General features: G+C 33.1%; 29 protein-coding genes. 12 read left to right on the forward strand and 17 right to left on the reverse strand.

Features of this window, described 5'->3' with window-relative positions:
• A partial coding sequence (locus tag ACSSV5_RS09870) for an isoaspartyl peptidase/L-asparaginase family protein (RefSeq protein ID WP_454245738.1) occupies window positions 1-1,026 on the reverse strand: 1,026 nt, incomplete at its 3' end.
• Between the two features lie 83 nt (window positions 1,027-1,109).
• Here ACSSV5_RS09870 and ACSSV5_RS09875 point away from each other — a divergent pair.
• Window positions 1,110-1,628, forward strand: coding sequence for a CvpA family protein (locus ACSSV5_RS09875; RefSeq protein ID WP_211066574.1), 519 nt, complete (start codon window positions 1,110-1,112; stop codon window positions 1,626-1,628).
• Between the two features lie 123 nt (window positions 1,629-1,751).
• Here ACSSV5_RS09875 and ACSSV5_RS09880 read toward each other — a convergent pair whose 3' ends face one another.
• Window positions 1,752-3,629 (reverse strand): hypothetical protein, encoded by a 1,878-nt coding sequence (locus ACSSV5_RS09880; RefSeq protein ID WP_454245739.1) that lies wholly within the window; start codon window positions 3,627-3,629, stop codon window positions 1,752-1,754.
• Window positions 3,630-3,965: 336 nt separating this feature from the next.
• Here ACSSV5_RS09880 and ACSSV5_RS09885 point away from each other — a divergent pair, with 336 nt between their 5' ends.
• Entirely contained in the window at window positions 3,966-6,605 is a 2,640-nt protein-coding gene (locus ACSSV5_RS09885) for an AsmA family protein (protein ID WP_454245740.1), read from the forward strand.
• A 75-nt stretch (window positions 6,606-6,680) separates the two neighbouring features.
• On the opposite strand, the gene cdd is transcribed toward ACSSV5_RS09885, so the two are convergent.
• From cdd to porU, 3 genes are read right to left on the reverse strand one after another with little or no spacing between them, the layout of a single operon-like run.
• Window positions 6,681-7,169 (reverse strand): cytidine deaminase, encoded by a 489-nt coding sequence (cdd, locus tag ACSSV5_RS09890; protein WP_454245741.1) that lies wholly within the window; start codon window positions 7,167-7,169, stop codon window positions 6,681-6,683.
• Between the two features lie 11 nt (window positions 7,170-7,180).
• Window positions 7,181-8,335, reverse strand: coding sequence for a type IX secretion system outer membrane channel protein PorV (gene porV, locus ACSSV5_RS09895; RefSeq protein ID WP_454245742.1), 1,155 nt, complete (start codon window positions 8,333-8,335; stop codon window positions 7,181-7,183).
• Between the two features lie 35 nt (window positions 8,336-8,370).
• Window positions 8,371-12,210 (reverse strand): type IX secretion system sortase PorU, encoded by a 3,840-nt coding sequence (gene porU / locus ACSSV5_RS09900; protein WP_454245743.1) that lies wholly within the window; start codon window positions 12,208-12,210, stop codon window positions 8,371-8,373.
• A 163-nt stretch (window positions 12,211-12,373) separates the two neighbouring features.
• Between porU and gldJ the strand changes: the two genes are divergently transcribed.
• The 5 genes from gldJ (at window position 12,374) to ACSSV5_RS09925 (ending at window position 19,355) form a co-directional block, all read left to right on the forward strand.
• Window positions 12,374-14,029 carry a gliding motility lipoprotein GldJ gene (gene gldJ, locus ACSSV5_RS09905; RefSeq protein WP_454245744.1) on the forward strand — a complete coding sequence of 552 codons (1,656 nt, stop codon included), beginning with the start codon at window positions 12,374-12,376 and terminating at the stop codon, window positions 14,027-14,029.
• Window positions 14,030-14,103: 74 nt separating this feature from the next.
• Entirely contained in the window at window positions 14,104-15,378 is a 1,275-nt protein-coding gene (locus tag ACSSV5_RS09910) for a UDP-N-acetylmuramoyl-tripeptide--D-alanyl-D-alanine ligase (RefSeq protein WP_454245745.1), read from the forward strand.
• 1 nt (window position 15,379) lies between these two features.
• Complete coding sequence (locus ACSSV5_RS09915; RefSeq protein ID WP_454245746.1) at window positions 15,380-16,705, forward strand: MATE family efflux transporter; 1,326 nt, start codon at window positions 15,380-15,382, stop codon at window positions 16,703-16,705.
• Window positions 16,706-16,771: 66 nt separating this feature from the next.
• On the forward strand, window positions 16,772-17,890 hold the full coding sequence (locus tag ACSSV5_RS09920; protein ID WP_454245747.1) for a vWA domain-containing protein: 1,119 nt from the start codon (window positions 16,772-16,774) through the stop codon (window positions 17,888-17,890).
• Between the two features lie 4 nt (window positions 17,891-17,894).
• Window positions 17,895-19,355, forward strand: coding sequence for a magnesium chelatase (locus tag ACSSV5_RS09925; protein ID WP_454245748.1), 1,461 nt, complete (start codon window positions 17,895-17,897; stop codon window positions 19,353-19,355).
• Window positions 19,356-19,504: 149 nt separating this feature from the next.
• Here ACSSV5_RS09925 and infB read toward each other — a convergent pair whose 3' ends face one another.
• The 3 genes from infB to rimP are packed head-to-tail and all read right to left on the reverse strand — an operon-like array spanning window position 19,505 to window position 23,979.
• The gene (gene infB / locus ACSSV5_RS09930) at window positions 19,505-22,210 is read right to left on the reverse strand and encodes a translation initiation factor IF-2 (protein ID WP_454245749.1); all 2,706 of its coding nucleotides are present in this window, start codon (window positions 22,208-22,210) and stop codon (window positions 19,505-19,507) included.
• 58 nt (window positions 22,211-22,268) lie between these two features.
• Window positions 22,269-23,504 (reverse strand): transcription termination factor NusA, encoded by a 1,236-nt coding sequence (gene nusA, locus ACSSV5_RS09935; protein WP_454245750.1) that lies wholly within the window; start codon window positions 23,502-23,504, stop codon window positions 22,269-22,271.
• A 1-nt stretch (window position 23,505) separates the two neighbouring features.
• A complete protein-coding gene (rimP, locus tag ACSSV5_RS09940) occupies window positions 23,506-23,979 on the reverse strand; it encodes a ribosome assembly cofactor RimP (RefSeq protein WP_454245751.1) in 474 nt (157 codons plus the stop codon).
• A 139-nt stretch (window positions 23,980-24,118) separates the two neighbouring features.
• On the opposite strand from rimP, the gene ACSSV5_RS09945 reads away from it, so the two are divergent.
• Window positions 24,119-24,949: a universal stress protein gene (locus ACSSV5_RS09945; RefSeq protein WP_454245752.1), complete on the forward strand. Its 831-nt coding sequence runs from the start codon at window positions 24,119-24,121 to the stop codon at window positions 24,947-24,949.
• Here ACSSV5_RS09945 and ACSSV5_RS09950 read toward each other — a convergent pair.
• The 4 genes from ACSSV5_RS09950 to ACSSV5_RS09965 form a co-directional block, all read right to left on the reverse strand.
• Window positions 24,946-25,731: a universal stress protein gene (locus tag ACSSV5_RS09950; protein WP_454245753.1), complete on the reverse strand. Its 786-nt coding sequence runs from the start codon at window positions 25,729-25,731 to the stop codon at window positions 24,946-24,948. The two genes, ACSSV5_RS09945 and ACSSV5_RS09950, sit on opposite strands and share 4 nt — an antisense overlap.
• A 77-nt stretch (window positions 25,732-25,808) precedes the next feature.
• Window positions 25,809-26,843: a response regulator gene (locus ACSSV5_RS09955; RefSeq protein WP_454245754.1), complete on the reverse strand. Its 1,035-nt coding sequence runs from the start codon at window positions 26,841-26,843 to the stop codon at window positions 25,809-25,811.
• On the reverse strand, window positions 26,843-28,096 hold the full coding sequence (locus ACSSV5_RS09960) for a PAS domain-containing sensor histidine kinase (RefSeq protein ID WP_454245755.1): 1,254 nt from the start codon (window positions 28,094-28,096) through the stop codon (window positions 26,843-26,845). Before ACSSV5_RS09960 ends, ACSSV5_RS09955 begins: the two co-directional genes overlap by 1 nt.
• A 587-nt stretch (window positions 28,097-28,683) precedes the next feature.
• Entirely contained in the window at window positions 28,684-29,877 is a 1,194-nt protein-coding gene (locus ACSSV5_RS09965; protein WP_454245756.1) for a proline dehydrogenase family protein, read from the reverse strand.
• A gap of 92 nt (window positions 29,878-29,969) precedes the next feature.
• Between ACSSV5_RS09965 and aroB the strand changes: the two genes are divergently transcribed.
• Window positions 29,970-31,028: a 3-dehydroquinate synthase gene (gene aroB / locus ACSSV5_RS09970; protein WP_454245757.1), complete on the forward strand. Its 1,059-nt coding sequence runs from the start codon at window positions 29,970-29,972 to the stop codon at window positions 31,026-31,028.
• On the opposite strand, the gene miaE is transcribed toward aroB, so the two are convergent.
• From miaE to sucC, 5 genes are all read right to left on the reverse strand, one after another.
• Window positions 31,025-31,606: a tRNA-(ms[2]io[6]A)-hydroxylase gene (gene miaE / locus ACSSV5_RS09975; RefSeq protein ID WP_211066591.1), complete on the reverse strand. Its 582-nt coding sequence runs from the start codon at window positions 31,604-31,606 to the stop codon at window positions 31,025-31,027. The genes aroB and miaE overlap by 4 nt on opposite strands.
• Before the next feature lie 3 nt (window positions 31,607-31,609).
• The gene (dnaX, locus tag ACSSV5_RS09980; protein ID WP_454245758.1) at window positions 31,610-33,295 is read right to left on the reverse strand and encodes a DNA polymerase III subunit gamma/tau; all 1,686 of its coding nucleotides are present in this window, start codon (window positions 33,293-33,295) and stop codon (window positions 31,610-31,612) included.
• 616 nt (window positions 33,296-33,911) lie between these two features.
• Window positions 33,912-36,362, reverse strand: a complete 2,451-nt coding sequence (gene lon, locus ACSSV5_RS09985) for an endopeptidase La (RefSeq protein WP_454245759.1) — start codon at window positions 36,360-36,362, stop codon at window positions 33,912-33,914.
• A 150-nt stretch (window positions 36,363-36,512) separates the two neighbouring features.
• Window positions 36,513-39,866 carry a transcription-repair coupling factor gene (gene mfd, locus ACSSV5_RS09990; RefSeq protein ID WP_454245760.1) on the reverse strand — a complete coding sequence of 1,118 codons (3,354 nt, stop codon included), beginning with the start codon at window positions 39,864-39,866 and terminating at the stop codon, window positions 36,513-36,515.
• Between the two features lie 99 nt (window positions 39,867-39,965).
• Complete coding sequence (sucC, locus tag ACSSV5_RS09995) at window positions 39,966-41,159, reverse strand: ADP-forming succinate--CoA ligase subunit beta (protein WP_454245761.1); 1,194 nt, start codon at window positions 41,157-41,159, stop codon at window positions 39,966-39,968.
• Between the two features lie 149 nt (window positions 41,160-41,308).
• Between sucC and ACSSV5_RS10000 the strand changes: the two genes are divergently transcribed.
• The 3 genes from ACSSV5_RS10000 to smpB are packed head-to-tail and all read left to right on the forward strand — an operon-like array spanning window position 41,309 to window position 43,632.
• Window positions 41,309-41,920: a fumarylacetoacetate hydrolase family protein gene (locus tag ACSSV5_RS10000; protein WP_454245762.1), complete on the forward strand. Its 612-nt coding sequence runs from the start codon at window positions 41,309-41,311 to the stop codon at window positions 41,918-41,920.
• Window positions 41,921-43,165 (forward strand): competence/damage-inducible protein A, encoded by a 1,245-nt coding sequence (locus ACSSV5_RS10005; protein ID WP_454245763.1) that lies wholly within the window; start codon window positions 41,921-41,923, stop codon window positions 43,163-43,165. It begins immediately after the preceding gene.
• A 5-nt stretch (window positions 43,166-43,170) separates the two neighbouring features.
• Window positions 43,171-43,632 (forward strand): SsrA-binding protein SmpB, encoded by a 462-nt coding sequence (gene smpB / locus ACSSV5_RS10010; RefSeq protein ID WP_211066598.1) that lies wholly within the window; start codon window positions 43,171-43,173, stop codon window positions 43,630-43,632.
• Window positions 43,633-44,372 lie beyond the last annotated feature (740 nt).

Below are 44,372 nucleotides of genomic sequence, written 5' to 3' on the forward strand. Positions count from 1 at the left end.
CTCCTTAAAAATTAAAACTTCCTTTTTCCCATTTTTATCGATTGATGCTCTAAACATACCAGAAGTATTAAACACCATAGAAATATTACCATCTTTATCTAAAGCGATAATTCCACCATCGCCACCAAGATTTTCTAATTTGTTAAAAATCACATCTTCAGCCGCTTCTTGCAAGCTCACTTTTTTATAAAGCATTTGGGCAGAGATATCGTGAGCTACTGCCAGTCTGATAAAATACTCACCATGACCTGTTGAAGACACGCCACAAGTCGCATTATTAGCGTAAGTTCCTGCACCGATAATGGGCGAATCCCCTATTCTCTTCCAACGTTTATTGGTCATACCGCCCGTTGAAGTTCCTGCTGCAATATTGCCATCTTTATCCAAAGCCACACAGCCAACAGTGCCAAATTTTTGGTTTTCCCAGTTGAGTAGAGCTGTTTTATTTTTGGCTCGTTTTAGGGCTTGTAAACGACTTGGCGTAGCAAAATAAGCTGAGTCCATCATTTTAAATCCTCGCCCTTTAGCGAAATTTTCCGCACCACTACCAGACAACAACACGTGTTTAGAATTGACCATAACTTCGTAAGCTAAATTTATGGGATTTTTGATACGAGTAACGCCAGCCACAGCTCCAGCATTTTGAGTTTTGCCATCCATGATAGACGCGTCGAGTTCGTTGTAGCCTTCATGATTAAACACCGCACCTCTGCCAGCATTAAACAAGGGTGAATCTTCCAAAATATTGATGGTTCGTTGTACAGCTTCCAACGCTGATCCTCCTTTTACCAAAATCTCATGTCCTGTAGAAATAGCTTCGTCTAATTTAGCTTTATAAAGATTTTGCTTTTCTTCACTCATATTACTTTGTGCCATATATCCTGCTCCGCCGTGAATAACGATGGCAATAGGATTTTCTGGTTTACTACTTTGTTGTTTGTTTTCAGATTTGGAGTCTTGAGTTGGACTTTGACAAGCCCAAAATAGAAGACTGATGACGAGAGATAAAATAAAAGTTTTTTTCATAAAAAATATTTGTTGAGTCTGTGAATGCTAAACTATGGTTTAAAGATAGGATATTTTGAATAAATCTTCTCTATATTTACGCCATGAATCTGATAGACATTATCATCGGCATCATTCTTATTCTTGGTTTTTACAAAGGCTTTAAAAAAGGTTTTGTGTTAGAATTAACCGCTTTATTGGGTTTAATACTTGGCATTGTTGGTGCGTTTTATTTATCAAAAGAACATGGCTTATATATTGGGCAATGGCTAGAATGGGACGATGAATATTTAAGAATTACTACCTTTTTGCTAAGTTTTATAGTCATTGTTATCATTGTTTCTCTCATCGGTAAACTCATCACAAAACTTATTGATTTTGTGGCTTTAAGCTTTTTTAATAAACTGATAGGTGGTTTATTTGGTTTGCTTAAATTTGGTTTACTTTTAAGTATTTTGCTGTTACTTTTTAATGTGATCAACGAGCAAGTTGAAATGGTGTCTGAAGAGACTTTAGAGCAATCGATAACTTATCCTGTACTCAATCAATTTACGGATATCATTTGGCCTAAATTGGTAGAGATGAGTCAAGAACACCAAGATGTGATGAATGCATTGCCTTAAAATAATTGGATTCAAAATCATAAATAACATATAGTTGCTCGTGGGAATATGCTGATTCACTAAGTTTTTAGAAACCAAACATTGATATTCATCATAAATCAAAATTTTTCTAAGATTACAAATCTAATTATACCAAATAGGTGTTGGTTTGCCCAGTTCAAAATTCTGAAATCCGAAATCCTCTGTATCAAAGGAATTAGTATTAAAAATATGGTTTCCTTTTCCAGGAATAATTGGGTAATAAGAGAATGATAACTGAAAGGAATTAAAGACCAAGAAATCGTTTCTGATAACAAAACCAACACGAAATGCAGAATACAATCGGCTTTTTGTAATACTTACGTCTTCATTGCCCAGAAGTGCTGTTGTAATATTCACAAAAGGGTTAAAACGAAAGCCAAGTACTGCCCAAGGTGAATAAAACTGTGTTTGGAGTGATAGCACAATTTTTTTTGTCCCCACAAGATTACTGGAAAAACCTGGAATTCCAGCATTGTTTTTACGTTGAGCCTGATCGCCGTACACATCTTGATATGGATTGTATTCATCAATGGTTAATCGGTCGCCAATTGAGTTCAATCGGTTGATTCCAATTAATACTTGGGGTTTAATAAACTGACGCATTTTCCAGTTTTCACCCAATGAAATCAGGTTTGTGAAATAATTGGCTTGAAACGAATAAGCTGTTTGCTCGGTCTGTTGTTTTTTAACAAATGTGCCGTATTCAAAACTTGTGCTCAAATATCCCCAGTTGAAATAACGACCATGTGAGATTTTAGCACCCAAATATAATCTGTCTGATTCGTACTTTCGTTGATATCCAAATGTAGTGGCATAAATAGTTCCTATGGGAACGTCCTCTATGATTCCATCGCGAAAAATGTATGCATCTTGGACAAACTGTCTGGAAGAAACACCAATTGTGCTGAGGGCAAATGTTTCATCACTAAAATAGCCAATGCTGTCAAATTCAACCGTAGGACCTTGTTTGTAATCTAAGCGTAGCAATCGTCCTGAAGTTATAAGATTGGTTGTACGTTCCCTGACAGAAGATCCTTTGAAAATCTGAAAAGAATAACCTCCCCAAACATCCAAAGATTGGTATTTGATATTTTGACTGTTTGTGTTTGTAATTGAATCTTCTTCTATAAAAGGGGCATGTCGAAACTGCTCATCTAGATAAATACCTCCTGCCCATTTGGTTAACGGTGAGTAAAACCGACGGGAAACATCAAAAAATTTTCCATAATAATCATCTAAGTCAATATTATAGCCAATTGAAGTATTGATATAAGAATTTTTAAAATTAGGAACCGTATATCGGATGTCGTATCCGCTTTTGCTATCACTCATTCTATGAGAATATTGGTTATTAAATTCATGACCTAGACCTAAAAAATTGCGTTCTTTCAATCTTATTTTATTTTTATCCGTTGATAACGATACAGAAGGTATCAAACTCCATGAATCAAGTACATCCACAAATACATCAATAGAGTCTTTGGAATTAGCACTGTTTTTTATTGTAATTTCAACATTTCTGATATAATTCTGAGCACGGACTAAACGCTCTGACTCCTTAAGTTTAATAATATCTAAAGGAATTTTTTCTTTGATGAGCAAAAGATCGTTAATCGTTCCTTGCTTTGATTTGACATGCATGTTATTTCCTGTTTTTTCAAGCCAAGTGTTGTCGGTTTGGATAGAATCTTTAAAAGAATATCCAAATGGATCGTGCGTTTCAATAGTTATTTTCCTAATGATTTTACCTTCATAATTAGCATAATTTTCCTTTTCATTTTGAGTCGTTTGATTGCTTCTTCTTTTGGTGGTTGGTTTAAAAATAAGTTTATGTAAAAACTTAGTGGACTTAGTTTTTTTTGAATATTTTTCGATGTTCTGGTACATCGAAGAGTCTTGTTGTTCTTCTTTTACTTGTGCAAAAATGGAACTGTAAAAACCAAAAAACAACAATAAGAAAAAAATAGCCTTCAAGTTCATTATCTTTTGAAGCAAACAAATTATAAATTTCAAATGTAATCAAATATTTATTATCCCTTTTTCACGATTGAGTTAACATTAACCCTAACATTTTCTGATTGATAATTCTATTATTTTTAGGTTCAAATATGGAAAAATTCAACAATGAGATATATTAACTTTTAATATTGATAAGAAATTGTATTTTTAGGTAAAATTTTTAGGTTGCAAAATCTGAACTACAACCAATTTCAAATAAATATTTACAAAGTTATTGAAGTTATTTATCCGACTATTAACATTATATAAATAAAATTTAAAATTCTAACATCGATATTTGTATTACAAATTAGAATTATGAAAAAAGCACTTAAAATCATAGGAATAGTCATACTTGTTTTGGTATTAATTTTGTTGATAGCACCTTTTTTATTTCAAAACCAAATTGAACAAAGCATCAAAAAAAGCATCAACAAAAACGTCAATGCACAAGTAGAATGGTCGGCACTTAACTTAAGTTTATTGTCTAATTTTCCTAACGCTAAAGTTGGTTTAGAAAATATTTCAGTTATCAACAACAAACCTTTTGAAGGTGATACTTTATTTTATGCCCAAAATTTTGAACTTAAAATGGGCTTGTTTGAAATTTTTGACACAAGCAACATAAAAGTTGATGGCATCTCAATCAACAAAGCGGTTGTTAACATTAAAACCAATAAAGATGGTATTGCCAATTACGATATTCAAAAACCAACTGAATCTAAAGATAGAGAATCTACAAGCAATTCTTCAGCAGATGAAGGATTTAATTTAGAACTAAGTGCTTACGATATTTCTGACTCTAAAATCATCTATCAAGATGCTGATGCTATGAAGTTGACTTTAGAAGATTTTAATCATTCTGGTCAAGGTGATTTTTCAAAAAACACATTCGTCTTATCTACACAAACCGATTCAAAAATATCTTTTGTTTATGATAGCACGGCTTATCTCAATCAAAATAAAATTGTATTGGATGCAGATTTGGCAATGGATTTAGACCAAATGCGATTTTCATTTAAAGACAATAAAGCTTTAGTCAATCAACTTCCTTTAAAATTTGATGGATTTGTTCAAGTCAATGATGATAACCAAGAATTAGACATCAATTTTACAACACCTGATTCTGATTTCAAAAATCTCTTGGCTTTAGTACCTGAAGAATATGCGGGAAATCTTGACGGAATGTCAACACAAGGCGAATTTAATTTAGATGGTCGCCTGTTCGGTGTGATTGACGACACGCATATTCCTAAAATGACAATCACATTAAACAGTAAAAATGCACAATTTCAATATAAAAATTTACCCAAAAAAGTTGAAAACATCAATATAGACCTTAAACTTATAAACGAAACTGGACTTGTTGAAGATACTGCTATAGATATCAATACTATTGATTTTAGAATTGATAAAGATAGATTTTCTGGTGTGGCAAATTTTAAAAATCTAACCGAAAATATGAAAGTTGATATCACTGCAAAAGGCAAAATCAATTTGAGCAATTTAAGTCAAGCCTATCCTATAGATGCTAAGTTAGATTTAAACGGTATTTTAAATGCAGATTTTGAAACCCATTTTGATATGAATAGTATTGAAAACAAACAATATCAAAATATCAAAAGCAAAGGTCGAATAGAATTGAGCAGTTTTAAATATTCTTCTGAAGAATTAGCCAATCCGTTTGAAATCCAAACAGCTTTGGTCAACTTTAAAGGTGGTAATGCAGAGTTGTCTCAATTTAAAATGAAAACGGGTCAAACCGATCTTCAAGCACAAGGTCAATTAAAAAACCTAATGGGTTATTTGTTTTCTAAAGAAGACTTAAAAGGTCAATTTAAAACCAGTTCAAACAAATTTAATGTCAATGATTTTATGACAGCAACTGCTGAAGAAGACACAAAATCTTCTGGTGCTAAAAACAAAACACCTGATGAAAACAGCAAAACAGAAGAAGCCATAAAAATTCCAAGTCAGTTAGATTTAAGCTTAGATTTTACAGCAAATGAAGTGGTTTACGACAATTATAATTTAAAAAATGCTAAAGGTCAACTCACTATAAAAGACCAAAAAGCAAGTTTAAATAAAATTCAAGCGGATTTATTTGGAGGTCAAGTTTTAGTTGATGGAAACGTTAGCACGAAGTCTAAAACACCAACTTTTGGGATGAAACTTCAATTGCAAAACATTGATATTGCCACTTCAATGCAAGATGTAGAAATGCTCAAAGGTTTTACGCCTATTTTAAAATCTTTAGTCGGTAAAATTACCACAGAATTTGATTTTTCAGGTGATATGACACAAGGCTTGTCTCCTATTCTATCTACGTTAAATGGCAACGGTTTAGCTAATATTATTCAAGCTAAAGTTGAACCCAGCAAAATGCCTTTAACCAACTCTTTAAACAGCAAATTAAATATTATTGATTTGAACAATTTAAAATTAAAAGATGTAGTAACAACTTTTAAGTTTCAAAACGGTGCGGTAAATGTAAATCCTGTCAAATTTAAAATTGATGACATAGAAGTTAACTTACAAGGCAGTCACAGCCTTAATAATGTGATGGATTACGCCGTAAATCTCAAATTACCTGCAAAATATTTTGGTAATGAAATCGGTAGTCAACTCGCTAAGCTAAGCAATACCGAAATGAACAATATGAAAGTTGACTTACCAATTAATATTACTGGAAATTTAAAACAACCTGATTTCAACATTAATATGCAATCTGCTGTCAGCAGTTTAACCAACCAAATCATTCAAAGTCAGAAAGATGAGCTTACTGATAAAGCCAGTGAACAAATTAAAAATCTACTTCATGGAAATTCTAATGACAAAGCTCAAGACAGCATAGCTCAAGACAGCACAGCTCAAGGCGGTAACAAAGCTGAAGAAACCATAAAAGACGTGCTTGGTGGCTTACTAGGTGGTAAGAAAAAGAAAGACAAAGACAATTAAAATGAAATATCTATAAAATGAAATATCTAATTGAGTTATAATTTTAATTTTTAGACAGATAGAATGTATAATCAACTACTTCAAGTAATCTTCAGAAAACGATAGAGGCAATAAAGATAACAAAGATTCAACCATTTTAACTTGACCTGATTTTCCCATAAAATAGACGGCTATGGGAGATTTTTGTTTTTGCTCATATTCAGCAATAGCTTGCCGACAAGCTCCACATGGCGGAACGGGTTGTAGATTGTCTTTGCGAATACCACTTGCTGAAATAGCTATAGATTTAATTTTTTGATTTGGGTATTTTGATGCAGCATAAAATATAGCTGTACGTTCTGCACACAAACCTGAGGGATATGAAGCATTTTCTTGATTGCTACCCATTATGATTTCTCCATTTTCTAATAAAATTGCTGCTCCAACCTGAAATTGAGAGTACGGTGCGTAAGCTTTATTTCGAGCCGTAACTGCATTGCTCATCAATTCTTGAATTTCAGAATTACATTCAGCTATGCTTTCAAATTCATAAACTGTAGTGATTATTTTAGAAGAACTTGGCATCAAAGCTTATTTTAGTATTCAATATAAGCATTATCACCTATATTAAAAGTTAATGAAAATCTTAAAGTGCCTTCTAAAGGATTTTGAACTGGTGTTGTTGAAAACAAATAAGACGCATCAATATTGATAGAAGAATATTTAAAACCAGCACCAAGCGTCAAAAACTGTCTAAAACCTTTTTCTTCAGATTCGTTAAAGTAACCAACTCTAAAAGCAAAACTATCTTCATACCAATATTCTGCTCCAATGGCCCAAGTTACCTCTTTAAGTTCTTCTGAAAATCCATCAGGTGCATCACCAAAAGAGCTGAAAATTGCAGAAAACTCACCTTCGTTAGCCCAATCATCTTCTCTATTGATAACTCCGTCACCATTAGAATCACTTGGAGTTGGCACCAACAATTTATTGAATTCTACATACAAACCGATAGTATTTGATGGGTCTAAAATAAAATCATGACCTGCACCAAGTTTTAAATTGGTTGGTAAAAAGTTCTCTTGTCCGGCATCATCAAATTTAATTTTGGGTCCTATATTTTGTATAGCACCACCAAAACGCCAACGGCCATTAAAATTATTATAAAACACTTCTTCTCCCCGATAAAAGGCAGAAATATCAGCAGCAAAAGTATTAGCTGCAGTCGCATCACCACCTAAACCAGGTATTTTTTGGTCTGACCGAATAAATTTACCAGTAACAGCCATAGAAAATTTTTCGTTTAATCTTAAGGCATAACTCAAATCTACTGCAAATTCGTTAGGCTCAACCTCACGTGGGACTTGGTCTGCTGTTTCTCGTAATTCTACGCCACCTAAACCAAAAAATCGAATACTTCCTGCAAAAGCACTTCTTTGATTGATTCGATTAAAATATGACAATTGACCTAAATTAATATCTGTAACCAATTCTCTTAAATAAGGCGTATAGCCTAAACCAAAACCCGAACGCGTTTCAGAGAATGCATATTTGGCTGGATTCCACTGTTGAGAAAAGGCATCAACTGGCGTTGCAATACCTTGGTCACCCATACCAGATGATCGTGCATCTCCAGCAATTAATAAAAACGGTACAGCAGTTGTAATGACTCGTCGTGGTTCTTCTTGTGAAAAAGATTTTGAAATTGTTCCTAAAGATAAAAGAACTATAAAAAAATGTTTGTATTTCATAAAATAAAAATTAAGGCAAATATATAATTATGTAGCTATAGCTTAACGAGTTTTTCAAATTTTTCTACTTTTTTATTGATATTAGGCGATTCAACCGTCAATTTATAAACATAAACCCCTTTACCAATTTGGTCTCCAAAATCATCACGTCCATCCCATGTGATTTCTCGGGCAAGAAAACTATCGGTTGTAATGGTTTCATTGTGTGTCCAAACAACTTTTCCTGTAACTGTAAATACCTGAACTTGAACATTTAAAGGCACAAAAGGTTGGTTGTGATGAAACCAAAATTCAGTATAATTGACAAATGGATTTGGATAATTTAAAACTCTGGTAATATCTAACCCATCAGAAGAAGCAACTCTAAATTGAATATCGGCAGTTGATGAATTGTTGTAAACATCCCAAGCTTTAAAGCTTAAGGTATGCAGCCCATCTTCTAAATCTCTGAGTTTATAAACAACTTCTCCTGAAGTAAAATCATCAACATCAGCTTTGTAAAATTCATTGAGCACCATGGGGTTAGATTCGTCGCCATCCAAATAAGCAATAATATCATGACCTATACCACCAGCGGTGTTGATACCATTTTCATCTTGTAGTTTAGATATCAAAAACGGAGCATTGTCAGTAATTTCTCCATCAACAAAAGACTCATCATTCATAAACAATTGAATTTGTGGCCCTTGGTTATCTTCGGGTGCATTTTCGTTGATATCACCAATTAAGATATCGTTACTATATCCAGATTGATCTTCTAGCACATTGTTTCTCAAGGCATAAAAACTTACTCTTCCGTTTCCTACAGGAATTTGAGTATCTTTAGGTAATACAAATTCAATATCAAATTTACCGTTATTTACACTGGCTTGACCACTAAAAAGAACTTCGCCTAAGGTTGTAAAATCCATTATCAAAAGCTCTCCTTGCGAGTTTGTGGTGTTGTCATTTGCTAGAGTAGAGCGTTGAATACGCTTGTCAAACAAAGTTGTAGAAACAACACCATTATAGTTGGATATTATATTACCGCTGTCATCGACAATTTCACCTGAAAATTTATTTTGACTTAAAGCTTTTAAAGTGTCAGTAAATTGGTTCAAAGGCGTATCATTTATATGGGTTAAACGCACATTCGGTTTTGGAAATGGTATATGTAAAGCGGGATCGCCAATGTAAAATACAATTCGGCGTCCGTTTGTTCCTAAAATATTTTTAGCCAATCTTACAGCTTCACCAACAGAGATTCTGTTTTCATCATAATCAAATAAAAATGGTGCCAATTCTCGATTAAAACTTACACCATCACTGACAGAAATGGCTCGTGTTGTGCTAATCATACTTACTGGACCACCTTGCGGATTGCGATAAGAAAGTTCGCCAGCCGTTATTCTTAAAGGATTATCAAATCTGGTAAACTCACATGTTACCGTTAAAAATACATTATAGCGATTAGGGTTTTGCCAAGACTCAACGTTGGATTGAGTAACAATTCGCTCTTGTGCCAAACCATCTTCACCACCGTGACCAAAATAGTTTAAAACAGTTGCTCCTACTTCAACTTGATCTGAAATTGCAGCATTGACTTTAGGATAGCGATCGCCACCAGCAGAAGACTGTTGTTGAAAAGCATCACTATGTATTTTTTTGACATTAATGTTGGGTTTATTTTCTGAAATTTCATCACCCAAATTATCGAGATTAACTTCAATAGCTGCATATTCCCAATTTTGATCAACATCATCAGACACTAATATAAAGTTGTTTCGCCAATTATCATAAGAAGGTCTAGTTTCATAATCCATAATTTTGTCAATAGCTTCTCTTGCTTGTTGCTGGGTATCTACAACAATTCTTCCAACGGCAAAATCCATTTTGTTAGCAGAATTCATATCGCCTTCGTTAGCATCCATCATAGTATAGAAATCATCAGACATAAATGAAGATACCGTGGTTGCAAAGCTGTTGTAACTTTGAAAAGTAGGCAAGATATTGTTATTGCCTTGCAATCTGTTTTTATAATCAACTGATGCATCTCCTATCAAGCATAAATATTTTAGTCTATTTTCTTGAGATGATGCATTATCGTAAACATATTTAAGAAAATTTCTTATGGCAACAATATCTGGTTTTCCTGAAGAAAATTCAGTATAAATTGATTGCAAATCAACGACTTTTACGTTGAGTCCATTTTGGTTTCGTCTAAAGTTTGCAAGTCGGTTGGCGTGAGAGAGAAAATCATTTCTAGCAATAATAATGTAATCTACATCTTGAAAATTACCTTGATTATCATCAAAAATAGTTCCTTTTAAATTTTGGTTATTGACAATTTTATTAGATTCATCAATCAAAGGTTGAAAATAATCATCAGGTGAAATCGCTATAAATTTAGAATTTTGATCATGTGAAGTTACATAAGAAAAATTTTCGTTTGCATCTGTATTTTGGTATGTTGAAATATCTGTCAAGCCATTGATTTTCCAGACTTGGGAGATGTTTGATGCATTAACTAAATTATATTGTATCACATTGGCATTAGGGCTTATTTCTAGATTTTGAAATTGAAATTGCTCATTGTCAGCTCTTAATTCTCTCTTAGCTCTTAATCTTATATAATCCAAAAAACCTCTTGCTGCTGGATTGCCATTTTTATTGTAGGTTAATTTTACAGTTACAGAGTCAGAGTTGACATTAGTTTGACTGATTATGTCATTACCATTTGAAGGCAAGTCGTCACCTACTGGGCCAATATTAATGGTGTTTACTTCATTTCCATTTATTGAAATTGAAAAACTACTTTGAACTTCAGAAATAGCACCAAACTTTATATCATATCTTAAAGGCTTTGAAGTTATGAGGTTTTTAAATTCAAAGCCAAATTCTTTTTCTGTTTCAATATCAAATCTATCACCAAACCAACGCCTTCCAACTAAGGACAAGCTTGTTTCATCAACTTCGTGAAATTGAAATTCATCAAATTCGTTGATGATTTCATCGGGATTGCCAGACAAACTTTGTTGAGGCTGAACGCGATTTGGAGTTTCATTGTTTAAAGTTACATAATAATAAGCTTTATCGGCATAAGCGTTAATATGGGTTTGACTTTCTTCATTCCAAACCTGGGTTGATTCAGCATACATTAAAATAAAATCACCAGAATCAAAACGTCCATCACCGCCGTCAAAAACTTGAATCGGTAATTGAGGCGGATCATAGTATTCATTTTCTGAATTGAGAAGTGGCAACATAGCTCCGCCGTGACTGTAAATCTTAATCGCATCTGAACTTGCATTATTCAAGTCTAACCCCAATTGAGACAAAAAATTATGACTTAGCTTATAAACTCCAGTTTTATCAACATAAAATTTAAACCAATTACCTTGTTCCAAAATAGAATTTTGAACATTTATGCTATTTGATTCTATATTTGATGCTATACTTGAGATAGTTCTGTTTTGGCTTATATCGAGTTGATAAGATACCAATCGTTTTACCACACCATTTTCCTTTAAATAAGGATTAAAGCTTATTGTTATGGTGTTTTGACCTCTGGCTTTAGAAAGATTTAGATCGTATGCAAATTCTTTTTGAAAAGCTTCTACGCGATCAAGAGATCGAGAATCCACTGTTTCAAATTGGAGATCTGAAAGTTGATAATTAGCGTTAGGCAAGCCGGTTAAAGTTCTGGAATAGATTATTTTTTTTTCTCGATAATCGTATGAAAAATATTTGTCATCAAAAGCTGAAACAAGAATAGTTTTATCTTGTTGTGTAGATATGTTTTTCTTTTGTGACCAATTGATAGTGAAGCTTTTGTTTTGAGCCAATAATAAAGAGGTCGAACTAAAAAAGAAAATCAATAAATATTTAAATTTCATAGTCAATTTAAACCTTGTGTAAAGCATAAACGCAAATATATCAAAGGTAGTATTATTAATGTGTAAAGTTTTTTTTTATTCAAAACTTAAATGCATAAAATATTGTTGTTAATACGTCGTTAATTATTATATTGCGAACCTATTTTAGAAATTTTATAGAAATATGACAGATTTAAAGAAAATTCGATTGATGATTTCTGTGTGCTTATGTGTTTTGTTGATTTCATGTAATAATACAAGAAATTATGACAAAACATCAAGAGCTACAGGTGTTGATATAACTGGTCGCAAAGGCGGACCTAAGTTTATTAAAGACTTTGTTGACGATACGCCTGGTCCAGGTCTTGTACCTATCAAAGGTGGAACTTTTACTATGGGACAAGTTCGAGATGATGTGATGCACGAGTGGAATAATATTCCAACCCAACAACATGTTCAATCTTTTTATATGGACGAAACTGAAGTTACCAACAATATGTATCTTCAGTATTTGTATTGGTTAAAGTCTAAATTTCCTCCTACAAATCAAAATTATAAAAACATCTACTCAGGAGCTCTTCCAGACACATTAGTTTGGAGAAATCCTCTTGGTTTTAACGAGAGTATGGTTAAGAACTATCTCCGGCATCCATCTTATGCTAAATATCCAGTGGTTGGTGTAAATTGGATACAAGCTACAGAATTTAGTGAATGGCGAACAAATAGAGTAAATGAAAGAAGACTTGATGAAGAAGGCTATACAAAAAAAGATATTACCTACAGTATTAGCGATACTGTACCAGCATTTTCTACTGAAACTTATCTTGCTGCTCCTACAAAAGCCTATGGTGGTAATGAAGAAATCCTTACAGGAGGTAAAGTTTCTCAAAACAAATTAAAAAGAGATAGCACAAGCGGAAAGTTCGTCAATAAAAAAGATGGTGTATTGCTACCAGCAGAATACAGATTACCTACAGAAGCAGAATGGGAGTTTGCTGCACTTGGTCTATCGTCTGTAAGAGAATACAATTCATATAGAGGAAAGAAAAAATATCCATGGGATGGAAAATACACCCGTTCTGGTAACAAAAGGACAATTGGAGACCAAAAAGCTAACTTTAAGCAAGGAGCTGGTGATTATGGCGGAATTGCAGGTTGGAGCGACGATAATGCCTCTTACACCGCACCTATAAAATCTTATGAACCAAATGATTTCGGATTATATGATATGGCTGGTAATGTTGCAGAATGGGTCGCTGATGTTTACAGACCAAAAATTGATAATGAATTTAATGATTTCAATTATTTTAGAGGTAATGTTTATACAAAATATGTAATCAATGAAGATGGCACCGTTGAAATTTTAAATCCTAACGAAGTGCAATACGATACTTTAAGCGATGGGAAAATTGTTTATAGAAGTCTTCCTGGTGAAATCAAAAAAGAACCAATTGATGATAAAGAAACTTATCTAAGAACTCAGTTTAACAGAGCTGATAATATAGATTTTAGAGATGGTGACAAACAGTCGTCAAGATATTTTGGTTTAGCTAATGAATTAACCGATGACCAAAGAATGTATAATTCACCTAAACACAAAATTGAAGCTGATTCAACAAAACTCATTAGAGAATATGACAAAAGCAACAACAGAACTACGCTTATCAACAACAAAATACGTGTTATAAAAGGTGGTTCTTGGAGAGATAGAGCCTATTGGTTAGATCCTGCCCAAAGACGATTTTATCCTCAAGATATGTCAACAGACTATATTGGGTTTAGAAATGCTATGTCTATGTCTGGCTCAACACCTTTGCTTAACCAAAAAACTAGAAACTAATAATATTAAGTTTTAAAATAAAAAAAGCCCTAATTTTGAGTTAGGGCTTTTTTTATGATTACAATTTATTAAACATGAATTTAAAACAACTTCATCAACTCTATCTCAGTAGCAATGGCATTTGCACAGATACCAGACAAATAAAACCTAAAGAAATTTTTGTTGCATTAAAAGGTCACAATTTTAATGGGAATAAGTATGCTGATGAAGCACTTGAAAAAGGAGCATTAAAAGCCATAGTCGATGAAGACTTTAAAGATATGACCCATAAAATTAAAGTTAGCAACTCTTTAAAAACCCTTCAAGATTTGGCCAGTTTTCATAGAGATTTTCTTCAAATTCCTATTATTGGCATAACGGGTAGCAATGGCAAAACAACCACCAAAAGACTGATTCATGCTGTATTAGAACAAAAATTTAATGTACAATCAACTGAAGGTAACTTAAATAATCACATCGGTGTACCATTAAGTCTTTTAAAATTAAATGAAAATACAGAAATTGGTATTATTGAAATGGGCGCTAATCACCAAAAAGAAATTGCATTTTTATCTAAAATTGCAAAGCCTGATTTTGGTTATATTACCAATTTTGGCAAAGCCCATCTCGAAGGTTTTGGCGGTGTTGAAGGTGTTATAAAAGGCAAAAGCGAACTCTATGATTTTCTAAATAAGCATCAAAAACTCGCATTTGTTAACGCTGACGATAAAAAACAAATGATGAAACTCAGAAATGCAAAAATATATAGTTTTGGCGAAGCTAAACACGCTGACTTAAATATTTATTTTAAATCGGCTAATCCCTTTGTAGAACTTGAATTTGAAGGTGTTAGTGTTAAATCAAAATTAATTGGCGAATACAACTTCAAAAATATTGCTGCAGCGGTTGGAATTGGCTATTATTTTGATGTGCCAGTTTTGAAAATTAAAAGTGCCATTCAAAATTTTGAAGCCAAAGACAATCGATCTCAAATTAAAATCACTTCTTACAACACTCTAATCTCAGACGCTTACAACGCCAACCCTTCAAGTATGGAAGTAGCTCTCAAAAGTTTTGACGCTTACCAATCTGACTATAAAGTTGCTATTCTCGGTGATATGTTTGAGTTGGGTAAAAATCAACTCGAAGAACATCAGCATATAGCAAAGCTTGCTACTGATCTCAATATCGACAGAGTGATATTCTGTGGTGAAATTTTTAACGAAGCATTAGATTCTGATAAATTTGAAGTGTTTAAAAACTTTGATAATTTAAAACAAAATTTACAAAAACACCCCATAAAAAAAGCTCACATTCTTATCAAAGCTTCTCGTGGTATGGCTTTAGAACGCTTACACGATATTTTGTAAAATGGCATCAAAAGTTAGCCTTAAAGACATCAATAAAATTGCTATTCCAGCCATCATAGCAGGTATAGCTGAGCCACTTATTTCGCTAACAGATATTGCTATTATAGGTAACGTTGAAAAAAATCCTGTTGAAGCTCTTGCAGCAGTTGGTTTGGTCGGTTCATTTTTAAGTGCTATTATTTGGATTTTAGCTCAAACCAAAACCGCTATCTCTGCCTTGGTTTCTCAACATCTCGGAGCCAAAAGACTACACGCTGTAAAAACGCTTGTACCGCAAACCATTGCTTTAAATTTTCTGTTGAGTTTATTGATTTACGCCATTACAGCTCTACTTGCAGAATATATTTTTAAATTATATCAAGCCGATGGTTTAATTCTTAGCTATGCCAAATCTTATTACCGCATCAGGGCTTTAGGCTTTCCTTTAACCTTGGTCACTTTTGCCATTTTTGGCGTGTTTAGAGGTTTACAAAACACCTCTTGGGCTATGCGTTGTAGCTTAACTGGTGGTGCAGTGAATGTGGTTTTAACCTATATTTTGGTATATGGTATTGATGGAGTTTTTGAAGGTTTTCATCTCGCTGGTGCTGCTATAGCAAGTTTATTTGCTCAATTAGTTATGCTGATTATGGCTTTGTACTATTTTTTTAAAAAGACACCGTTTCATCTTAAGTTGAGTTTTAAAATTAATCCTTTACTCAAACCTTTAGTGAAGATGAGTTTAAATTTATTTTTAAGAACACTTTCTTTAAACGTCGCCATCTATTTTGCCAATGCTTATGCCACAGGATACGGCAATAATTATATCGCCGCTCAAAGTATTTTGATGAATATTTGGTTGTTTTTCTCCTTCTTTATAGATGGATTTGCTAATGCTGGAAATGCTATTGGCGGTAAATTACTCGGCGAAAAAAACTACAAATCTTTATGGTATTTAAGCATTGATATTTCAAAATATGCCATTGTCGTTGCGGGTTTTCTGATTTTGATTTGCAGTATTTTATATCAACCTATCGGACTCATATTCAACAAAGACCAAGAGGTGTTAAGTTTGTTTTATCAAGTCTTTTGGGTGGTTTTGTTGATGCAACCTGTGAATGCTTTAGCCTTTGTTTTTGATGGTATTTTTAAAGGTCTCGGTGAAGCCAAGTTTTTAAGAAATATTCTAATTATCGCAACATTTTTAGGCTTTATCCCTACTCTACTCATAGCTGATTACTTTGGACTAAAACTCTACGCCATCTGGATTGCGTTTTTTGTATGGATGCTTATTAGAAGTTTGACCTTGATTTTTAAATTTAGAATATCATATTTAGACCAAGCTTAACGGATTTATCAACAGTTTAACAAATGCTTATAAGCACTTTCCATAGAATTCTTTTATTTTAGTGATATGAATTTTAAACTTAAACAAAGCGGTTACAGATTTGAAGCATACAAGGATGAAGATGTATCGATATTTGAAAAATTATTCGATATTTTTAAAGAACTCATCACTTACACTTCTGGTGATTTTGATGAAGCCATTGATTGGCTCAAAGCCTTAGACAAAGAATATAATCTCACAACCGATGATTACACCATAGATGATTTTATAGAAGATTTAAAGAAAAAAGGTTACATCAAAGAAGATATAAAACCCAATGGTGGAAATAAAATTTCTATAACTGACAAAACAGAACAAGCCATTAGAAAAAGAGCACTCGAACAAATATTTGGTAAACTTAAAAAAAGTGCTTCGGGTCAACATCAAACTCACATCAAAGGTCTTCACGGAGAACCTTCAGGCGATTTAAGAGCTTACGAATTTGGTGATGCTTTAGATAGAATTTCACTTACAGAAAGTTTTAAAAACGCACAATCCAGACAAGGATTGTCAAACTTCAATCTCACTGAAGAAGATTTGGTGGTTCAAGATAGCTATCACCGTACACAAATGAGTACAGTTTTGATGATAGACATCAGCCACAGTATGATTTTATATGGTGAAGATCGCATTACTCCTGCCAAAAAAGTGGCTATGGCACTCGCAGAACTAATCACCACAAGATATCCAAAAGATTCTTTGGACATCATTGTTTTTGGGAATGATGCGTGGCCTATAAAAATAAAAGATTTACCTTATCTCAATGTTGGTCCTTATCACACCAACACTGTAGCTGGACTTCAACTGTCAATGGATTTGCTCAGACGCAAACGCCAAGCCAACAAACAAATCTTTATGATTACCGATGGTAAGCCCAGTTGCTTAAAAATGGCCGATGGCACCTATTATAAAAACAGTGCTGGTCTTGACCCATTTATTACAGGAAAATGCTATAATATGGCAGCTCAAGCCAGAAAACTCAATATCCCAATCACCACCTTTATGATTACTTCTGACCCTTATTTACAACAATTTGTCGATCAGTTTACAAAATCAAATAAAGGTAAAGCTTTCTATTCTGGACTTAAAGGTTTGGGTGAATTGGTTTTTAGAGATTACGAACAAAATAGAAACAAACGAACATAATAATATGAATATACAAAATATCAAAACCTTAGGTGAACTTAAATCTAAAGGCTACAAATCTCAATCTGTAAAAGATGAATTGAGAAATAACTTAATCAAAAATATAAAAAATAATGTCAATAGTTTTGAAGGCATAATTGGTTATGAAAACACTGTAATTCCACAAGTTGAACGTGCCATATTATCAAAACACAATATCAATCTTTTAGGGTTACGAGGTCAAGCCAAAACTATGATTGCTCGTAAATTGATCGGTTTATTAGATGAGTTTATTCCAGTTGTTAAAGGTTCAGAAATCAACGATGATCCATTACAGCCAATCTCAAGATATGCACAAGAAATTATTGAAAAACACAAAGATGATACTCCAATTGAATGGCTTCATCGCAAGGATAGGTTTTCTGAAAAATTGGCCACACCAGATGTTAGCGTAGCCGACTTAATTGGCGATATTGACCCTATCAAAGCAGCTAACCTAAAACTGAGCTACGCTGACGACCGCGTGATTCACTTTGGAATGATACCACGTGCAAACCGTTGTATATTTGTCATCAATGAATTACCAGATTTACAAGCCAGAATTCAAGTGGCTTTATTTAATATTTTGCAAGAAGGCGATTTGCAAATCAGAGGGTTTAAGTTTAGGTTTCCGATGGAAATTCAATTTGTATTTACAGCCAATCCAGAAGATTATACCAATAGAGGCAGTATTGTCACGCCATTAAAAGACAGAATTGGTTCACAAATATTGACCCATTATCCTAAAAATATTGAGATTGCCAAAGATATTACCCAACAGGAAATCAACATTTCAGAAAATCAAAATCACATTCATGTTTCTGAAATTGCAAAATTATTATTAGAACAAATCAGTTTTGAGGCTAGAAAAAGTGAATATATAGATGTCAAAAGTGGTATCAGTGCAAGATTGAGCATCAGTGCTTACGAAAATCTGGTCAGCACAGCCGAAAGACGAGCTATGATTAACGATGAAAAAGAAACTCACATCAGACTTGCTGATTTTAATGGTATTTTACCAGCCATAACAGGTAAAGTAGAATTGCTCTATGAAGGCGAGCAAGAAGGCGTAGAATATGTTGCTCAAGGTTTAATTGACACCGCTATATTACGCCTTTATAATGTGTATTTTCCTGAAATTAAAAAGCTTGAAAAAGATGAAGACAAAAAACCATACCAAGATATTATTAAGTGGTTTACCGAAAATGAAAGTTTAGAAATTTTAGACGATAGCCCTGATAGCTTGTATCAAGAGAAATTATCAAAAGTAAAACCATTAAAGCTCTTTGTTCAAAAATATATTAAAAATCTACAAGACTCTGATTTATATTTTTATATGGAAATGGTATTATGGGCTTTAACCATTCACAAAAAATTAAGCAAGCATCGTTTTGACCAAGGCAATCAATTTGAAGATTTGTTTGGAGATTTTATAAAAGGGATATAAAGCAAAAAACAATCTCAAAATTCCAATAATTGCCGAACCCTAAATAATTTTAGACCTCACAGGTTTTAGAAACCTGTGAGGTCTATTAAATATTGTCAATCAGAACTCATTTCAGATTCTGATGGGTTCTGAAATAGTATAATTCTATTTTAAAGCGTTTTCTTAACCTCTACTTCCTGAAAAGCTTCAATGATATCGCCTATTTTGATATCGTTATAATTTTTGATTTGCATACCGCAATCGTAACCTTTAGAAACTTCTCTAACATCATCTTTAAAACGTTTTAAAGTTGCCAATTCACCTGTGTGAATCACAATGCCATCTCGAATAAGTCTGATGTTAGATTTTCTATATACTTTACCAGAAGTTACCATACAACCTGCAATGGTTCCGACTTTAGAAATCTTGAAGGTTTCTCTGATTTCTGCAGTACCAGTAACTTCTTCTTTGAGTTCAGGTGAGAGCATGCCTTCCATAGCATCTTTAATATCATTTATAGCATCATAAATAATAGAATAGGTTCTGATGTCTATTTCTTCTTTATCAGCAAGATTGCCCGCTGAACCCGCTGGTCTGACATTAAAGCCAATGATAACCGCATCAGATGCAGAAGCGAGCAAGACGTCACTTTCGGTAATGGCTCCAACGCCTTTATGGATAATATTGACTTGAATTTCGTCTGTAGATAATTTTTGTAAACTATCAGACAAGGCTTCAACAGAGCCATCTACATCCGCTTTTAGGATAACATTGAGTTCTTGGAAATCGCCAAGAGCTATTCTTCGACCAATTTCATCAAGGGTGATGTGTTTTTGAGTTCTTACACTTTGTTCTCGTAAAAGTTGAGTTCGTTTTGAGGCAATTTCTTTAGCTTCTCTTTCATCTTCCATTACTTTAAAAGTGTCGCCTGCTTGTGGAGCACCATCTAAACCAAGTACAGAAACCGGTGTAGAAGGTCCAGCTTCTTTAACTTTGTTGCCACGCTCGTCTTGCATAGCTTTAATTTTACCAGAAGTTGTTCCAGCTAAAATATAATCTCCTACTTTTAAAGTTCCTGTTTGCACCAAAACCGTAGAGACATAACCTCTACCTTTATCAAGGAAAGCTTCAACAACAGTACCTTGAGCTAGTCTATTAGGATTAGCTTTTAGGTCAAGTAACTCGGCTTCAAGAAGTACTTTTTCGAGTAAATCTTCAACGCCATCACCTGCTTTAGCAGAAATATCATGAGATTGAATGCTTCCACCCCAATCTTCAACCAATAAATTCATATTGGCGAGAGATTCTTTAATTTTTTCTGGATTTGCTGTCGGTAAATCTACTTTGTTTATAGCAAAAATAATTGGCACTCCCGCAGCTTGAGCATGTGAAATAGCTTCTTTAGTTTGTGGCATCACATCGTCATCTGCTGCTATTACGATAATAGCAATATCGGTTACTTTAGCACCTCTTGCACGCATAGCGGTAAATGCTTCGTGACCAGGTGTGTCTAAAAATGTGATTTTTTGTTTAGAATTAAGCTCAACACTATAAGCTCCAATATGTTGAGTGATTCCACCACTTTCACCAGCAATTACATTTTCTTCTCTAATATGATCTAACAAAGAAGTTTTACCGTGGTCAACATGTCCCATAACTGTAACGATAGGTGCTCTTGGCTCAAGGTCTTCTTCTTTATCGACTTGTTCGGGTTCTATATTGTTATCTTCTTCACTATCTACAAATTCTACATCATAGCCAAATTCTTCTGCTACAATGGTGAGTGTTTCAGCATCAAGACGTTGATTCATCGTTACCATCATACCGAGAGACATACAAGCAGAGATAATTTCGGTTACCGAAACGCCCATCATAGTTGCGACTTCATTTACGGTAACAAATTCAGTAACTTTGAGTATTTTGCTGTCTTTTTCTTGCTGATCGAGTTCGTGTTGTGATTTTTGACGATGCTGTTCTCTTTTTTCTTTTCTGTATTTTGCACCGCCTTTTCCTTTCTTGGATTTGCCTTGAAGTTTTTCTAAAGTTTCTTTTATTTGCTTTTGTACTTCTTCCTCTGTAGGTTCTTCTTTAGTAACGCGTTTAGGTCTATTTCCTTTAGAGCTTTTGCGTTTGTCAAAATTTGGTTTATTGTCACTTTTGGTAATTCTGCGTCTTCTTCGTTTCTTAGAATTATCAGAAGCTTTTTTGTTGTCTTTTTTCTTAGGCTTTTCTTTAAATTTATCAAGATCAATTTTTTCGCCTGTTACATTTAAGCCTTTAAGTTTAGTGTATTTAGTCTCAAGTTTTTCTATTTTCAGCTCTTCGTTATCAGAAGTTTTATCTGGTTTGGCCTGTGTTGGTTTCTGACTTTCTTTTGAATCTTTCTTGTTTTCAGCAGATTTCTTATCGTCTGCCGTTGCACTTTTTTTAGGCTTAGGTTTATCCTTGTCCAAATCAATTTTACCTACTGTTTTAGGACCAGAGAGTTTAGCTCTTCTTAATCTTTCTTGGTCTTTTTCTTTTTGTTCTGCAGCTTTTTGTTCTTCTAACGCTTTTTGCTCTTTTTCACGTTGTTCTTTTTCAAGCTGTTCTTTTTCTTCTTTTTCTTTTTTTCGCTGAAGTTCTTTTTCACGGGCTAAACGAAGCATTTCTTTTTCTTTTTTCAGCTCTTCGCTGACTTCTTTGGATTCTACTCGTTTAGATTTATCCGTTTCAAATTCTTCATATAAGACGTTATATATTTCATCAGATATTTTGGTAGTAGGTCTTGCATCAATTTCATAACCTTTTGATTTTAAGAAATCTACAACCCTATCTAAAGAAACATTAAATTCTCTTAATACTTTATTTAATCTAATTTTTTTGACTTCAGCCATAAATGAGTTTACTAAATTCTTTTGTCTTGTCTATTATACAAAGATTAATTTAAAATACTTAATCTTCAAACTCTTCTTTTAATATTTTTACTACATTAGAAACAGTTTCTTCTTCTAAGTCTGTTCGTCTAACTAAATCCTCAACAGATTGTTCTAAAATGCTTTTTGCTGTATCTAATCCTATTTTTATGAATTCTTGAATGACCCAATCTTCAATTTCATCAGAAAATTCAGTCAATTCCACATCTTCATCTTCTACGCCGTCTCTAAAAACTTCAATTTCATATCCAGTCAATCGGCCTGCTAATCTGATATTGTGTCCACCACGACCAATAGCTTTAGAAACTTCTTCTGGTTTTAAGGTAACTTCTGCTATTTTTTTATCTTCATCAATCTTAACGTTCATGACTTTTGCTGGGCTTAATGCTCGAGTTATATACAAATGAATATTGTCTGTATAATTAATAACGTCAATATTTTCGTTGCCAAGTTCTCTCACAATACCGTGTATTCTTGAGCCTTTCATGCCAACACAAGCACCAACGGGATCTATTCTATCATCATAGGTATCTACGGCAACCTTGGCTTTTTCACCAGGAATTCTAACGGCGGCTTTTACTGTAATTAGACCGTCAAAAACTTCTGGAATTTCTTGTTCAAAAAGTTTTTCTAAGAACTTAGGAGATGTTCTTGATAGCACAATAATGGGTTTATTCCCTTTGAGTTCAACTTTTTCAATCACGCCTCTAACGCTATCTCCTTTTCTGTAAAAATCAGAAGGGATTTGGTGTTCTTTAGGAATAATTAGTTCATTGCCATCATCGTCAAGAAGGATAACCATATTTCTTCTCACGTGATGCACTTCTGCGGTATAAATTTCACCGATAAGGTCTTCAAAATATTTAAAGGTATTGGTGCTATCGTGTTCGTGAATTTTGGAAATCAAATTTTGTCTTAATGCCAATATAGCACGTCGTCCTAAATGGGCTAATTTAACTTCTTCAGAAACATCTTCTCCAACTTCAAAGTCGGGTTCTATTTTTCGAGCATCTGAAAGTGATATTTCTTGATTTTCATTTTCTACTTCACCGTCGTTAACAACAATTCTGTTTCTCCATATTTCTAAATCACCTTTGTCTGGGTTTATAATAATGTCAAAGTTGTCATCTTCACCGTATTTTCTTTTTAGTGCATTTCTAAATACATCTTCAAGAATGCCCATTAAGGTAACACGGTCGATTAATTTATCATCTTTAAATTCTGAAAACGAATTGATTAAATCAATATTTTCCATCTTAATTTTTATTAAACATTAATTTGATACTGGCTTCTTTTATGGTTTCAAAAGGAAAAGTTTTGTCGTGTTCTACGGTTATTTTTCCTTTGCCTTTTGTTTTTTTCTCTCTTGATTTCCAAGTGAGTCTGATTTCATTGTCATTGACTTCGACTAACTTGCCTTCAATTTTTTCTGTGTCGGTTTTCAATTTCAATTTTCTACCGATGTGTTTTTTGTATTGTCTTTTGTCCACCAAAGGTTCATCAGCACCAGGCGATTGAACTTTGATAGAAAAGTCATACAAGTCTCTATCGAGAGCAGCTTCTATTTTTCTACTTACTGAAATACAATCTGAAACATTTACAAGTTCATCTCCATCTATGGTTAAATTGATATCTAGACCGTCAGAGATATGCTTATTGACTAAAAATAAATCTGTTCTTTCTTCAAAAATTGCTGAAATCGCCTGTTCTATGATATCCTTTGCTTGCATAAATTTATAAAAAGAGGGGACAAAATGTCCCCTCTACCCTTAATCTTTTGCAAATATACAATTAAATTACAATTTGAAAAAACTTTTATGTTTCAGATATTTTTTTGTAGTTTTATTAACAATTTTTAAACTTAATCTTATGAAAAAAATTCTCGTCCCAACAGACTTCTCGCCCGAAGCAGAAAATGCTTTAAAAGTTGCTGCACAAATCGCTAAAAATTTTGATAGTGAAATTTTTCTTTTGCACATGTTAGAGTTGCCTCTTGATTTAATTGACCCATCGCAACCAAGAGGTACAGGTGATTTACCTGAAGCTCTTTTCTTTATGAAATTAGCTCATCAAAGGTTTAATGAAGTGATGAAAAAAGATTATCTAAAAGGTATAAAAGTTAATGAAACTGTTGAATTTCATGAAGCCTTTGATGGCATTATGGAAATTAGCAAAAAACACCAATGCGATGTGATTATAATGGGTTCAAGTGGTGCAGATGGCTTGAAGGAAATATTTATCGGTTCGAATACCGAAAAGGTGGTTCGCCATTCTGAAATTCCAGTTTTGGTGATTAAAAAAGAGATCCCATTATTTGAAGTTAAAAAGTTTGTTTTTGCCACAGATTTAGACTCTGAATCGATTCCAACATTTAAAAAAGCTATTGATTTTGCTAACAAACTCGACACAACTATCGAGTTAGTGATGGTCAATACAGCGAGTAAGTTTAGCACTACTGATGAAATTGATGATAAACTCAAAAGTTTCACTGAAAATATTGATGAAGCTGACTACCAATTTAGCGTATATAATGATGTCAATGTTGAAACGGGAATTTTAAATTACGGCAACAAAATCAATGCAGATTTAATCGGTATAAGCACGCATGGTCGCAAAGGTTTGGCACATTTTATTAATGGAAGTTTGAGTGAAGATTTAGTCAATCATGCTAAACGACCAATTGTGACTTTTAAAATTTAAGCATGAAGCACTAACAGCGGGGCTTGTTGATTTAAGTTTTTTGTGTTGAGTTGTTGAAATATTTGATTACTTATACTCAAATTTTTTGCCATAAACATAATCATATCAGCATCTAAACAAGCTTCATAAATCGCTTTTTCATCTTTGGATTGAATGGGCTTGAATTGAAAATTGATTTCCTTAAAAGTTTTTGCTATTTTATCTTTATTGTTTTTTTTAAACAACAAATTATTAAGTATTCGGTTTGGCACTTCTAATATGGATAAATTTATTTTTTTCCAAAAAACAAGTTGACTTATGGTTTTAAAATATTTGTATTGAAATGAAATTCCATAATCTAAAGGAAACACAATATGGTTCGGAATTTTTATGACAGAGTTTTCAAATACAACGAGAATTGGACATTTTATTTTAGTAACAATGTCAAATGTATTTTTTCCAAATTGTCTATCTTCATCTGAAGTTTTTCCTTTTCCTCCCATTAAAATCATATCCACGGAGTTTTTATCGATATAATTTCTAACGGCATCTACGAGATTATTTTTTATAAAAACTTTTGAAAGCGTATGATTTGGCTTCAGTTTTGATTCTAAATTGTGTTCATTTTCGAGTAAATTTCTCTCTCTTTTTTTTGCACAAATCCCATTGCAAGTCGATGTTTTACAAGGTTTCATAGCGTGAAATAAAACAAAATGCACATCTTCTTCGCCAAAAAAATTTAGGGCATATTCCTGTGTTATTTTGGCGTTCTTAGAAAAATCAGTAAGAAGTAAAACCTGCATAAACTCCTGTATAGGTTACAAAACTAATGTCAAAGCAGGTGTTGTGAAATGATATTTGTCAGTTTTAAAAAAATAGACTAAGAAATTTGCTCTAATTTTTCAAAATCTAACACTTTAATATTACGACCTTCAATTTCTATAAGGCCTTCTTTTTTTAATTTAGATAGTGTTCTTATCAAACTTTCTTGAGCAATGCCAGCCACTGCAGCCAAATCGGCACGTGAAATTCTGATTTGCCTTAGTTTGTTGCGTTTAAGTCGTTCGGTAAATAAAATAATAGTTTGTGCTGTTTTACGCTTTACCGAGCTATACGCCATATCAAGCAACTGATTTTTAGTGTCTTGCAAATTATGGTCTAGCACATCAATAATGTCATAAAGCATTTTTGTATTGGCATCTAAAAAGTTTTTAAAATCTGATTTAGGAATGCAATATAACTCGGTTGGCTCAAGGCATTCTGCTATTTCTTTTGAGGAGTTGTGTTTAAATGTAAAATCGCCAAAAACATCGTCAGTTTTATATAGAGCAGTTATCAATTCTTTGCCATTTTCATCAATCATATAGGTTTTGACAACGCCTTTGTCAACCATATAAAAATAATTTGAGCCTTTATTGCTGTCATAAACCACTTCTGAAGTTTCAAAAGATTTAAGCTCATAACTTTTTAAATGTTTTTTAAGGTCTTCAAAATTGCTTAATTTAGGATGACTTTGTTGATTGTCTTGTCGCTGTTGAAGAATTGCCGTTTTAGCAATCCGGCTTTCAATAGCACTGATCAATTCATCTTCTTCAAAAGGTTTAGTCAAATAGTCGTCTGCACCTAAATCCATACCTTTTCTAATGTCTTTATGGTCGGTTTTTGCAGAAAGAAAAATAAATGGAATGTACTGAGTTTGTGGATTTTTAGACAAAATTTCTAAAACTCCATAGCCATCCAACTCAGGCATCATAATATCACAAACAATGAGGTCGGGATTAAAACGTTTGGCTTCTTCTACGCCTTTAAGTCCATCGGAAGCTGTTTGCACTTCATAATCTGATAGTTCAAGTATTTCAGCCGTATTTTCTCTTACGGTCATATCGTCTTCTATCAATAGTATTTTTTTAGCCATTAGTTGTCGTGTTTTATTGGAAGTTTTATAAAAAATGTAGAGCCTTTATTTTCTTGACTTTCAAAATAAATATCTCCACCTAAATTATCTAAATGAACTTTAATGATGTTTAAACCAATACCTGTGCCTTGATTGAGTAAAGCATTTTCTGCCCTAAAATAGCGTTCAAAGATGTGTTGTTGATCTTTTTCGGGAATACCAATGCCTTGATCCTGAATATCAAACTTTAAATATTTATCGTCAAAATTAATATCTAAAGTTATAGTGGTATCTTCTCTTGAATATTTTATTGCATTGTTGAGCAAATTAGATAAAATCAGCTCTAAAACATGCCTATCTTGATACAATTCTACATCTTGTAAATCTTGAGGATAATTAATAATTTGACCTGCTTTTAAAGTTACATTGGCATTATAAACAACTTCATTAATCAAATTTAACAAACTGAAGCGTTCAAATTTATAGGTGAATTTTCCTGTTTCTAATCGCTCAACTGAAAGAAAATCGTTGAGAATACTCGTTAGATAATGCACTTTATTTTTGATGGTATTTAAGTGTTTTTCACGCTTTTCCTGTTGCTCAGTCTGAGTGTATTTTTTGGCTAATGTAGAAGATGTCAAAATTCCGCTCAAGGGTGTTTTAAACTCGTGAGAGACTAAGGATAAGAATTTGGTTTTCAAATCATTGAGTTCACGTTCTTTTTGAAGAGCTGTTTTTATGCGAGCTTCGGCTTGTTTTCTACGCATAATTTCGTCTTTCAGTAAATCGTTAAGTTCTGAAAGTTCTTCAACACTTGATTTGAGATCTTTGGTGCGTTTATGAACTTTTTCTTCAAGCGATGCATTGAGATCTAAAATTTCTTGTTCTGCTTCGACTCTTTTGCTGATATCAGTGATCAGCGTCATCACATATTTTTCACCTTTAATTTCAAAAGGATTTAAGCCCGCTTCTAAGGGAAAGGTTTTGCCTGATTTAGTTAAACCAAAAATATTTCGACCAACACCCATTTGGCGACTTTCTTTTTTTTTAATGAAAGATTTTACGTATGCTTCGTGTTTATGATGAAATTTTTGTGGAATCAATATATTGATATGTTGACCTTTCAATTCATGAATTTCATAACCAAACATTTTCACCGCTGAGTCGTTAAGCTCAACGATTAGTTGTTGTTTGTTCACGATTAAGGCTCCTTCTGATATGCCATTAAATAGAATCGAAAATACTTCAGAATTTGATAATGTAAAGCTACTCAAGTTTTCAAATTTATGTCCAAAAATAAGAATTTATTAAGTAACTTCCATAGTTTTCAGTGAGTAGGTTTGTTTAATATTTCACACAAAACATAAGTACGACTTAAAATGAACAAGTTTTTCGGTTAAAATTTTATTTTCTAAAAAAAATTAAATCTCATTTCAACACAAATCTATGCATTTTTGTTTTGGACTGTTAGCAATAGTTTTTATTTTATTTAATTGACTTTCACGCATTGGTTCAAAAAAATTATAACCTGAGTTCGATTTATTGAAAGCTATAAATCAGATGATTACATCTTTTTGTAAGCAAATTTTGTCATTTCGAACGAAGAATGAGGAGAAATCCAATCCTACTGAGATATCTCGTCCCTCATGCTTCGCTCTATCGACATGACAGATAATTAAATATCTGTATTTTATATGAATATATTTTATTGGAATTTATATCGAACTCACGTAATTATAAACTCAATCTAAATTAGCATTCAATCTATGATCTAAAAAATCTTCATCATCCAAATTGTTTAGATATAAATCATAGTAAAGTTATAATTTTTTCTAAAGGTTTTGAGTTGAGGCATTAAAATTTAATTCACTCGTTTCACATATTGACCTTTACGCCTTTCTTTTTCTTCTAACAAAAGTGATAACTCACGTGATGATTGTCCTTGGACAGACGAATTTTCTTGAGCTCTTCTAAACAAGTAAGGCACCACGTCTCTCACTGGACCAAAGGGAACAAGCTTAATAGCGTTTGAACATTCTTCGCCAAGATTATAGCTTATGTGATCACTCATACCATAAAGCTGACCAAACCAAACACGATCATCATCTAATTTTAAGCCTTTTTGAGACATTAATTGTAAAGCCATATAAGTTGAAACCTCGTTATGAGTACCTATAAAAGTAGCGATATCATCTATATTATCGATACAATAGCACATAATAGCATTAAAATTAACATCTGTAGCTTCCTTGTCTTCACATATTGGAGTTTGGTATCTTTTTCTTCTAGCTCTCGCGTTTTCTTTTTCCATATAAGCACCTCTAACAATTTTAAATCCAAGTTTAAAATTTTCTTTTTTAGCTCTTTCGTGAATATCTTTGAGATAGGCTAACCTGTCCCATCTGTAGCATTGAATAGTATTAAAAATAATAGCCTTATCTCTGTTGTAAATTTTCATCATTTCTTCAATCAAATCGTCAACTGCTTTCTGCATCCATGTTTCTTCTGCATCAAACATAAGTTTTGTGTTGTAATCAGCTGCAGTTTGGCACAGCATTTTAACTCGTTTTTGGATGCGATTCCATTCTGATTGTTCTGATGAGCTTAATTCTTCGTTTTGACTTACTTTTTCCCAAATCTTAAAACGACCTAAACCAGTGGGTTTGGCAACTGCAAAAGGTATTTCTTTTTGTTCTGAGGCAAATTTTATGATTTCTGCTTTTGTTTTTGCAGCTTTTTCAAATTCTTTTTCATCACTTTTTCCTTCTACTGAATAGTCTAAAACACTATAAACATGTTTAGAATACATGAGTTTGATAAGAGGTAAACAGTCTTTTTGAGTTGTGCCACCACAGAATTGTTCAAAAACTGTTTTTTTTATTATCCACTCTATCGGCAACCGGAGCTTAAGGGCAATTTTTGTAAAAAAAATACCTAAAGGCACCAAAAGAGGAATATTCATCAATTTAAAAATAAATATTGACCTTTTTAAATCCTTTTCAGATTTTAAAATAAAAGCCCTTTTGGTGTTATTGAAAATTTTTGTGTCTATCATATCAGTCAAATTTACCTCAAAGATAAATAATAAAAGACGCAAAAAGTCAGGTGTATTTAACTAATTTGCATTTCTTAAAAATTGATAAAATAATGATAGATGATAAGAGCATTTTATTTGAGAAAAAAGCTTATAAAACCTTAGATACACTTGTTAAAACAGCCTCAGTTTCAAGCGTATTTTTGTTGATTGATAACAACACAAAAACACATTGTTTAGATCATTTTAAAAATCGCGTTAGCTTTAATTTTAAAACCGTATTGATTCCTTTTGGAGAAATGCATAAAAATCTTGAAACCTGCTCAGTTATATGGCAAAACCTTTCTGATAATGGAGCTGACAGGCAATCTTTACTGATTAACTTAGGTGGTGGTGTGATAACAGATATTGGTGGGTTTACAGCTTCATGTTTTAGACGTGGAATTGCTTTTGTGCACATTCCAACTACATTGTTAGGTATGATTGACGCAGCTATTGGCGGAAAAAACGGCGTTGATTTTAAAAATCTAAAAAATCAAATTGGTGTCATAAAACAACCTGAAATGATTTTAATAGACCAAGTTTTTTTGAAAACACTACCTCATAACCAAATGGTAAGTGGTTTTGCTGAAATGATAAAACACGGTTTAATCAATGTAAAATCTCATACGTATTTTGATAAATGTTTAGATTTAGAAAAAGTTGATAGTGAAAATATTAAAGACCTCGTGGAAGAATCTATTAAAATAAAAAAAATGATAGTCGATGCAGACACATCAGAAAAAGGAATAAGAAAAATTTTGAATTATGGTCATACTTTAGGACATGCTATAGAATCCTACAGATTGTCGCTTGACCCAACTAAACACTTGCTTCATGGTGAAGCTATAGCAATAGGTTTGGTCTTAGAAACTTTTATTTCTCATAAAATGTTCGGTTACCCAAAACGTGTATTGAATCAATTAAAATCCTTAGTCAAAAGATTTTATATATCTCAAAATTTTGGTCGTGATGAAATTTCACAAATCATTGATTTAATGAAATATGACAAAAAAAATATCAAAGGTAAAGTCAATTTTGTATTGCTCAAAAATATAGGGCAATACGTTTTGGATTGTCAAGTAGAAAACAAATTAATCTATGAAGCTTTTGATTTCTATGCAAAAGATTAGCCATGAATACTTTCATGTTGACCTAACTTTTTCATTATTTCAGCTTCGTAGTTTAGCAATTTGTGCCATTTTTGGTCAACAATATTTTTATCGCCATAATGTCTAGCAAGTTGAAGAAACATGGTGTAATGATTGGCTTCAGAAATCATAAGTTTTTTGTAAAAGGCTCTTAGTTTTTCATCTTTTAAATTTTCTGACAATAGCCTAAAACGCTCACAACTTCTTGCTTCGATGAGTGCGGCATAAAGCAATCTATGTATGAGTTGGTTGGTTCGACTACCGCCTTTTTCAAAGAATTTTTGTAGCTGTACAACATATAAATCTTTTCTATCTCGACCCATTGTGATGTTTTTGGTTTTAATTAAATCATGAACCATTTTGAAATGACTCATTTCTTCTTGAGCGAGTTCGGTCATTTTGGTAACAAGCATTTCATATTCAGGAAAACTGACAATTAGCGAAATAGCTGTTGATGCGGCTTTTTGCTCACAATAGGCATGATCGATTAAAATTTCTTCTATGTTTTTTTCAGCTATATTAGCCCATCTTGGGTCTGTTGGAAGTTTTAAACCTAACATATTTTAAAATTCTAAATCGAGTTTTTTTCTTAACAATTCTACGTTTGGGTTTTTTTCTACAAAATACTTGTATTTTTCTTCATTGGTATGCAAGTATTTTTTCTCTTGAAATTGGCTCACGTGAATGACAAGATCGAGATGCGAATTTCTTAAGGTGTTTTTTAAATATTTTAGAATACGATCTTTATTCCTTTGAATATCAATTTTCATGGTTTCATTTGGCAATTGTATTTCAATGGTATTATCCTTGAGTTTTGGAACATCAGATAGCAAAGTAGAAGCGAGTAATTTTTCTCCTCTATCGTCTATAATTTCAGCAAATTTTATCCAAGCAGATTTTAGACTATCAAGGCTAAATTTTTCATTTAAAATTTCTGTCTCAACTTGTTTATTCTTATTTTTTTGAACGTGATTTTTCTTAAATTCAATTGACTTAAGCGATAATGCACTTTTTTTTAATGGTGCTGCATTTTGAACAGATTCTTGCTTTTGCTCTTTCTGCTCAGTTGTATTGTTAACTTTCTCAGTGTTATCAGTTTGGGTTTTGTCTTTTTTTGCAGAGGTTATAGATTTTTTTGATTTTTTTTCTACAACTGGAGACGCTATGGATTTAGGCTTTTTTTTTTGTGATAAAATCGTCTCTTGACTTGCTAGTTTCATCAGACACAGTTCTACATGTAGTAGCTTATTTTGACTTAATTTATAATTAAAATCACATGTATTTGCTAAATCTATAGATGTTAATAATTGTTGAAAGCTAAAATTTTCAGATTGCTCTTTGTATTTTTTCTTAGCTTCATCTCCAACATCAAGGAGCTCTATCGTTGATGGATTTTTACAGACCAAAAGATCTCTAAAATGAGACGCTAAACCACTGATGAAATGCTGACCATCATATCCTTTGGCTATAACTGCATTAAAATAGGTAACTAATCCAGGTATATCAGCCTTTAGAATTAAATCGGTGGCATGTAAAAAAGTTTCAAAATCAAGGATATTTAAATTTTCTGCAACAGCCTTTCGTGTGAGTTTATTACCGCAATAACTTACCACGCGATCGTAAGTTGACAATGCATCTCGCATAGCTCCATCAGATTTTTGAGCAATGATTAGCAAAGCTTCATCTTCGGCTTCTACGCCTTCTTTTGCAGCAATTTCTTTAAGGTGTTCTAGGATATCTTGAACTGTGATGCGTTTAAAATCAAACACTTGACAACGAGATAAAATCGTTGGAATAATTTTATGTTTTTCGGTTGTGGCTAAAATAAAAATAGCGTGTTTTGGCGGTTCTTCTAAAGTTTTTAAAAACGCATTAAACGCAGCCGATGAAAGCATGTGTACTTCATCAATGATGTAAACTTTAAAATTACCAGTTTGTGGTGGGATGCGTACTTGGTCATTGAGATTTCTGATATCATCAACCGAGTTATTGGAAGCAGCATCTAATTCAAAAATATTAAAAGCATAATCAGAAGTTTCACTATCAGAAGACACTTGGTTGACTGTTTTGGCTAAAATTCGGGCACAGGAAGTTTTGCCAACTCCACGTGGTCCAGTGAATAGCAATGCTTGTGCCAAGTGATTATTGTCAATAGCATTTTTTAGCGTGTTGGTCACTGCTTTTTGACCGATAACTTCTTCAAAAGTATCTGGTCTGTATTTTCGTGCGGATACTACAAAATGGTTCATAGCACAAATATAAATAAAGCTATCATTTGAATAGAACTTTTGGTCAAAAAAGCTATTAGATTGCTAATTTAGTCCGTGATTGATTAATCAGTTTCATTTAGGGTTTCCTCAGAAAGTCAGAATTTAAAGTTATAGATTTAGGATTTGTTATAACCTGAGTTCGATATATTGAAAGCTGTAAATCAGATGATTATATCTTTTTGTTAGCAAATTTTGTCATTTCGAACGAAGCATGAGGAGGAATCTCATCCTACTGAGATGTCTCGTCGCTCATGCTTCGCTCTTTCGACATGACAAATGATTAGATATCTGTATTTTATATGAATATATTTTATTGAAATTTATATCGAACTCACGTTGTTATAATTAGAATGGCTCCAATCCAACTATTTAAAACCGTTGAAACGCTTAGGATTGTGCATTGGCTATGGTTTGCAAATATTCGATGGTGAATGGATTTATCCATTTTCTATAATTTCAATTTCTTCCCTGTAAGTGGTTTATAAAAGAATGAGGATATCCTATTTAATCTCATATAAATAGACCAAAGCATAAAAGACAAATTCTATCAATTTTGCTCTCTCACATTTTTAAAATCATTGTCTTAAAAAAAGTTTTACAATACTTTAGCATTTTTAACTTTTTGATTGGTAATGGCAATTTCCAAAACTTCAGACATATCGCTGACGTAATGAAAACGCAATCCTTTGATATAGTCTTTTTTAATCTCCTCTATATCGCGTTTGTTTTCTTCACAAAGGATAATATCTTTGATATTGGCACGTTTGGCTGCCAATATCTTTTCTTTTAAGCCACCAACGGGCAATACTTTGCCTCTAAGGGTGATTTCACCAGTCATTGCTAGTTTTTGTTTGACTTTTCTTTGGGTAAATAAAGAAAATAGACTCGTCAACATAGTGATACCAGCACTTGGACCATCTTTTGGTGTAGCACCTTCAGGCACGTGAATATGCACGTTGTATTTTTCAAAAATGTCAGGATTGATGTTAAATTTTTCTGCATTAGATTTGATGTATTCCATCGCAATGGTTGCAGATTCTTTCATCACTTTACCTAAATTGCCTGTAATGTTTAATTGACCTTTGCCTTTAGAAAGTGTAGATTCAATAAATAAAATATCACCACCAACAGCCGTCCAAGCAAGACCAGTTACCACTCCAGCGACTTGGTTGTTTTCATATAAATTGGCTTTGAGTTTGGGTGCACCTAAAATTTCTATAATGTCATCTTTGCTTAATTCTGGATTATAGGTTTCCTCTAATGCGATTTTTTTAGCAATCCCTCTAACCACCTTAGCTATTTGTTTTTCTAGCCCACGCACGCCAGATTCTCTAGTGTAACCTTCTACAATGCTTTGTATTTCTGGTTTATGCAGTTTTATTTGATCTTTGCTCAAACCATGTTCTTTAATTTGTTTAGGGATAAGATGTCTTTTGGCAATTTGAATTTTTTCTTCTACTGTGTAACCATTCACATTTATGATTTCCATACGATCTCTAAGAGCTGGTTGTATAGAACCTAAATTATTTGCAGTAGCAATAAACATCACCTTAGAAAGGTCATAACCCATTTCTAAAAAATTATCGTAAAAATCATTATTTTGCTCTGGATCAAGCACTTCAAGTAAAGCTGAAGCAGGATCGCCTTGCATACCTTGAGCTAACTTGTCTATTTCATCAAGAACAAAAACAGGATTAGAAGTTCCAGCTTTTTTGATATTTTGAACAATTCTACCTGGCATAGCACCAATATATGTTTTTCTATGACCTCTTATCTCAGCTTCATCGCGTAAGCCACCTAATGAAACTCTCACATATTTACGCCCAACTGCTTCAGCAATAGACTTCCCTAAAGACGTTTTACCTACACCAGGTGGTCCGTATAAGCAAAGAATAGGCGATTTCATGTCATTTCTCAATTTTAAAACCGCCAAATATTCAATGATACGTCTTTTTACATCTTCTAAGCCGTAGTGATCTCGGTCAAGTACACTTTGTGCTTTTTTAAGATCAAATTTATCTTGGCTGAAATTATCCCATGGTAAATCTAAAAGCAACTCTAAATAATTACGTTGAATAGAATGCTCTGGGACTTGAGGATTCATGCGTCTTAATTTTGCCAATTCTTTATCAAAATGCTTAGAAACCTCTTTAGACCATTTTTTGGATTTGGCTTTTTTCTGTAGCTCTTCAATTTCGTTTTCCTGAGAAACCCCTCCAAGTTCTTCTTGTATGGTTTTCATTTGCTGGTGCAAAAAATATTCTCGTTGTTGCTGATTGATGTCAGTTTGTACCTTAGATTGAATATCATTTCTTAATGCAAGTTTTTGATACTCTACATTCATTTGTTTTAGAGTAGCTAAAGCCCGTTCTTTAAGATTAGATATTTCTAACAATTTTTGTTTTTCATCAACATCTAAACTCATATTTGAAGAAATAAAATTGATAAGAAAGGAAGAACTTTCTATATTTTTTACTGCAAATGAAGCTTCTGTAGGAATGTTAGGACTTTCTTTGATGATGCGTAAAGCCAATGATTTTAACTCTTCAATAATGGTTGTAAATTCTTCCTCAACAATATCACTTAAATCCTCTGAAAATTCTGAAACTTTACTTTTTATGTAAGGTTCTTCGCTTACAACCTGTTCTATTTTAAATCTCTTTTTACCTTGAATGATTACAGTCGTATTACCATCGGGCATTTTTAAAACCCTAAGTATTTTAGCAACAACACCAACCCTATTTAAGTCTTTGAAAGTAGGTTCCTCTACCTCGTTATCAATTTGAGCGACTACACCTACAATTTTATTAGTGGCATTAGCGTTGTTTATAAGTTTGATTGATTTATCTCTGCCAGCAGTTATAGGTATTACCACTCCTGGAAATAGTACTGTATTTTTTAAAGGCAAAATCGGCAATTCGTCTGGTAAGGTTTCTGAATTGATTGCATCTTCATCTTCTGATGTCATCAACGGAATTAATTCTGCATCTTCGTCAAATTCTTGTGATGACAAATTGTCAATATTAAATATTTTTCTGTTACTCATAATTAAATTTTAGTCATGATGTCATATCAAAATTACTCAAATCTTCATAAAGATAGATATAACTTGTCTTGATACGTTTTTTTAAAATGATTACTTTAATAATCCAATTCCTATGCCAAAAACAAATGAAATGTATTTTTTCCGTTAAAATTATGGACTTGTAAGTTTATTGATTTTTTGTAAAGCATGCTCAATATTTTCGATATGCCCAAAATTTAATACCAATCTCAAACCATTTCTTGTTTTCTTTTCTTTCAAAATAAATTGATTTTGACTTTGTTGAATTTGAGCTAAAACTTGTCTAAATTGATTACTTTGGTAAAAAGATGATTCTTGGTTAGCAATAAAATAACCAATCATTTTATGTTGTTTGATGACTAATTTTTCAATTCCAACCTTAGCCGCAGTCCATTTTAACTTGACACTGTCTAATAAATCTATTACTTGAATAGGCAGGTCACCAAAACGGTCTTTGAGTTCATCTTTAAATGACTCTAACTTATCTGATGTTTTTATATCATTGAGTTTAGTATAAAGATTTAACCTCTCGGTGATGTTGTTGATATAATCGTCTGGAAAAAGTGTTTCAAAATCAGTGTCTATTTGAACATCTTTAACAAAATCTTTGTTTACATTCTGATTTTCAGATTTATATAAATCTTTAAATTCATTTTCCTTGAGTTCTTCTATGGCTTCATTAAGTATTTTTTGGTAAGTATCAAATCCGATTTCATTGATAAATCCGCTTTGCTCACCACCAAGCAAATCGCCTGCTCCACGAATTTCTAAGTCTTTCATTGCAATTTTGATTCCACTGCCCAAGTCAGAAAATTGCTCTAATGCTGTGATGCGTTTTCTGGCATCAGGTGTCATATTGATAAGACTTGGTGTGATGAGGTAACAAAATGCTTTTTTATTACTTCTCCCAACACGACCACGCATTTGATGTAAATCGGATACGCCAAAATGATTTGCATTATTAATTATTATAGTATTTGCATTGGTAATATCAAGACCACTTTCAATGATAGTTGTTGATACCAATACATCAAACTGACTATTCATAAAACTAAGCATCAATTGTTCTAATTTTTTACCTTCCATTTGACCATGACCAATTCCAATTTTAGCATCTGGCACTAAACGTTGAAGTAATCCTGCCACTTCATTAATATTTTCTATTCGATTGTGTATAAAAAAGACTTGACCGCCACGTTGCAGTTCATAATTAATGGCGTCTCTAATGGCGTCTTCAGAAAATCGAATAACTCGAGTTTCGATGGGATAACGGTTTGGCGGTGGCGTTGTGATGGTTGATAAATCTCTGGCAGCCATCAAGCTAAATTGTAAGGTTCTAGGAATTGGTGTTGCTGTTAAGGTTAAAGTATCTACATTAGTTTTAAAATTTTTGAGTTTGTCTTTTACGGCCACACCAAATTTTTGTTCTTCATCGATAATTAACAGACCTAAATCTTTGAAAAAATCGGCTTTATTAACCAATTGATGTGTGCCAATTATAATATCCAGTTGTCCTGATTTTAAATCTGAAAGCGTCTCTCGTTTTTCTTTTGCCGTTTTAAATCGATTGATGTAATCTATTGTAACAGGAAAGTCTTTCAAACGTTCCGAAAAAGTTTTGTGATGTTGAAAAGCCAAAATTGTGGTTGGCACTAAAACGGCAACTTGTTTTCCATTATCAACAGCTTTAAAAGCAGCTCGTATAGCAACTTCAGTTTTACCAAAACCTACATCGCCACAAACAAGTCTGTCCATGGGTTGTTGGCTTTCCATGTCTTTTTTTACCGCTTCTGTTGCTGTACTTTGGTCTGGAGTATCTTCATAAATAAAAGAAGCTTCTAACTCGTGTTGCAAATAAGAGTCTGGTCCAAATTGAAAGCCTTTTTTTAATTTTCGCTTAGCGTAAAGTTTGATAAGGTCGAAAGCGATTTTTTTAACTCTGGTTTTTGTTTTTTGTTTGAGTTTTTTCCAAGCTTTACTACCAAGTTTATAAACTTTTGGGGCTTGACCGTCTTTGCCATTATATTTTGAAATTTTGTGTAAGGCGTGAATGTTTAGATATAAAACATCTCCTTCGCCATAAACCAATTTGATGGCTTCTTGTGTGTTGCCATTTACTTCTATTTTTTGTAAACCTCCAAATTTGCCAATACCGTGGTCAATATGTGTCACGTAGTCGCCACGCTCAAGCTGTGTCAACTCCTTTAAGGTAATAGCTTGTTGTTTGGAGAATTTATTTTTAAGCTTAAACTTGTGGTAACGCTCAAAAATTTGATGATCGGTATAACAGACCAACTTACTATTATGGTCTATAAAACCTTCGTGTAAGCCCAAGACTAAAGTTTGGTAATTGGTAAACTGCATATCCTCAAAAATGTCGTGAAAACGTTGGGCTTGTTGTTGATTCAAGCAGCAAATTACATTGGTGTAATCCGATTTTTGATGCTTTTCCAAATCATCAATCAGTAAATCAAATTTTTTATTGAAAGCTGGTTGAGGAGAAGTATGGCAAGTAAAAATAAAATTATCTGAAGCTCCTAAAAAATTTTGGTTGTGATATTGAATACAATTGAAATTTTGAAGTTGAGCTATCAACTCATCTCCATGACAAAACAATTCTGAAGGTTTGGAATAGCTAACATTTTCAGAAAGTTGTTTGAAATTATTTTCAGCTTTTTTAAATAATTCATTCAAGTCTGCTTTTAGCAATTCAGGATTTTCAGTTATTATCAAACTTTGTTGTTTGATATATTCCAAAAAACTTTGTCGTTTTTCCTGCACATATTTATTTTCAACATTAGGCATAATTGAAGCCTTGCTATGGGTTTGATTAGATAGTTGAGTCTCAATATCAAAAGTTCTGATACTTTCTATCTCATCACCAAAAAATTCAATCCGATAAGGCTCGTCATGGCTAAAGGAATAAATATCAATTATACCACCTCTCACAGAAAATTCGCCAGGTTTAGTAACAAAATCTACGCGTTTGAAGTCGTATTCAAAAAGAGTTTCATTTACAAAATCTAAATCTAATCGATCCCCGCGATTTATTTTTAAAGTATTTCGGCTTAATTCGCTCTTAGTAACTACTTTTTCAAATAAAGCATTAGGGTAAGTAACGATGATAACGGGTTTTTTTCTAGAGTTTAGTCTGTTAAGCACTTCTGCTCTGAGCAAGACATTGGCGTTGTCGGTTTCTTCAATTTCATATGGTCGGCGATAGCTACTTGGATAAAAAAGCACTTCTTCATGACCTAAAAAATCTTCTAATTCATTAAGGTGATAAGCTGCGGTTTCTTTATCTTTCAAAATAAAAATAAAGGGTAAATTGGCTTGTTTGAATAGTTCAATGGTGTAAAAACTTTTTGATGAACCAATCAAATTCTTAAGCTGAAATATCTTTGGATTTTGCTCCCTAATTTGAGACAATATAGGCTGAACCGAATTGGCTTTAGAGAACAGGTTTAAGAGTTCTGTTTTAGTCATATTTTTAAAAAGAAGCTACAAAAGTAAAGTATAAATTTTGATAAAAAAAAACCGTTCCAAGTTTGAAACGGTTTTTTGATATCATATAAAGTAAAATTTTTAACTCAACACCTCTTGAACTTTATCTGCAGCTTCTTGAAATAAAACTGCACTTTCTACATTTAAGCCAGAATTGTCAATTAATTCTTTAGCCAAGTCAGCGTTTGTACCTTGAAGCCTAACAATGATTGGCACATTGATTTTATCACCAAGATTTTTGTAAGCTTCTACAACACCTTCTGCAACACGGTCACAACGTACAATTCCGCCAAAAATATTGATTAATATCGCTTCAACTTTTTCATCTTTAAGAATCAATCTGAAAGCTTCTTCAACACGTTTAGCATCAGCTGTGCCACCAACATCAAGGAAGTTTGCAGGTTCACCACCAGCTTGTTTGATCAAATCCATTGTTGCCATAGCTAAACCCGCTCCATTTACCATACAACCCACGTTACCATCAAGATTGACATAACTCAAGCCAGCTTCTTTAGCTTCAACTTCAGTTGGGTCTTCTTCTCTAATATCACGCATCGCTTGATAATCTTTATGTCTAAACAAAGCACTGTCATCTATGGTAACTTTAGAATCTACAGCCATTATTTTATCATCGCTGGTTTTTAGCACAGGATTAATTTCAAATAATGATGAATCTGAGCCTTCATAAGCTTTGTATAGGTTTGTAACAAACTTGCACATTTCTTTAAAAGCTTGACCTGATAAATCTAAATTAAAAGCAATTTTTCGAGCTTGAAACGGCAAAATGCCTGTAGCAGGATCAATCACTTCAGTAAATATCTTATCTGGTGTTTTTTCAGCCACAGTTTCTATGTCCATTCCACCTTCAGGCGAATACATAATCATATTCCTACCTTTGGCACGATCGAGTAAAACTGACATATAATATTCTTCTGGTTCACTATCGCCTGGATAGTAAACATCTTCAGTAATCAAAACTTGATTTACTTTTTTGCCTTCTTTAGAGGTTTGTGGCGTGACAAGGTTCATGCCGATGATTTCATTGGCAATTTCCTTTACTTCTTTAAGATTTTTAGCCAACTTAACACCACCGCCTTTACCGCGACCACCAGCGTGAACTTGGGCTTTTATCACATGCCAACCCGTACCGGTTTCTTCTGTGAGTTTTTTGGCTGCTTCTACTGCTTCATCTGATGTTGTAGCTACTATACCGCGTTGAATATTTACACCAAAACTACTGAGTATTTCTTTACCTTGATATTCGTGAAGATTCATAATCTTTGTTTAAAAAATTTTAGATGCACAAAAGTAATAATTTATAAAGTTGAAACAAGATTTTTAACCCAAATTATGATTTAGCTTAATTTTAAGTCAATATCCTTAATGCATGGTTTACATTTGTAGCTGTTTTAATTAAAAGCAATATGAAAATAATTTGTATTGGTCGAAACTATACCGAACATATCAACGAGTTAGAAAACGAAAAACCCGATGATCCGGTTATTTTTATTAAACCAGATTCATCGGTTTTACCTAAATCGCATCCATTTGTGATTCCTGAATTTTCAAATGAAGTGCATCACGAAGTTGAGGTTATAGTCAAAATCAATAAACTCGGCAAATACATTCAGCCCAAATTTGCTCATAAATATTATCAAGAATTTGGATTGGGAATTGACTTTACAGCACGAGATTTACAATCAAAACTCAAAACTAAAGGCTTACCTTGGGAAAAGGCTAAAGGTTTTGACGGTGCAACACTTATCGGACAACAATGGTTTGATAAATCAGATTTTGATTTAAATAATTTGAATTTTTCTTTACTAAAAAACAACAAAATCGTTCAACAAGGCAATACCAAATTAATGCTTTGGAAAATCGATGAACTCATCGCTTATATCTCTCAGTTTTTTACTTTAAAAATAGGCGATATCATTTTTACAGGAACACCTTCTGGAGTAGGCAAAGTTGAAGAAAATGATGTTTTGATCGGAAAAATAGAAAATCAGTCAGTTTTTAAAGTTAATGTAAAATAAATGTACGCAGAAATTATAACCATAGGCGACGAGATATTAATCGGTCAAATTGTTGATACCAATTCAGCATTTCTCGGTCAACAACTCAACAAAATAGGAATTGAAATTATACAAATCACATCCATAAAAGATGAACAAAGTCATATTCTAAAAGCTTTGAAAGATGCTGAAACACGTGCCGATATTATCATTACTACTGGTGGATTAGGACCAACCAAAGACGACATCACAAAACATACACTCTGCCAATATTTTAATGACGAATTGGTTTTAGACCAAAAGACACTTGAACACGTTGAAAATATTTTTGAAAAATATATAAGTCATCCTATTTTAGAAGCCAACCGCTCGCAAGCCTATTTGCCATCAAAATGTTTAGCACTTAACAATCAGTATGGCACAGCACCAGGAATGTGGTTTGAAAAAGACAACAAAGTCTTTATTTCAATGCCAGGCGTGCCTTATGAGATGAAAGCTTTGATGAGAAATGAAGTCATACCAAGACTTAAAGACCGTTTTAATCGCCCGTTTATTCTTCATAAAACCGTTTTAACTTACGGTCTTGGAGAAAGTGCCATTGCCGACAGAATTGAAGATTGGGAAAACAACTTACCAAATTTCATCAAATTGGCTTACTTGCCAAGCTTAGGCAGAGTGAGATTAAGATTAACCGCTCGTGGCGATGATGAAAAATTATTGCAAAATACTATTAATCAAGAAATTGAAAAATTGCACAAACTCATTGGTGATATCATCAAAGGTTACGAAGATGAAAACAGTATAGAAGAAAACATCGCTAAAAGCTTAACCGAAAAACATCTCACCTTAGCTACAGCCGAAAGTTGCACTGGCGGTCGTTTAGCAGCAAAATTTACCGAAATTCCAGGTGCATCGGCTTATTTTAAAGGCAGTATTGTGAGTTATGCCACTTCAGCAAAACACGACGTATTAGGAATCTCAAAACAATTTATTGAAAAATATTCAGTGGTAAGTGCTGAAATTACTAAAGAAATGGCCAAACGTGTTCAAAAAATGTTCAAAGCAGATATTGCAGTCGCAACAACAGGAAACGCAGGGCCAACAAAAGGCGATAGCGATGCGGAAATCGGCACAGTTTTTATAGCTTTGGCTTATCAGTCTGAAGTTGTCGTCGAAAAATTTAATTTTGGTACCCATAGGGAACGCGTGACCCAAAAAGCCGTCAACAAAGCTTTAGAAATGCTTTATGACCAAATAAAAGTCTAAGAGTTATGAGCAACAACATCAATATCAAAAATAGAAAAGCCAAATTTCAATACGAAATTTTGGATAAATATACCGCAGGCATCAAACTTGTTGGCACTGAAATCAAATCAATTCGTGAAGGCAAAGCCTCTATTGCTGAAAGCTTTTGCGAGTTCAACGATAGAGGTGAACTGTTTGTGATCAATATGCATATTGAAGAATATTCTCACGCTACGCATTTTAATCACAAACCTAAAAGCGAACGTAAACTTTTATTACAAAAAAAAGAACTCAAAAAGCTGCACAAAGAAGTTAGAAACACAGGTTTAACTATCATTCCTTTGCGTCTATTCATTAATGACAGAGGGATTGCTAAACTAGTTATTGCACTTTGTAAAGGGAAAAAACTCTATGATAAACGAGAGGATATTAAAAAACGCGATACCAAAAAACGTTTAGACCGCATTAAAAAAGCATTTAACAATTAAAGATTTTATTAAAAATATACCTATAAAAAATTAAAAACTAATCACTTTTTTGCTTGACCTTTTTGTTTGGGGTTATATTTAAAAAAGCGATACCGTTAAGGCAAAGATTGGTTTTTCAACTCAACTATTTTGCAGGGTATCGCTTAATTGGGCATAGTGGAACTGCTTACTCAATTCCTCTACAAATCAAAATAGTGCATTAGGGCAAGTCTTTGAAGTAAGTCTAAAGATACTGGCAACACTATTCTAAATTAAACTAAGATTTAAAGCCCTCCTTAAAGGAAACAGTCCAATACAGTATCTTTAAATACTTAGTCTATTTGCTAAAAAAGCCCTTAGAGATGTAAAAGCTTTTAGTTTGCTCAAATTTACTTATCGTTAAATAAGTAGAACACAAATCTACGATAATTAAAATAAGCCCTCAAAAACACGAAAAATTGAAGTCGTCGGATAATGGTCGGACAAATCAATTTTAAAAAACCTCAACACTCTGTAAATAAGCTTATTGAGGTCATTTATTGTGAAGAAAGAGGGATGCTGACGCTACGGTCAGCATACTGACAAGCTGTATTCGTCTGTATGCTGACGCTACGGTCAGCATACTGACAAGCTGTATTCGTCTGTATGCTGACGCTACGGTCAGCGTACTGACAAGCTATGCTTCGTCAGTGTTCGAGTATTTTTGTATAAATTTAGATTTACGTTCTCTTGATAAGTTTTTTAATTTTTTCTCAAGCTTA

The sequence above is a fragment of the Psychroflexus sp. MBR-150 genome (assembly GCF_053628795.1).

Bases quoted from the DNA above. Each gene is read 5' to 3' on its own strand.
- lon (WP_454245759.1), bottom strand. From the start codon at position 36,362: ATGAGTAACAGAAAAATATTTAATATTGACAATTTGTCATCACAAGAA.
- ACSSV5_RS09965 (WP_454245756.1), bottom strand. From the start codon at position 29,877: ATGATAGACACAAAAATTTTCAATAACACCAAAAGGGCTTTTATTTTA.
- ACSSV5_RS09920 (WP_454245747.1), top strand. From the start codon at position 16,772: ATGAATTTTAAACTTAAACAAAGCGGTTACAGATTTGAAGCATACAAG.
- ACSSV5_RS09950 (WP_454245753.1), bottom strand. From the start codon at position 25,731: ATGCAGGTTTTACTTCTTACTGATTTTTCTAAGAACGCCAAAATAACA.
- porU (WP_454245743.1), bottom strand. From the start codon at position 12,210: ATGAAATTTAAATATTTATTGATTTTCTTTTTTAGTTCGACCTCTTTA.
- cdd (WP_454245741.1), bottom strand. From the start codon at position 7,169: ATGCCAAGTTCTTCTAAAATAATCACTACAGTTTATGAATTTGAAAGC.
- miaE (WP_211066591.1), bottom strand. From the start codon at position 31,606: ATGTTAGGTTTAAAACTTCCAACAGACCCAAGATGGGCTAATATAGCT.
- ACSSV5_RS10000 (WP_454245762.1), top strand. From the start codon at position 41,309: ATGAAAATAATTTGTATTGGTCGAAACTATACCGAACATATCAACGAG.
- smpB (WP_211066598.1), top strand. From the start codon at position 43,171: ATGAGCAACAACATCAATATCAAAAATAGAAAAGCCAAATTTCAATAC.
- nusA (WP_454245750.1), bottom strand. From the start codon at position 23,504: ATGGAAAATATTGATTTAATCAATTCGTTTTCAGAATTTAAAGATGAT.
- mfd (WP_454245760.1), bottom strand. From the start codon at position 39,866: ATGACTAAAACAGAACTCTTAAACCTGTTCTCTAAAGCCAATTCGGTT.
- ACSSV5_RS10005 (WP_454245763.1), top strand. From the start codon at position 41,921: ATGTACGCAGAAATTATAACCATAGGCGACGAGATATTAATCGGTCAA.
- ACSSV5_RS09880 (WP_454245739.1), bottom strand. From the start codon at position 3,629: ATGAACTTGAAGGCTATTTTTTTCTTATTGTTGTTTTTTGGTTTTTAC.
- dnaX (WP_454245758.1), bottom strand. From the start codon at position 33,295: ATGAACCATTTTGTAGTATCCGCACGAAAATACAGACCAGATACTTTT.
- ACSSV5_RS09885 (WP_454245740.1), top strand. From the start codon at position 3,966: ATGAAAAAAGCACTTAAAATCATAGGAATAGTCATACTTGTTTTGGTA.
- porV (WP_454245742.1), bottom strand. From the start codon at position 8,335: ATGAAATACAAACATTTTTTTATAGTTCTTTTATCTTTAGGAACAATT.
- sucC (WP_454245761.1), bottom strand. From the start codon at position 41,159: ATGAATCTTCACGAATATCAAGGTAAAGAAATACTCAGTAGTTTTGGT.
- infB (WP_454245749.1), bottom strand. From the start codon at position 22,210: ATGGCTGAAGTCAAAAAAATTAGATTAAATAAAGTATTAAGAGAATTT.
- ACSSV5_RS09925 (WP_454245748.1), top strand. From the start codon at position 17,895: ATGAATATACAAAATATCAAAACCTTAGGTGAACTTAAATCTAAAGGC.
- ACSSV5_RS09955 (WP_454245754.1), bottom strand. From the start codon at position 26,843: ATGGCTAAAAAAATACTATTGATAGAAGACGATATGACCGTAAGAGAA.
- ACSSV5_RS09945 (WP_454245752.1), top strand. From the start codon at position 24,119: ATGAAAAAAATTCTCGTCCCAACAGACTTCTCGCCCGAAGCAGAAAAT.
- gldJ (WP_454245744.1), top strand. From the start codon at position 12,374: ATGACAGATTTAAAGAAAATTCGATTGATGATTTCTGTGTGCTTATGT.
- ACSSV5_RS09910 (WP_454245745.1), top strand. From the start codon at position 14,104: ATGAATTTAAAACAACTTCATCAACTCTATCTCAGTAGCAATGGCATT.
- ACSSV5_RS09875 (WP_211066574.1), top strand. From the start codon at position 1,110: ATGAATCTGATAGACATTATCATCGGCATCATTCTTATTCTTGGTTTT.
- ACSSV5_RS09915 (WP_454245746.1), top strand. From the start codon at position 15,380: ATGGCATCAAAAGTTAGCCTTAAAGACATCAATAAAATTGCTATTCCA.
- rimP (WP_454245751.1), bottom strand. From the start codon at position 23,979: ATGCAAGCAAAGGATATCATAGAACAGGCGATTTCAGCAATTTTTGAA.
- aroB (WP_454245757.1), top strand. From the start codon at position 29,970: ATGATAGATGATAAGAGCATTTTATTTGAGAAAAAAGCTTATAAAACC.